The following is a 57,671-nucleotide window of genomic DNA, read 5'->3' as shown; positions in this document are numbered from 1 at the left end:
ATCGGTCCTCCTTTATATACCATTGCTAACATATTTCCTGGTAATGGGTGACCTGTATTAACACCGCCTTCAAAATTTGCGCCATTACCCATTATAAATTGCCATATTAACCATCCAACAAAAACACATGCTACAATAATGATTCCTGAAATCATTCCTCCTCCTTTTGAATCGTTTTGTTTTTTAACGTTTGCCATTTTTTTTAATTTTAATAGTTTTAAATAATTTATCTTTAGTTATAATAAACTTGTAGTGGAGCAAATTTATATTTTTAGTTTAAATAAAAAAACTTTTTTTAATTTTATTATAATTAAATTTATTTCAAAAATACATTTACAATTCACAACGTTGCATTTATATCAAAAAATTCAAGTAAATTTACTTTATCACAATAAATAACGTATTTTTTTAAGAATTATTAACGTAATATTTCAACAACAACCTCTTTTTAATCAAAATTAATATTTTATATTATTAACAGTAAAAAAGCAGGAAAACTGCAGTATACACTAAAATTTCAGGTTTTATAAAAAAAATAATACCTTGCAAATGATTTAAATCTAAACCTATTATGAGCCGAAAAGAAGATTTCATACAGCAAATTACAGACGGATATAGCTCTAAAGGAGAAAGCATCACTCTTGGCGGAGCAATATTAGACGGTGAAGCTTTGCCCAATGTGCCTGTAAAAATACCGCTAAAAACCTTAAATCGTCATGGATTAATTGCTGGAGCCACCGGAACCGGAAAAACCAAAACGATCCAAGTACTTTCTGAACAATTATCATCCTTTGGAATCCCTGTATTAATGATGGACATAAAAGGTGATTTTAGTGGAATAGCCAAAGAAGGCGAAGAGAAACAATTTATAACTGAACGACACGCTAAAATAAACATCCCTTATACAACATCCCGTTTTCCGGTTGAATTATTGACTTTGTCTGAACAAAATGGAGTTCGTCTTCGCGCTACTATCTCTGAGTTTGGACCGGTTTTGTTTTCTAGAATCCTTAACTTAAATGATACTCAAGCTGGTGTCGTTTCTGTTATCTTTAAATATTGCGATGACAATAAAATGCCTTTATTAGATTTAAAAGACATCAAAAAAATAATAAATTACATCACCGAAGAAGGAAAAGACGAAATTGAGGAACACTATGGCAAGATTTCTACTTCAACAACAGGCACAATTCTTAGAAAAATTATAGAATTAGAACAACAAGGAGCTGATTTGTTTTTTGGAGAAATGTCTTTTGACGTAGAAGATTTAATGCGCATTGATGAAAATGGAAAAGGATACATCAATATCTTACGATTGACTGACATTCAAGACAAACCAAAATTATTTTCGACATTTATGCTGAGTTTACTGGCCGAAATTTACCAACAAATGCCTGAAAAAGGAGATTCGGATCAACCAGAATTAATTATTTTTATCGATGAAGCTCATTTGATTTTCAATGAAGCAAGCAACACATTATTAGAACAAATAGAAACGATTGTAAAACTGATTCGTTCTAAGGGAATCGGAATTTACTTCATCACACAAAACCCAATGGACATCCCAAGTGGTGTTTTGGCGCAATTAGGCTTAAAAATCCAACATGCTTTGAGGGCTTTTACAGCAAATGACCGGAAAGCCATCAAACAAACTGCTGACAACTACCCTACTTCTGACTATTACAAAACTGATGAAGTTTTGACAAGTCTTGGAATTGGAGAAGCTCTCGTTACAGCTCTGAACGAAAAAGGAATTCCAACACCACTTGCAGCAACGATGATGCGTGCGCCTATGAGTAGAATGGATATTTTGACCGAAAGTGAAATTCAGGAAATCAATAACAAATCAAAACTGGTAAAAAAATATAGTGAACTTATTGACCGTGAAAGTGCTTATGAAATGCTGAATAAAAAAATTGCCATTGTCGAACAGGAAGCAGCAGAACAAGAACAGGAAAAAACATCTGAAAAAGAAGAAAGTAAAGGCCCAAGTACAGCTAGTGTAGTAGGGAAATCAGTTTTGAAAGTACTCACAAGTGCTACTTTTATAAGAGGTGCTTTTGGCGTTTTAACAAAAATGTTTAAGAAATGAAGAGTGTAAAAAGTGAGTAGTGAAAAGTTATACCATTTATCTTTGAAAATACTGAAACAAATCAATGTCTTTTTGTAATTCCTGTAAATATTGAAAAATTATTGCCGTAAATTCTATTCACTTTTCACTACTCACTTTTCACACCTTCTCACCCAACAACTCTAAAATTTTCTTTTCTACCACTTCGCTATCCCAAATATTCTCGATGTTTTCCATTTTCAAAACTTCTTCCATAATAGCATTTTGATAATCCCCAATAGCCAAAGCTTCGGCGTAAGGACGATCACTAAAGGTTACTCTGCTATAAAGCGGAATCCATTTTTCCGGGTATTTATCTGAGAATGATTTTTCGATTTTCTTTTGTAATAGGAATTTTTCATCAGCCGTTTTAGAACTCATTTCCATAAAATTGCGATAGGAAAGTTCTGCAATGGCATCTGCATTTGGTTTACGGGATTTTTGATATTCAGAGAAAATCGTTTTCCAATCATCTCCATACTTTTCAATCATTTCATAAAGAATCGAAATGTCTTCAAAGCCCGCATTCATTCCTTGTCCGTAAAATGGAACAATTGCATGACAAGCGTCACCAATTAAAGCAATTTTATCTTCGTAAGTCCAAGGAAAACATTTCATCGTCACTAAAGTACTTGTTGGATTTTTGAAAAAATCTTCCGTCAATTTTGGAATAACATCAATGGTATCCGGTAAGTTTTTCTCAAAAAAAGCTTCCACCTCTTTTTGATCTTTCAAAGAAGCAAAAGAATTTTCTCCTTCAAAAGGCATGAATAAAGTACATGTAAAACTACCGTCTAAATTGGGTAAAGCAATCAACATATATTCCCCTCGTGGCCAAATATGAAACGAATTTTTGTCTAATTTATGGGTTGCATCCGAGTTTGCAGGAATGTTTAATTCCTTATATCCAATAGGTAAAAATTCTTGCGAATAATCAAACATGCTTTGACGCTGCATGCGATGGCGGATTCTGGAAAAAGCACCATCGGCACCAAAAACCATATCATATTTTTTGTCCTCCCAAGCACCTCTTTCGGTTTCACCGATGTGCAAAGTAGCATCATCTAAAGTTACATCCCATATTTTATGTTCGAAAAAGAATTCAGCTCCTGCAGCTTCCGCCAAATCGATCATTTTTCTATTCAAAGTCCCTCTTGAAATCGAGTAAATAGATTCGCCTTCTTGTCCGTAATTTTGAAAATTAAGTTTGTCAACAAGATGAATGGCACGTTTGTCCATTGGAATTGCAATGGCTCGCACGGCGTCACCCACTCCCACACCATCAAGTGCTTTCCAGCCTCGGTTAGACATGGCTAAATTAATAGAACGGCCGGAAAACTGAATTTGTCTAATATCTGGGCTTCTATCGAAAACATGAACAGTATGACCTGCTTTACGAAGGTAAATAGCTAATAGAGATCCAACTAATCCTGAACCTACAACCGCTATTTTTTTGGAAATTTGCATTAATTTTTTATAAAAAGTTAGGCAAAATTACTGATTTTATTAGACTAAGAACTTTAAAAACTATTAATTTTTACGTGGAATAAAAACCAATTTTGTTGAAGTTCTAACAATCTCATCCCTGTTCAGCTTCATTCTTCTAAATTTTCCAGAATTATACAACTCCGCTTGATCACTGTAATGCGCACTTAACGGATTCCCTGATTGTCCAGTTGGAAGAATGCTCCAACTGTTTTCTATATCCGAAAAATCAATAATCCTTCTCGTTGACGGGCCTCCTTTTACAATATAATTTCCATCATCCGTAAAATCAAAAAACAAATTATTAATGACTTCGGTGGAACCTGAAACTTCAAAAGGCCCTACATTGAAAATTCTTCTTAATGCTGCCACTTTCCCTAATGGATGCTGGTGTTCTACCGTGTGAACCTTATTCCAAGTCCAATCAGAAACCGAAGTTCCCAATTGTTTTTCTAAAGCTACAATTGACTCTTTAAACGATTTTGATATAATATTACTTCTGGTTTCTTTTACATTTTTAGTACTTATATTATCCCACCAAAGTGATTCTTGATTCTTAATTTGTTTTGCAATAATTTGCTTCATAATATGCGTGTCTAAAAATTGCTTGAAATTAACTGCACCCAGTTCATCCTCGAAGGTATTTTTCAAATAATTAAAAATCCATTTGTTGTAAATTGTTGGTGCAACATCAGCAAGATTATTGGAACCTTTCCATTCTTTCAAAACAGTTAAGGCTTCTTTTTCATTTTCAGAAAGTGATTTTTGATTCACTTCCGATATTAATTGTTTAACCACTTCCGGAGCTACTGATGACGTATTATCAAAAATCATTTCTCCTACTGCAGTTTTGTCCCAATTTGATTTTGGACTTAATAACTGCATGATTCTTTTTGCTCTGTCTTCAGGAAGGTAATAGCCAGGATATAAAAATCCATCTATAGGTTCCGGTTGGTTATTCGCAGAATACACATAATTCCATTTTGGATTTACCGCCGATGGATTTTTGGAGAAATCCAGATATTCTTTAATATCATCTTTACCACTGGCACCATTCAAAATAAAATTAGGGTTTACACCCGCATTATGCTTGTATAATTTTCCAGTTGCCCACCAAGCCACATTTCCTTTGGCATCGCCATACATTATATTTAAACCGGGCGCCGCTATCAAACCGACTCCTTTTTGGAAATCGGCTTTACTTTTAGCATGCGAAAGTTCATAAACAGCCTCAAGAATTTGTATGGGTTGTTGCGTATAAATCCAAGACATCGCAACAGGTTTGTCTTGCTGCAAACCATCAATCAAGTCATTCACTATTGGTCCGTGGCGCGTTATTTTTACATTCAAAACCACATCCGTAGAATCTTTTACTTTTATAATTTTTTTTCGAACCTCATAAGCACTAAAACCGCTTGGTATCTTGTAAGCATTGGCATCATTTGGATTATTCTCCTCTTGGTACAAATCAATATCATCATTCTCAAACATAGTTAAACCATACGCATACTCGCGATTGTGCCCCAATAAAGGATATGGAGTTCCCGCCAAATAACAACCGTACAATTCAAAATCCGGCGTCACTAGATGTGCTTCATACCAAGTTCCCGGTTGCGAAAACCCAATGTGTGGATCATTAGCAAAAATGACTTTTCCATTTTTCGTTTTCTTTGGAGCAATAACCCAACTGTTACTTCCTATAAAAGGAGAAACTGGAGACTGATCTAAAAGCAAGGCTACCGACTTTGAAATAGCGCTATATTCTTGAGGTGTTTCTTTGGCATTTTTAATTTGGGTGGTATTAAACGAACCATCAATCCCAAAATCCTTGAGATATTCCATTCCATATTTGTTTCGAATATCAGTCAACAACGGATCTGATTTTTGAGCCATCGCAAAATTAAAAGACATATAACCAAAAATATTATAAACGTCTTTAATCGTAAATTTCTCTTTCTTAACTCCGATTAAACTAAACTCTATTGGCGTTGTTCCTTCTTCCAGATATTGATTAATGCCATCCAAATACGCTATGGTCAATTGATAACTTGGACTGTTTTTATCCAATACTGCAATCGCTTTTGCAGATGCTTCTTGGATTCCAAGTCCTGCAAAGAATTTATCATTTTTCAGTGCTACAGAACCAAAAATCTCCGATAATCGTCCCGGAGCAATACGGCGCATTAGTTCCATTTGCCACAATCGGTCTTGCGCATGAACATAACCCAAAGCCATCATCGCATCCTTTGAATTAGTCGCATAAATATGCGGAACGCCAAACTCATCAAAATAAACTGTCGTCTCTTTTTGAATCTTTTTCAGTTGCAATTCCCCCTCATATTTTGGTTTTAGATAAAACCCATAAATAATTAAAGCTACTGCTAAAACTGCTACTAACGAAAGTAAAACCAGAAGGACTGTTTTAAATTTTTTCATATTTGAATAAATTGATAAACAAATATATAGGATTTGAAAGTTATTTAAAACAATTTATTTTCATTGGCTTTTGGCACTAAACAAAAAGAGTGTTTAAATTCTATACGAACTTAAACACTCTCAATTATGATACGAATAAATTTATTCCTTTTTTCTTCCGTCTATAATAGCCCCAGTTCCCGCACCTACACCTGCGCCTGCGATACCGCCAATTATAGCTCCTTGAACTTTTTTCTTACTAATGATTGCTCCTGTTGCAGCACCAACTCCTGCGCCAATCACAGCACCTTTAGCGGTTCCGCTCCAACCTTTCTTTTTTGTTGTAGTGGTAGTTGTTGCAGCCGCTTGTTGGTTGACAACAATAACCTCTTTTTGAGTTTCTATTTTGGTTTCTTGAATTTTAGCCATTTCAACCTGCATGGAATCAATAACTCTTTGTTTCTCCATTTCAACTTTCATCGAATCAACAGTAACCTGTTTTGCCTTTTGAATTTCCATTTTCCCTTGATTTTGACAAGAAACAACAACTGCGGCTATAAGTAAAAAATATAATGCTTTCATAATTTTAAATTATATAATTTGTAATTATACAAAGGAACACCTAAACTGCGCAATAAACTTTATACAATTTAAACTATTCTTTATATAATTCTGCGTCTGACTTATTTTAGAATTCCAGATTTCAATATTTGTCCAAAGTGATACATATCTTCAAAAGAACAATACAATGGAACTGGTGCTAGTCGAATAACATTGGGTTCACGCCAATCGGTAATCACACCATTTTTCATAAGATAATCAAATAAACTACGTCCTTCCCCATGAAGCAACATTGATAATTGTGACGCTCTTTCTGATGGATTTGACGGCGTTATAATTTCGAAAGTACTATCGACTTCTTTGTCTATTTCGTGCAGAATGAACTCTAAATACGAAGTGATTTTATCTCTTTTTTGAATTAAAGCGTCCATTCCTATTTCATCAAACATTTCTACTGAAGCCAAATAAGGTGCCAGAGAAAGTACCGGTAAATTACTGATTTGCCAACCATCAGCACCATGAACAGGATCAAAAGTTGGTTCCATCTTGAAACGACGTTCTTTATTATGTCCCCACCATCCTGCAAATCTTGGTAAATCGTTATTGTTATGATGTTTTTCGTGAACGAAACATCCTGAAGCATTTCCAGGTCCAGAATTCATGTATTTATAACTGCACCAAGCTGCAAAATCCACATTCCAATCGTGCAATTCCAATTTTACATTTCCAGCAGCGTGGGCTAAATCCCAACCTACTTTTGCACCAGCTTTATGACCAGCTTCAGTTATCGTTTTAATATCAAAAACTTGTCCTGTGTAATAGTTCACACCACCAATTAAAACCAAAGCCAACTCATCACCTACTTCTTCAATTTTAGCCAAAACATCTTCTAGGCGAATGTTGTGTTCGCCTTCGCGACGTTTGATTTCTACAATCGCATCTTCTGGGTTGTAACCATGAAAATGAACCTGACTTTGAAACATATATTGGTCCGAAGGAAATGCTTTTTCCTCACAAATAATTTTATATCTGGTTTTTGTAGGTCGGTAAAAGGAAACCATCAACAAATGAAGATTGACCGTTAACGTATTCATCACGGTAACTTCACTCGGCAAAGCACCCACAATTTTACTCAACGGATTTGCAAATCGTTCATGGTAATCCCACCATGGTTTTTTACTGTAAAAATGACCTTCGACAGCCAAATTCGCCCAGTCATTCATCACCTCATCTACATACGATTTAGTTCGTTTAGGCTGTAATCCTAGTGAGTTTCCTGTGAAATAAATTACCTTTTTTTCATTTACCTGCGGAAAAATAAATTCATCTTGGTATTTATGTAATTGATCTTGCGAATCAAGTTGTTTTGCAAATTCAAGGGTATTTTCGAATGTCATGGTTTGTATTTTGTTTTGTAAAAGTAGTAAAAAAAGACAGATAGATAAAAGACTTTTAGTCGATTGACGACAGATAAAACAGTTAAAATTCCGGGTGAGAAAAAATAATTCTTGAATACTATACGGAATTAAAAAACAACTCGTTATTTAACTATATTTGATTGAATTTAAATTTCTTAGCTATGCTTAAAAACAGTTTGAACGTTATTATTATTGCTGTCGCCGTGATAATTTCTTCGTATTTATTTTCGAATGCTTTTCAGAATCGAAATAAAAGTAATGACACCATAAGCGTGACCGGTTCCGGAAAAAAGGATTTCGTGTCGGATTTGATTGTTTGGAGCGGTTCTTTTTCTAAAAAAAGCATGACTTTGAAAGATGCCTACGCAGCATTGGATTCTGACAGAGAGAAAATAAAAAGCTATTTATCCGGCAAAGGAATTGCTCCGAATGAAATGGTATTTTCAGCAGTGAATTTCAATAAAGATTTTGAAACTACCTATAACGAAAACGGAACTACAAGACAGCAAATTTTCAGTGGATTCACCTTAACCCAAAACGTGAGCATTCAATCTAAGGAAGTAAATAAAATTGAAGAATTATCACGACAATCAAGTGAGTTAATCAACTCGGGAGTGGAATTCTATTCTACTCCACCTGAATATTATTACACAAAACTTGCCGAGTTAAAAATAAAAATGATTGCCGAAGCTACAAAAGATGCGAGTATCAGAGCAAAAAGTATTGCTGAAAATGCAGATGCGAGTTTAGGAAATCTAAAAAAATCAGATATGGGTGTTTTTCAAATTACGGGTCAAAACTCATCTGAAGATTTTTCTTATGGAGGATCATTCAATACACAATCCAAAAACAAAACGGCTAACATTACGGTACGATTGGTGTATCAAGTGAATTAGGAATACAAATCATAAGTCATCCCGAAATTGTTTTGCGTGAGGGATGGAAGCGGCATCCTTTATTTTCTTTCTTTAAGAAAATAAAGATACAGCGTATAGCCCGACCCTTGGGGCACGCCAAAAAAAAAATCTCGCCATAACTGACGAGATTTTGCTATTTAGAATCTGATGTAATTCAGATTAGATGATTAACATCGCGTCACCGTAAGAATAGAATTTGTATTCTTTTTCGATTGCTTCTGCATACGCTTTTTTCATTAAATCATGGCCGCAAAATGCTGAAACCATCATTAATAAAGTAGATTTTGGTGTGTGGAAATTGGTAATCATACACGTTGGAATCGTAAATTCGTGAGGTGGAAATACAAATTTATTTGTCCAGCCATCAAAAGGATTTAATGTATTATGTGAAGATACAGAACTTTCTACAGCACGCATCGATGTTGTTCCTACAGTACAAATACGTTTCTTTTTAGCTTTGGCTTCATTCACAATATCACACGCTTCTTGAGTAATTTTTAATTCCTCAGAATCCATTTTATGTTTTGATAAATCCTCAACCTCAACTGGATTGAAAGTTCCCAAACCTACGTGAAGTGTTACTTCGGCAAATTTAATTCCTTTTATCTCTAGTTTTTTTAATAAATTTTTAGAAAAATGCAGACCGGCAGTTGGTGCTGCAACAGCTCCTTCTTCTTTAGCATAAATGGTTTGGTAACGTTCCGCATCTTCCGGAGTTACGTCTCTAGAAATGTATTTTGGAATTGGAGTTTCTCCAAGTTCCGTTAATTTATTTCTGAATTCTTCATAAGAACCGTCGTAAAGGAAACGCAATGTTCTTCCACGAGAAGTCGTATTGTCGATAACCTCAGCAACTAATGAGTCGTCATCTCCAAAATATAATTTGTTACCAATTCTGATTTTACGTGCCGGATCAACCAAAACATCCCAAAGTCTTTGCTCAGAATTTAATTCTCTAAGTAAAAAAACTTCGATTCTTGCTCCTGTTTTTTCCTTGTTTCCATACAAACGTGCTGGAAAAACCTTGGTGTTATTCAGAATTAAAACATCTCCGTCATCAAAATAATCGATAACATCTTTGAACATTTTATGTTCTATAGTTCCCTTTTTACGATCAATAACCATTAGACGAGCTTCGTCTCTGTTTTCAGCTGGATATTCGGCAAGAAGTTCTTTTGGTAAATCGAATTGAAAATGTGATAATTTCATTTGATAAAGTTATGAGTTATGGATTATGAGTTATGAGTTAAGCCTCAATAAATTATAATCGTTTGCAAATATACGATTGTGAGATAGGCGTTGTCAAGTGTTTTGCTGTTTATTTTCAAAAGTCCGTTGCCACAAAGGCGCAAGGGCACTATCTAAAATTTTATTTACTAAATCTCAGACACATTATATCCTAATTTTTTCATGTCTTCCCAAAAATCAGGATATGATTTAGAAACTACTTCGGCATTTTCGATGATTATTGGCACTTTTAAAGCTAATGGTGCAAATGCCATCGCCATTCTGTGATCGTTATAGGTAGCAATTTTGATATTATGATTGATTTTATCTGAAGCCATAAGCGTCAAACTATCATTGGTAACTGAGATATTCGCACCTAATTTAGTTAACTCTATTCTAAGCGCTTCTAATCTATCGGTTTCTTTAATCTTCAAGGTATGCAGCCCTGTAAGATGACAACCAATTCCTAATCCTAGACAAGTAACTACAATCGTTTGGGCAATATCTGGTGTGTTGTTCAATTCGAAATTTACAGTTTGAGGTACGAAGTTGACATCTTTTGTAAGGGTCATTTTGTTTCCTTCAAATTGAGTTTCAACACCCATTTTTTTGTAGATCTCAACCAAAGCAGAATCACCTTGCAAACTGGTTTCTTTATAACTGGTCAATGAAATACTCGCATTTTCAGCTAAAGCAGCCAAACTAAAAAAGTAAGAAGCTGAACTCCAATCGGATTCTACGGTCATTACTTTTGATGCTACTTCTTGTTTTGGATAAACGGTAATTACATTTCCTATAAAACTGGTTTTGATATCCAAATCATTCAACAGAGCCAATGTCATTTTAATGTAAGGAACCGAAGTAATTTCACCTACCAAAGTTATTTCAATGCCGTTTTCCAGTTTTGGCGCCACTAACAACAATGCCGATATGTATTGACTGCTCACATTTGCAGGAATAGTAACTTTAGAAGCTGTGATTTTTTGTCCTTTGATTCGAATAGGCGGATACCCTGCTTCTTTTTCGTAGGAGATTTTCGCACCCAATTGTTCCAAGGCTTCCACCAAAACTTTGATGGGGCGCTCCGTCATTCGCTGAGAGCCAGTCAACACTACTTCGCGACCTTCGTTTACTGCAAAATAAGCCGTTAGAAATCGCATGGCCGTTCCCGCATGATGAATATCTACTATTTCCTCGCTTCCTTTCAAGGCTTTTTGCATTACTTCACTATCATCAGAGTTGGATGTATTGGCTAAAGTAATATTTGGAAACAAGGCTTGTAACAATAATAGTCGGTTGGTTTCGCTTTTTGAACCGGTAATATTTAATTGTGAATTGTCAATTGTGAATTGTGAATTCGTACTTAATTTTAAATTCATTTTTGTAATTATGAGTTATGAATGATGAGTTATAGCTTTAGCTTTCTACTCAAATACTTTAGGTGCGCAATTTACCACTCCTCATTTATAATTCATAATTTATGATTCACAAATTATTTGAGTTTTTCGTTGTTTTTGTGACGGTCCTTATCTCGAATAGATTTTAAATCCATCTTTTTGTCGAACGCAGCCTGCAAATCGATTCCAGTTTGGTTTGCTAAACACAATACCACAAAAACCACATCGGCTAATTCTTCGCCTAAATCTTTGTTTTTATCGCTTTCTTTTTCGGATTGTTCTCCATAACGGCGGGCAATGATTCGGGCGACTTCGCCTACTTCCTCAGTAAGTTGTGCCATATTAGTCAATTCATTGAAATAACGAACACCGTGTTCTTTGATCCAAGTGTCAACGTCTAGTTGGGAATTTTTTAGGTTCATGATTATAGTTTTTTAAGTACTATTTTTTCGTTTTGTTTATCAATAATTTTTTGAAATAAATTTTTTAAATTACTATAATATTCTGCTTCCATAATAGCAGTATTTATTTCTTTAGTAATAATGATTTGAATTTTATTCCCTTCTACCTGAGTATTAATTACAAATAAAATCACATTGTCTTCAGAAGCTATCTTTACTGATTTCGGAATAGATTCCACTATATAATCCTCAGGAATTTCTATATTTATGTTGTATTTTTCATGCTTTGGATACCCAAAATAAATAGGCATTTGCCTTTTCTCCTGAACGAATGGATTTTTCTTTAACGTAAAAAACAATAGAGGATCAATAAACATTTTACCTCCTATAATTTCACAATGGTTATCTGAAGTAAAAGTAAAAGTTTCTGTAACTGGTTTTGACATATCGGTATCTCTATTTCCAATACTGTAGTCATTAATCAGTATTCCGTCCAAATTATTTTCTATTTTTTCCAGATAATTTTCTTCATTTTGTTGTGCATTTTTTTCTCTAAAACTATATGCTTCATAGGCCATCTTTTGAACTCTAAATTTACCAGTAATGTGCCCGAGATTATTAATTTTTGTCATCAAAGTATAATTAACTTTAGATGGCATAGTTGGCACAAGATTAATCTCTTGAGAAGTTCCGTCTTGTTTAAGGAGTCGCCCAGTCCAGTTCAATACATTCAAAGGCAAAATATTCTGTGTAGTATATTTATGTGTTGCATCTAACAAAATTTGTTTCCCATCAAGATCAGCTGCCACAATTACATAATTAAAAACTGTTCTATTAGGAAAAGCAGGAACGCCATGTTCTATAGTACTTATCAAAACAGGATTGGCATTTATACCCGCTAATTTTAACATTGCTATTAATATAAAATTTATTTCAGCGACATTTCCAGTTTTGTCCAGATAGGCCTGTTTTACTCCTTTTTCAGTAAAATAACCATTTTCTTTATTCCAATTCATTTTGCTTTGAACAAATTTAAAAATGATGTCTAATTTCTCGTCATCAGAAACAGCATTTTTAAGTATCAATTTAACATCTTGGAGAAGATGAAGCTGTTCATTAAGTTCCTTTCCAAAATTTTTATTTTCAAAAATAGTTTTTGCAACCCCTTCCCAAGTTATTGAATAATCCTTGACGGGTTGTTCAGGAAAACGAGTTCTTTCTAACTCATTTTGAATAGAAGATTTATAATTTCTAATATTATCAACATAATCTTCTTCTTTGATTCCTGGTATATTTTCCGTTATATAGCTACTATTAATCTGTCTATAACTTAAATTGGCCGTTCTTTTGTACTCATCTTCAAAACTTTGAGAGCCATTGACAAATTTCGTATCCGATTTAACTTTTACATATCCAGTCAAAATTGGCTTATAAATAAAAAATTCTGGTATCTCAGTAATGTATTCAGAATAGTTTATCGGAATATCATATTGGTTATCATAAACAGGAAACTTTACAATATTTTCAGATTTCAAAACATATTTAAACTCTATAACGGAACCAACTTTAACATTAGGCATTGATATCGTTGCTTGATTCCAATATTCGTTTACATTTTTCTTGAAACTTCCTTCGCCATTTAGCTTTGTTTTTACTACAGTACTATTCTCAATATTATATGTTACTGCATTAGAAAATTTTACAGATTCATCATTCATATCTTCGTAACCGACATAATATGGGACTTCAAAATTTGCCCAACTTAAACCTTCTTTTTTGTATATTTTGATTCTATAAGTATATTCATGAATAACCGTAAAACCTCTATTTAAATTATACTTAAAAATGGTTCTAGCTTTTTTATACAAAATGGAGGCAACGGCAGTTGTATCTTCGGCATGAAACCTTTCTAAGAGCTCTTTGTTTGATACTTTTCCTAATTCAGAATTTTGTGCATTTGTTTTCACAATAGTCAGAAAAAGCAATAACACAGCTATAACTTTGATTATTTTCATATGACTACACTTTTTTAAGCACTATTTTTTCGTTTTGCTTATCAATCATTTGTTGAAAAAAATCTTTTAATACATCATAAAAATTTGCCGGTACAATAGCTGTATTTATATTTTCGGCAATAGAAATCTGAATTTTATTTCCTTCATTAGCAATTATATATTTAAAAGCGCCGACATTCTCCCCTGTTGCAATATTCATCACTTTAGGCAAGGATTCCACAACATAGCCTTCTGGAATTTCTATGTTAATATTATACTTATTTTCAGTTGGATAGCCAAAATCTACAGGATATTCCCTTACCTCTTGCTTAAAAGAATTCTCTTTCGAAGCCAAGAAAATCAATGGTGAAATATAGATTTTATCGTTTATTACTTCCACTGTTTTGGAATCCTTGAACGAATAGCTTTCCACGATTGGCTTTGCTAAATCCAGTTCATTTTCCCTAACGTAGTCACTAATCTCTATGTTATTGTTTTTATTTTCCAATGCCTCCAAATAACTATCCTTGCTTGTAACTAAATGCTTTTGTCTAAAATACAAAGCCTCATGATTTGTAAACTGAGTTCTGATTTTCCCATCAATGGAACCATTAATCCCCAATACAAGATTCATAATTGTAGATTCTTTTGAAAGGGCTTTAGGCATTAAATCAACCTCTGTAGAGGTGCCGTCCTTTCTGATCAATCTTCCGAACCAATTCAGATCCCTTAACGGTAAAACATTGGGCACTGAGTATTTCTCGGTTGCATCCAATAATACCAAACCGTCATTCACTTCTACAGCCGCAATAACATAATCAAAAGCTGTTCTATTAGGGAATAATGCTACTCCGTTAGCGCGTGTACTTAACAATACCGGATTAGCATTGATTCCAGCATAACGCAACATAGCGGTGAGCATAAGGTTAATTTCGGCTACATTTCCTGTTTTGTCTTTATAGGCTTTCTTTACGCCATCGTTACAAGAATAACCATAATAATTATTCCATTTCACACTAGATTTAACGTAATTAAAAATAGCTGTTATTTTTTCTTCTTGGGTATTCAAACCTTTAATTAAAGCATTTATATCATCTTCAAAATAACCTGTTTTATCCAATTCCGGCCCAAAATCATTATACTCATAAATCGTTTTTACTACTGATTTCCAATCGGTTGAATACGACTTCAAAGGCTGATTAGGGTATTGCGTCATTGACAATTCCTGTACCAAACTTGATGTATAATTATCAATATTATTTACAAAAGATTCTTCATTCAACGCCGGTAAATTCTCTGCTAAATAAGTGGTTCTGGTTTCTTCATATTCTAGTGCACTTTCATAAAATGATGTATTCACATTACTAGAAGCTGTTCCAGCTTGTTTACTTTCCATATCCAAAAATTTTATTGTTTTTGGTCTTTTCTCTACTGTTACTTTTGGAAAAACAAATCCTTTTTGATTGGTATTATAAATAAAATATTGTGGAATAAAAGTTCTATACTCTGAATAATTTACCGGAATTGTCGTCTGGAAACTATACTCTCTCGGCATTACAATACTCAACGATCGAATTGTATACTGAAATTCTATTACAGACCCTTCTTTTATATTTGGCATTGTTATCTTTTTATGCCCCAAAAATCTATTGATGGTCTCATCAAATATTCCGTCACTTTTCAGTTTCGTTTTCTCAATTTTCCCATCCAGTAAATTGTATGTTACAGCATCCGTAAAGGAGACATTTTCTTTAGAATTATTTCCTAAATAGTAGCGCACTTTTTGATTTGCCCAATCATAACCCTCTTTTTTATAAATCTTAATCCTAGTTTTCACTTCCGTTATCATTACAAAACCTTCGCTTTTATTATATTCAAGACTCATCTTTCCTTTTTTGAATAATATCGCCGCTACTGCAGAAGGGTCTTTAGGATGCTCTTTCTCTTCTAATTCAGCAATCGAAACTTTACCCAATTCAAAGTTTTGAGCGGTGCTTTTTGAGACCGAAATAAGAAATAATAAAAAGAGGAGCGATTTTTTAAATTGCATGGTTTTATTGGTTTTGGGTTAGAATAATTTTGGCATTATCATTTTTTGAAATCTGTTCTATAAAAAGACGGTATTCATCATATTCTTTACTGGAATACAATCCTTTTTTCAAGAACACACTCCGTTTGTAAACCAGATTATTGTTGTCTTTTTTGACAATCTCTGTTTTGTATTCTCCGAATTTACTTTTCAATTCAAAATTATTGGGTAAAAATTCAACAGAAAAACCCGAAGGCAAAGCTATAGTTACCTCATCTGTATCACTATAACCTCTTTGAATTTCAAGTGGATTATTACGATTTCGGATTCGCTTTACAGTTCCTCCCATTTGGTTATAGCCATTGACAACAAACATTATTTTATTTCCGGAAACATTTCCATAATTTACTGCACTGATTTCAGCATTTTCAGTAAATCTTACGTTCTCTTTATCGTTTGAGAATGTTATTTTATCAATCTTTAAATTATTGATATTACTCCAATATCTTTTATAATGTGCTTCTTTGTCCGTTGGCTGTACATTTTCAATAGGTGCTTTTTGACTGTATTGTGAACCCTCCGAAACAATTGTTATTTTTCCGGAAAAATCTCCCGTTTCTGAAACCGAATAGTTCCCTTTACTAATCTGAGAGTTGTCTTTATCTTCATAAATTTTAGTCCTAACAATCTCTCCTCCATCTGGTTTTATAACTAAAACTTCTCTGTCGTCTGTAAAAGTACCTTGATATCCAAACGGATCATCTTGACTGGTACATTCTAACCATATATAATTATTTCCATTTGGAATAGACAAAATAACGTGATTGCCTTGCATGGATACAAAATCAGACTGAATGCTTAACTTTTTTCTATCTCCATACAGAATGGTATAATACGAAGGCACACTTACCACATCCAATAAGGCCTTAGTATAATTAGTCAATGCTTTACAATCTCCATATCCAAGACGATCCACATCACTGGCAAGCATAGGTTTCCATCCGCCAATTCCAACTTGAATACTGATATATCTTACTTTTTGTTGTACAAAATTGTAAATTAATTTTGCTTTTTTAATTGGGTCTTTTTCATCTCCGACAAGGGCCTTTGCTTTCATTTTGGTTTCATCTGACAAAATCCCTGTTCCTGATAAAATTTTATCGGAATACCATTGCCCAAACTCCTTCCAAGTCTTTGCATTACCATCTACTCCTTCTAAATGAAATAACTCTAATCCCATCATCACTTTTGGAAAAATGGAACTATTAACCGGGCTGTAATCTTCCTGCTTTTGAGCCAGAATATTCGTAGCAGTATACGAGAGTTGTGTTGCAGTATCTATAGTTTTATCAATTTTAGAATTAGAAAAATTGAATTCCATTTTCTTGAAACCTAAATTATCTGGATACTTTACATTCAAAACGCTTTTCTCTACACTTACAAAATAATTATTTAATGGATACCACTGTGGAATAAAAGCTGTAGTAGAGGTTTCTATTTCGCTATCAAAAACTATTGTAAAGGGATACTGGATGGGAGTGTAATCTAAATAAAGATAACGGTTATCCGAAAAAAGGGTACCGCCATCAACAGCACTTTGGTCTTTAAAATCTTTGCGCTTAATTTTTTTGATTTCTTTTCCTAAAATATCATAAACAGTTGCCTCGATATTTCTAATATTGGTCCTTTTATCATAACTTTCAATAGCGTCAATTGCACTAAGACCTTTTTCATTTAGAACCGTTACCACTCTTTTAGTGATGATATTCATGCTTCTTTGTGAAGCAATAATTATGTCTATTTGATTTAGACGAACAACAGCATTAGCATTTTCTTTTAAGCTATCTGAAATGTTCAAAGAGTTATATTCTATCTTTTGAGCAAAAATAAAAGAAGTAAAAAACAAAAATAGGAAAGAGATATATTTGAAAATCATAAAAATTCTTTTTATCAAAAATATAAGAATTTTTCGATTAAAGAAAACTTAATCTCTATTTTTACTATCGATGATTATGGTAACAGGTCCATCATTTAATAAAAGTACTTTCATATCCGCACCAAAGATGCCGGTTTGTACTTTTTTACCAATTTCTTTCTCCATCTGAATTACAAAATTCTCGTATAACGGAATGGCAACTTCTGGTTTTGAAGCTTTTATATAAGAGGGACGATTTCCTTTTTTGGTAGAAGCATGCAATGTAAATTGACTTACCACAATTATATCTCCGTCAATAGCTTTAACCGAAAGATTCATAACATCATTTTCATCCCCGAAAATGCGGATATTAATAATCTTATTAACCAGCCAACTGCTGTCTTCTTGCGTATCGCTATCTTCAATTCCAACTAAAACCAACAACCCTTTTTGGATATCAGCTACAATTTTATTGTCAATGGTTACGGAAGCTGAGGAAACTCTTTGAAGGACGATTTTCATTTTTAAAATTGAAATTGATTTTTGAAATTGTTATTGTTATTCCCTAGTCTTATCACTGATTATTCGATCTTCATTATGAATGTCGGTACGATAATTTTCATCATCCCCTTCCAGAATTTTAAGGTAACTTCTATAACGGGACCAGGCGATTTCGTCTTTTTCCAAAGCTGCTTTGATAGCACAATGCGGCTCGTCTTTATGCAAGCAATTATTGAACTTACATTGCTCCTTCAATTTGAAAAACTCAGGAAAATAACCACTGATTTCTTCTTTTTCCATATCCACAATTCCAAAACCTTTGATACCTGGCGTATCGATGATTCTGGCATTAAAAGACAAATCATACATTTCGGCAAAAGTCGTAGTATGCTGTCCTTGTTTACTAGCTTCAGAAATTGTTTTTGTTTTTAGATGTAAAGAAGGTTCCATTGCATTTACCAAAGTTGATTTCCCAACACCAGAATGTCCGGAGAACATACTCACTTTGCCAATCATCATTTCTTTCAACTCCTCAATTCCTTTCATTTCAGTCGAAGATACGCGCAAACATTTGTATCCAATTTCCTGATATACGTGCTGCATGTACAATTGTTCGTCTAAAGTGGCGTCATCAAAAGTATCGATTTTATTAAAAACCAATATCGTTTCAATTCCGTATGCTTCAGCAGTAACCAGAAAACGATCAATAAAATTAAAAGTAGTTGGCGGATTATTTATGGTAACCAACAAGAAAACGCGATCAATATTAGACGCAATAATATGCATCTGATGCGATAAATTCACAGATTTTCGAACAATATAATTCTTCCTGTCGTGAATTTTATGAATGGTTCCCGTAACGGTATCGGATGATTCTTCGAGTTCATAATCCACAACATCGCCCACAGCAATAGGATTGGTACTTTTGATTCCTTTAATTCGGAATTTCCCTTTCATACGGCATTCGATAAAATCACCTTGTTCGGATTTTACGGTGTACCAACTTCCTGTAGATTTGTATACGAGTCCTGTCATTGAGGATTTTTGATTGAAGATTAACGATTTCTGATTTCTAATTTAAAATCTAAGACTTTGCAAAGATAAAGGATTTATGGAGGATTTTTGATTGAAGATTAACGATTTTAGATTTCTGATTTTAGAAGACTCTAAAATAAACAGAAAATCCCAAAACTATAAGCCTTGGGATTTCTATAAAAATCTAAATTTTACGACTCCCGAAATCAGAAATCGTTAATCTACAATCTTAAATTATTTTATGCATTCAACACTTTTTCTTGGTGACCAATACTTTCTTGGTGAATCGCTTTGAACATTTTCAGTACAAACTCTTCAGTCAATCCTTTTTTCTCACCCTCTAAAATCATTTTTCCTAGAATTTCGTTCCAACGATTGTTTTGCAAAACAGCAACGTTAGCGTCTTTTTTCACCTGACCTATTTCGTCAGCCACTTTCATACGTTTTCCTAGTAAATCCAATAAGTTTTCATCCAAGATATCGATATTTGTTCTCAATTTTTTCATTTTTTGAGTAAACTCATCTGACATATCATCTACTTTTCTTACTTTCAAATCAATAAAAATTTGTTTCAAAGCGGTTGGAGTTACTTGTTGTGCAGCGTCACTCCAAGCATTGTCCGGGTCGTAATGTGTTTCTATAATCATACCGTCATAATTCAAATCTAATGCTTCTTGCGTTACTTCAAGAATCATGTTACGGTCACCTGTAATGTGTGAAGGGTCAATGATCAAAGGCAAATCAGGGAACTTGTTTTGCAATTCGATCGCAATTTGCCATTCTGGAATATTTCTGTATTTGGTTTTTTCGTAAGTAGAAAAACCTCTGTGAATTACCCCTAATTTTTCGATACCAGCATTGTACAAACGCTCAACGCCACCCAACCACAAAGACAAATCTGGATTTACCGGATTCTTAACCAATACGATTTTTTTAGTTCCTGCTAAAGCATCTGCGATTTCTTGCATTGCAAATGGGTTTACTGTCGTTCTGGCACCAATCCACAATACATCGATATCATATTCCAAAGCCAATTTTACGTGAGCAGCATTTGCCACTTCCGTTCCCATTAGCAATCCTGTTTGTTCTTTGGCCTTTTTCAACCACTTCAACCCTATTTCTCCTACTCCTTCAAATCCTCCCGGACGCGTTCTAGGTTTCCAAATTCCTGCTCTAAAAACACTTACATCTGAATCTTTCAATTCATGTGCAATTTTCAATACTTGTTCTTCTGTTTCAGCACTACAAGGTCCTGCAATCACAAATGGATGAGTCAAATTGAATTCATTCAACCAATTTCTCATTTCTTTCTTGTTTTCCATCTTTTCTAAATTTTTCCCCACCCCAGCCCTCCCCGAAGGGGAAGGAGCCATAAATGGATAATTGTTAATGTTTAATTATTTTATTATGTGTTGTTCTTTTTTTGAAACTGTTTTCTGAGACTGTGCCTGTGCCTGTGTACTGAAAACGGCTTACTTTTTTATATTAATTCCGTTTAATATTTCTTTTATTTTATTCACGCTTTGCATTTCATTATAAATTGCTTCGTAATCCTCCTTTTCTAATAATTCTTTAAACTTTGATAAATTCGAAATGTATTCATCCAATGTTTTTACAACCTGTTTCCTGTTTTGTTTAAAAATAGGCGTCCACATTGCTGGGGAACTTTTGGCCAAACGAACCGTACTTTCAAAACCGGAACCTGCCATATCAAAAATATCCTGTTCATCTTTCTCTTTATTGATTACCGTTTTTCCAAGCATAAAGGCACTGATATGCGATAAATGCGACACATAAGCAATGTGTTTGTCATGTGATTTTGGATCCATGTAACGGATTCTCATTCCCATTTCTTTAAACAAATCCAACGCTTTTTCCTGCAATTTGAATGTTGTTTTCTCGACTTCGCAAATAATATTCGTCTTCCCTTGAAACAATCCTTTTATCGCCGCCGAAGGTCCTGAAAATTCCGTTCCTGCAATAGGATGCGTGGCAATAAAATGCCGCCTTTTAGGATGGTTGGCAACCGCTTCGCAAATAGGTATTTTTGTTGAACCCACTTCAAAAACAATCGTAGTATCCCCAACAACATCCAATACTTTTGGCAAAACAATCAGCGCTACATCAACGGGAACTGAAACAATCACAAAATCCGCATCAACTAAATCATCAAATGTCGCAGCTTTATCAACAACTCCTAATGCTAAGGCTTCCGCCAAATGGCTTTCGTTGTTATCAATTCCATAAATTGTGGCTTCCGGATGCAACGTTTTAATGTCCAATACCATCGAACCGCCTATCAATCCTATTCCTATTACAAATACTTTCATCTTTTTATTTTTATACCTACAATGTTTTAAAAACCTTGCAAGAAAATCTAAAATCTAGAATCGTTAATCTAAAATCTATTTATAGCCTCTTGTACTTTTTCTTCTTTTACACAAAGTGCAAATCGTATGTATCCTTCTCCATTAGAACCAAAAATGGTCCCCGGCGTGATAAAAATTGATTTCTCATATAAAATTTCATCAATGAATTTCTCTGCTGATGTAATTCCGTCCGGCAATTTTGCCCAAACAAATAATCCAACTCCTTCTTTGTATACTGTACATCCTAATTTCTCCGCCAGTTGTTCGGTAAGAATTCTACGTTTTCTATAAATCGCATTCATCGATTCAAACCAAGTCTTGTCACTTTTCAAAGCTTCAATTGCTCCTTTTTGAATCCCGTAAAACATTCCGCTGTCCATGTTACTTTTTACTTTTAGTACGGCATCAATACAAGCTGCATTTCCTAAAACCATTCCAACTCTCCAACCTGCCATATTAAAAGTCTTACTCAAAGAATTTAATTCTAATGCCACCTCTTTTGCACCTTCCACTTGCAATAAACTCATCGGATTGTCATTCAACACAAAACTATAAGGATTGTCGTTGACTAATAATATCTGATGTTTCTTGGCAAAAGCCACCAACTTTTCAAATAACTCTAAACTTCCTCTAGCTCCTGTTGGCATGTGCGGATAACCAATCCACATGATTTTTACTTTCGACAAATCAAGTTCTTCCAAAGCTTCAAAATCCGGTTCCCAGTTATTTGCTTCTTTAAGATCGTAATAAACGGGTACTGCCCCAACAAGATTTGTCACTGAAGTGTAGGTAGGATAACCCGGATTTGGAATCAAAACCTGGTCGCCTTCATTCAAGAAAGCCAGTGAAATATGCATAATCCCTTCTTTGGAACCCATCAAAGGCAAAATCTCAGTATTCGGATTCAATGCTACCCGAAAGTTATTCTGATAAAAATCAGCCATTCCATTTCTCAGTTCCGGTAACCCTTGGTAACTTTGGTATTGATGCGCATTTTCATCTTGCATGGCTAGAACCACTGCATCAATCACCGCTTGTGAAGGCTGCAAATCAGGGCTTCCAATTCCCATATTGATAATGGGCTTCCCTTCAGATGCCAGTTGCCTTACTTCTCTCAATTTTGAGGAGAAATAATATTCTTCAATTATATCCAGACGTTTCGCTGTATTAATCATGGTTTTGTATTTTTATATTCTCCTAAAACTTTAAAATATTCTGCCATAATCGCTAATAATGCTTTGGCTTTGGCATAATCTTCATATTCTTCAAAAGTGACATCTACAAAAAAAGAATATTTCCACGGCGTTTCTATTTTTGGCAAGGATTGTATCTTGGTCAAATTCAATTTGCAATCACTCATAACATTCAGAACTGCTGCCAAACTACCTCGTTTATGATCCAGTTCGAATTTAATAGAAGCCCTGTTAATTTCTTTTTCTGCCACAAATGAATTCTCTTTTTTCAGAATCACAAATCGAGTCATATTATTATTAATCGTTTGTATTTCGGGGAACAAAATTTCTAAATCATACAATTCCGAAGCTGTTTTACTCGCAATTGCCGCAATCCCTTTCAATTGTTTTTGGTGTATTCTTCGTGCTGTTTCGGCAGTATCTTTGTCCTCAACTAATTTTATGTTTGGGTATTTTTTTAGGAACTCCATACATTGTAATAAAGCCATAGGATGAGAATGTACTTCTTGAATATCTTCCATTTTTTGACCTCTTAGCGCCATTAAATTCTGATGAATATTCAAATAATGCTCTCCTATAATGTGCAAATTATTTTTATCGATCAAAGCGTAATTCGGTATTATCGGTCCTGCAATAGAGTTTTCTATCGCCATAACCGCCTGATCTGACTTACCTGATAACAAGCTGTCAACCAACTCTTCAAACGACAAACATTCATCAACAGCTACATTCTGATTGAAATATTCCTGTGCCACCTGATGATGAAAAGAACCCGTTATGCCTTGTATTCCAATTATTTCATTCATTTTACAAACTTTTAAGCAAAAAAAAATCCCGATTTGCATCGGGATTGTATATTTATATTATCAATTTAATTTTATAATTAAATAACCATACAACAATCCCTTTCAACTTTCCAGAAGAAATAATAAGAGTTGCTAAAATAAAATCGGTTATTCAACATGATGTTGTTTTTTGTATTAATTTCTATGCAAATGTAGAACATATTTTAACCCAACCAAAAAAAACATTTGATTATATGTAACAAAAAAAGAATTCTTTGTTAAAACTACTTTTTATTACAAAATACCTAAAAAAGAGACTTCTAACTTGCCACTTATTACCGATTTCTAAATGCTTTTTTCAACTAATTCTAACTCAAAAAGCATTTAAGTGGTTAAATTTGCCGAAAGCCATTTTTTTCCCTCCGCAATTCGGGTCACTACCATTGCCGAAACCAAATCTCCATTCGCATTCAATAATGTTGCCATAGGATCCACTAAGGTTCCCACAATCATCGCTGCTGGCAACGCTTGTTCCATAGGAAATCCATAAACGGTTATCGCCAGAATTTCTCCTATATAACCTCCGTTTGGAATTCCACCCTCGACTACCGAAACAATTACAGTAATTCCTAAAGCCATCAGTAAGGTCTCAGGATCCGTAAAATCTTTACCAAACATGGCAAAAATAACCGCAATTTTTATAATGGACGACATACTCGAACCATCTTTATGCAAAGGTGCACCGAGTGGAATAACTACATTCCTGATATGACTCGGGATATTCATTTTTTCTGCTCCTTCCAAATTGGCAGGAATTGTCGCAATGCTGCTGCAGGTTCCCAATGCCGTTAATGAAGGCGTAATATTATTTTTCCAAAATACTTTAAATCCTAATTTTCCTCCAGCTATAAAAGCGTACAAACTAAAAAATACGACAAAGTAAAAAGCGCAAACTGCATAATAAAGTCCCAACGGTTTTGCATAAGCGCCAAATAATTGCGGTCCAAAAATTCCAACTTGATACGCAAAATAAGCACCCAAACCTATTGGAGCTGTTTTCATGATTATGTGTAGCAATTGCTTCATCACTTCATTTCCTGAATTTAGGAACCTACTGAAATCTTTCCCTTTTTCACCCGAATGCAAACTGGAGAATCCTATTAAAAAAGAAAATATAATGAGCGCCAACATATTTTTACGAGACAAAAGTTCAAAGAAGTCACTTGCGGTAAGCAACTGGGTAATTTGTGAACCCGCAGAACTTTCCTGAATGCTTTCTAATGGAATTTTAGAAATGATAATATCTTGCTGAATGGGAAATAACAATACCCCAACAATCATCAAAATGGCTGAAATCAATACTGTACTTAAAAATACGCCAATGACAATTACAAACAATTTACCGAGTTTCTCTGATTTTTCTAAATTGGCAATCGAAGATGCAATCGTAAAAAAGATCAATGGAATGATTGCTGTGAACAATAAATTCAGAAATATATCGCCCAAAGGCTTAATCACTTCTACTCCTTTTCCAAAAACTAAACCCAATATACTTCCTGCCAGAATACCGCCAAGTAGCAATAAAATGCTTTTGTAGTTTTTCAAGAAACTGCTCGATTGTGTATTTTTCAAATTCATTTCTATATAGTTTATGGTAAATATATAAATCTAATGCAGAATATCATCTCGTTTTGTAAAACTTTGATAAAGGACTTTTTAGTTATTGGGCTACAAAAAACAATAAATCAAGAACAATTCTGTTTACTTTTGCAACAAAATATATTCCATGTCAATAGAAGTAAATAATATATCCAAAAGCTACGGTGCCCAAAAAGCACTGGATAACATTTCATTTTCCATTAATAAAGGAGAAATCGTTGGCTTTTTAGGTCCAAATGGAGCCGGGAAATCGACTTTAATGAAAATATTGACAACTTATATCAATGCCGATGAAGGATCAGCATTGGTAAACGGACACGATGTAAACACTCAACAAAAAGCCGTGCAACTTTCCATTGGCTATTTGCCGGAACACAATCCGTTGTATTTGGATTTATATGTACGGGAATATTTGGCTTTTAATGCCGATGTCTATAAAGTATCCAAATCCCGTATCGAAGAAGTAATTCAACTGACCGGCTTAAGTTCCGAAAGTCATAAAAAGATAGGACAATTATCCAAAGGATACCGTCAACGCGTAGGTCTGGCCAATGCTTTATTACACAACCCAGACGTTTTAATTCTTGACGAACCAACAACTGGTTTAGACCCAAACCAATTAATGGAAATTCGCAATGTTATTAAAAACGTAGGAAAAGACAAAACCGTTTTTCTATCTACGCACATTATGCAGGAAGTCGAAGCGATTTGTGACCGTGTTATTATCATCAACAATGGTAAAATTGTGGCCGACAAAAAACTAGACAATTTGATTTCTGAAAATAAGGAGCAAGTTATCGAAGTAGAATTTGATTATAAAATCGAAGAACAAGCCATTGCTAAAATCGAAAATCTTACTTCTTATAAAAATACGCACGATATGATTTGGGAATTGACTTTCAAAGCGGATAAAGACATGCGTCCAGCCGTTTTTGATTTTGCAACAGCAAATGGTTTGAAAACATTGCAACTGAATCAGAAGAATAAAAATTTGGAAGCGGTTTTTAGAGAGATTACGAAGTAGTTTCCAACTAAAAAAAGCTCGTTTAAAATGAATTTAAACGAGCTTTTTTTATGAAATACGATTGGAAATTAAAAAACCTTACTTGCGATTTGTCTAATATTCTCTGATTTCCCCATAGAATAATAGTGCAAAACGGGAACACCGGCTGCTTTAAGTTCAAGCGATTGTTGGATTGCCCATTCAATTCCCACTTGTCTGATATCGGCATTGGTTTTGCACTGATCCACGGCATGAATCAAATCTTCGGGTAAATCAATTCTGAAAATTTGAGGTAATATTTGCATGTGTCTTTGTACCGCAATAGGTTTGATTCCTGGAATAATAGGTACTGTAATCCCCATTTCTCTTGCTCTTGCAACAAACTCAAAGTATTTAGCATTGTCAAAAAACATTTGTGTTACCACATAATCGGCACCTGCATCTACCTTTTCTTTCAATCTTTTTAAATCGGATTGTAAGGATGGTGATTCTAAATGTTTTTCTGGATAACCGGCAACACCAATACAAAAATTGGCTTTATTATCAACATCCATAACATCATGCAGGTATTTTCCACAATTCAATTGGTTGATTTGTTTCACCAAATCAACTGCAAAATCATTCCCTCCTTGTTTCGGAATAAAATATTGCTCGTCTTTCATCGCATCGCCACGCAAAGCCATCACATTATCAATTCCCAAATAATGACAATCGACCAATAAATACTCCGTTTCTTCTTTGGTAAACCCTCCACAAAGTACGTGCGGAATAGTGTCTACATTGTATTTGTGCTTAATAGAAGCACAGATACCTAATGTTCCCGGACGCATTCTAGTCAGTTTTTTATCCAATAAACCATTGCCTTTATCAACGTAAATATATTCTTCGCGAGAAGTCGTTACATCTATAAAAGGAGGTTTGAACTCCATCAACGGATCAATATTATCGTATAATTCCTGAATACTTTTCCCTTTTTGTGGCGGAATAATTTCAAAGGAGAATAATGTTTTCTCTTTTGCGTCTTCTATATGTTGTGTTACTTTCATCTTAAGTCTTAAAGTTTGAATGTCGAATGTCGAAAGTCACGTCCTTTGGACTTTATGACTTTTGACTTCATGACTAATTTAATCTGCTATATTCGGATTCAACCATTTCATGGCTACTTCTGTCGAAACGCTTCTACGTTTGGCGTAATCAATAACTTGGTCTTCTTTTATTTTTCCAAGTCCAAAATACCTACTTTCCGGATTTCCAAAATAATAACCCGATACCGAAGAAGCCGGCCACATCGCCATGCTTTCCGTCAAAGTAACTCCTATTTCCTTTTCCACATTCAGTAATTTCCAAATCGTAGGTTTTTCTAAATGGTCAGGACAAGCCGGATAACCAGGTGCCGGGCGAATTCCTTTGTAATCTTCAGCAATCATTGCCTCAGTACTTAAATTTTCATCAGATGAATAACCCCAAATTTCTTTACGGATTTTTTCGTGCAAATATTCGGCAAAAGCTTCCGCAAAACGATCTGCCAATGCTTTCACCATAATCGAATTGTAATCGTCTAAATCCTTTTCGAATTCAGCAGCCCATTCGTCAACTCCAAAGCCTGTTGTTACACAAAACGCACCCATATAGTCTGTTTTACCACCGTCTTTCGGTGCAATAAAATCAGATAAAGCAATATTTGGAGCTCCTTTTGTTTTTTGTGATTGTTGACGCAGCGTTAAGAATTTCTCCAAAACTTTTCCGTTTTCGTCACTCAATTCGATATCATCGTCATTGACTTGATTCGCTGGAAAAATCCCGTAAATCCCTTTGGCAGTTAACTTCTTTTCTCTCAAAATCACTTCTAACATTTCTTGCGCATCTGCAAAAACTGACGTTGCTTGTTCTCCTACTACCTCATCCGTTAAAATAGCCGGGTATTTTCCGAACAATTCCCATGTTCTAAAAAATGGGGTCCAGTCAATATACGGAACCAAAACATCCAAATCGACTTCGATGGTTTGTTCTCCAATTATATTTGGTTTTACAGGAGTAAAATTCTCCCAATCCAATTGCAATTTATTTTTACGAGCTTGCTCAATGGTCAAGAAATTTTTGTCGCGCGAACGGTTCAAAAACGTCTCTCTAAACGCATCGTATTCTGCTCGAATGTCGCTTGCGTATATTTTTTTATCCTTGTTCAATAAACTTCCAGCAACCGTTACGGCTCTCGAAGCATCATTAACGTGAATAACCGTTTCTCTATATTGTGGCGCAATTTTAACGGCTGTATGTGCACGCGAAGTCGTTGCTCCTCCAATCATGATTGGGATTTTAAGTCCTCTTTTATCCAATTCCTTGGCGAGATAAACCATTTCGTCCAGTGACGGCGTGATCAATCCGCTCAACCCAATAATATCTACGTTGTGTTCTATGGCCGCTGCAATAATTTTTTCGGGAGGCACCATTACGCCCAAATCTACAATCTCATAATTATTACACGCCAATACTACCGAAACAATATTTTTACCAATATCGTGTACATCGCCTTTTACGGTTGCCATCAGGATTTTTCCATTTCCTTGCTTGTCACCTGCTTGTTTGCTAGCTTCTATGTAAGGCAACAAATAGGCTACGGCTTTTTTCATAACTCGTGCTGATTTTACTACTTGTGGCAAAAACATTTTACCGGAACCAAACAAATCACCCACAACATTCATTCCTGTCATTAAGTTGATTTCGATAACTTCGATGGGTTTTGTGGCTGCCAATCGAGCTTCTTCAACATCTAGTTCTATAAAGGCATCAACACCTTTTACAAGGGAATGCGTAATTCGTTCTTGAACGGTACCCGAACGCCATTCTTGAACCGCTTTTTCATTGCTCTTTACATCTCCTTTTACATTTTCTGCAAAGTCCAATAATCTTTCCGTGGCATCATCACGACGGTTTAGAATTACATCTTCAACATGTTCTAATAGATCTTTTGGAATTTCGTCATAAATAGAAAGCATTTCCGGATTCACGATACCCATAGTCATACCATGTTGAATCGCATGATATAAAAACACCGAGTGCATCGCTTCCCGTACCGTGTCATTTCCTCTAAACGAAAACGAAACATTACTTACACCTCCACTAATATGTGCATGCGGAAGATTTTCCCTAACCCATTTAGTCCCTCTAAAGAAATCTAATGCATTCAGGCGGTGTTCTTCCATTCCTGTCGCAACTGGAAATATATTCAAATCGAAAATAATATCCTGCGGTGGAAAACCAACTTTATTCACCAAAATATCATACGACCGTTGGCAAATTTCTACCCTGCGTTCGTAATTATCAGCTTGTCCCGTTTCATCAAAAGCCATAATAATTGCCGCAGCACCATAGCGCTTAATCAATTTGGCGTGATGAATAAATTGTTCTTCGCCTTCCTTCAAAGAAATTGAGTTTACGACACTCTTTCCTTGCACTACTTTTAGACCCGCTTCGATAATATCCCATTTCGAGCTATCAATCATGATGGGAACTCTGGAAATATCTGGTTCTGCGGCAATTAAATTCAGGAATTTTGTCATGGCATATTCGCCATCCAGCATTCCTTCATCCATATTAATATCGATAATTTGTGCGCCACCTTCCACTTGCTCTTTAGCTATGCTGAGTGCTTCTTCGTATTTTTCTTCCTTGATTAATCGAAGGAATTTTCTAGAACCTGTTACATTCGTTCGTTCGCCAATGTTAACGAAAACGCTGTTAGGCGTAATTATTAAAGGTTCTAATCCCGATAATACAAGGTTTCTTCTTTTCTCTGCGTGTGCCATTTTTGTTTTATTTTTACCGCTAATTCACTAATTTTTTTTCAAAAACAAACGTTCCATTCGTGAATTATTGGTTATAATTTAGACGCGATACATCTCGTCTTTACTACATTGTTGCTGTTGATACTCTAGGTTTATACTCCTTTGCTATATCAGCAATCAACTTGATATGTTCTGGTGTTGTTCCGCAACAACCGCCTATGATATTTACTAAATTATCGTCTAAATATTCTTTGATAAAGGCCTGCATTTGCTCCGGCGTTTCATCGTATTCTCCAAATGCGTTGGGCAATCCTGCATTAGGATGTGCCGATACATTGAATGACGTATTATGCGCCAAGGTTTGTAGGTACGGTTTCAACAAATCGGCTCCCAAAGCACAATTAAACCCTACGCTCAACAACGGAATGTGCGAAACCGAAACCAAAAAAGCTTCTACAGTTTGACCCGAAAGTGTTCTCCCTGACGCATCCGTAATCGTTCCAGAAACCATGATTGGAATATCGATATTGCGTTCGTCTTTGACTTCTTCTATCGCGAAAAGGGCAGCTTTGGCGTTTAAAGTGTCGAAAATAGTTTCGACCAATAATAAATCACAGCCACCATCCATTAAAGCTTCCACTTGTTGTTTGTAAGCAATTCGTAAATCATCGAAAGTTACGGCTCGGTAACCTGGATCGTTTACGTCTGGTGACATGCTCGCCGTTCTGTTTGTTGGGCCTATTGAACCTGCCACAAAACGAGGCTTGTCTGGATTTTTTGCTGTAAATTCATCGGCTACTTCACGGGCAATTCTTGCCGATTCGTAGTTGAGTTCGTAAACATATTCTTCCAGATAATAATCGGCCATACCGATGGTGGTTCCAGAAAAAGTATTGGTTTCAACGATATCTGCTCCCGCTTCAAAATAGGCGGCGTGAACCGCTTTGATGGCTTGCGGTTGCGTGAGTGACAATAAATCGTTATTCCCTTTTAAGGAATGCGGAAAATCTTTGAAACGCTCTCCTCGAAAATCTTCTTCGGAGAAATTGTAACGCTGTAACATGGTTCCCATTGCTCCATCGAGAATGAGTATGTTTTTTTTGATGGCTTCTTGAATACTTGACATTTTTATTTTTTTAATTGTTGTGTTCTAATGGTTAAAATAAAACCAAAAAATCACAAATTTTTTCTCTTTAGTCCCGATTACTTCACATTGCTTCCATTTTTCATAGGAGTTCAGTGAACTACGTTTGAAGTGGAAATCCTTTTTGTTTTTTTTCTTTAAAAAACAAAAAGATTGCAACGTAAAGCGGGAACTCTATTGGCAAAAATGCGCCAATTGTTCGCTCTAAAAAAAATATCGATATGTTGTCAGGAAAAGGTTTGAGAAATACTAAGTGAGTATTCGTGTGTTATCTATCTTAGATACTGAAACTGGTTCTGTATAAAGTAGAATGTAGCACCTTCTTTAAAGATAAAGGGTTGCTAAGGTTTCATTGGGTCTTTCCCTCCGCCTTTCGTGATAACTTTCAATAAATATATGAACAGTGCAAAGTAAAGACATAGCGCTAATACTTGCAAGTATTAGCGCTATTTTTTTTTAAAAAGGATTTTCGAATGATGATTAACGATTTTTGATTTCAGATTTATGTGACATCCTAAATTCTAAAAATCAATTTTCTCGACAAATAAAATAGTTCGTCTTATTTTAAAATTCTGCAATCAAAAATCGTTAATCTACAATCTTAAATTATTAAACTATGGCTTTGACCACGGCTTTTGGAGCTTCTTTACGAGTTCCGTCAAATCCGTCAACACCAGAAACTGTAGTGTATTTCAATACATATTTCTTACCCGGGTTGATGATTTGGTACGCTGCCTGACACATTAAAGTCGCTTCGTGAAATCCACAAAGAATCAATTTTAATTTTCCTGGATATGTATTTACGTCACCAATGGCAAAAATTCCAGGAATGTTCGTTTGATAATCCAAAGCATTATTTACTTTGATGGCATTTTTTTCAATGTCCAATCCCCAATCTCCGATAGGCCCTAATTTTGGTGTTAATCCAAAAAGCGGTATGAAATAGTCTGTAGGAATGGTTCTGTGCGCTCCATTTTCCTCAATGTCTATTGATTCTAAATGCTCCGCTCCATTCAGACCAACTACTTCTGCCGGTGTGATCATTCTTATTTTTCCTGAATTTTTCAATTCCTGTACTTTTTCTACAGAATCTAAAGCGCCTCTAAATTCATTTCTTCTGTGAATCAAAGTCACTTCGGAAGCAATATTCGACAAGAAAATACTCCAGTCTAAAGCAGAATCACCACCTCCGGCAATTACCACTCTTTTGTCTCTGAATTTCTCCGGATTTTTGATAAAGTATTTAATTCCTTTGTCTTCGTAAAATTCAATGTCTTCGATCAATGGTTTTCTTGGTTCAAAACTTCCCAAACCACCAGCAATCGCAACAACCGAAGCATGAAATCTTTTCCCTTTATTTGAGGTTACAATAAAACTTCCGTCTTCTTGTTTTTCAATGGTTTCGGCACGTTCTCCCAGCGTGAATCCCGGTTCAAACTGCTTGATTTGTTCCATTAAATTATCAACCAAATCTCCGGCTAATACTTCCGGAAATCCCGGAATATCATAGATTGGTTTTTTTGGATATAATTCAGATAATTGCCCGCCAGCTTGAGGCAAGGCATCTAAAATATGACATTTCAGTTTTAATAATCCAGCTTCAAAAACTGCAAATAAACCTGTTGGTCCGGCTCCTATAATTAATATGTCTGTTTTAACCATTTTTTTATTCTTTATATGTGTAATTATGCTAAACTATTTTACTGCAAATTAACGATAGATTTTTACTGCTTTAAATGATAAATATCATTCGTTATTTTGCGATGCTTTTATTCTTTATTTTTTAACGCTTCGGTAATTTCATTCATTTTTTGCACTTTTTCTTCGAAATTTCCTTTCAGCGTTTTGCGATATTCATTTAGGTTTTCGACCATTTTATTAATATCGTCCGGAATTATTTCTTCGAAAAACTCTCGTAATCTCTTGGCTGTTGTCGGTGATTTTCCGTTTGTCGAAATCGCAATTTTCACATTTCCTTTGGTTACAATTCCACCCAAATAATAATCACATAAATCCGGTGTATCGGCAATATTACAAATCAAGTGTCTTTTTCGAGACAAATCAAATACTCGTTTATTCACTTTCAAATCATCAGTACAAGCAATAACCATATGCCGTTTCTTCAACATTTTTTTCTTGAACTTGGCTTTAGTCAATTTCACCGAAGGATGTTTTTCGACCAACTCTTCCAGTTCTGGCAAAAACTTTGGCGCCACCACCTCAACATTTGCATTTGGACTGGATTTTAACATAAATGATAGCTTTTCCAAACCCACATTTCCTCCTCCTACAATAAGTACATTGAGGTTGTGCAGTTTTAAAAAAATAGGATATAATTCATTTCTTTCCATAATCCTCTACTCAGCCTCACCAAAGGAAAGGAATCCGAGTTTTGTTAATTGTTATATTAATTCTTTTGAAATAAATTCTTCGTAAAACCCTTTCAATTTATTACTTTCTCTTACTACTTCCCCAATAACAATTATCGCTGGCGAACTTAATTTATTCTCAGTAACAACTTGTTGAATTGTATCTATAGTCCCGACACCTATTTTTTCATCTGACATAGTTCCGTTTTGAATGACCGCTACGGGAATTTCCCCTTTGGATTCCTTTTGAAATAATGCTATAATTTGTTCCAATTTACTCATCCCCATCAAGATCACCACTGTTGCCGAAGACTGTGCTGCCAAGGCAACATCGTTCGATAATTTTCTGGCGGAAGTCGTTCCGGTAATTACCCAAAAACTTTCGGACACTCCTCTTTTGGTCAAAGAAATCCCTTGATAAGCGGGAACTGCAATCGATGATGAGATTCCAGGAATAACAAAGGTAGGAATTCCAAAGCTTTCTACATACTCTATTTCTTCGCTTCCTCTTCCAAATATAAATGGATCACCGCCTTTTAATCGAACCACATTACCATACGTAAGCGCATTATCCACAATCAACTGATTGATTTGATCTTGCGAATATTCATGACAGCCTTTTCTTTTTCCAACAAATATTTTAATGGATTTCTTTGGCGCATAAGTCAATATTTCCTCATTGGCCAAAGCATCATACAAAACCACTTGAGCTTCGGCAAGTGCTTTTGCGCCTTTGATGGTAAGCAAATCAGGATCTCCCGGACCTGCTCCAACTAAGGTTACGAATGGTTCTACTTTATTTCTCATCTGCTAAATCTTTTGCTCTATACGATTCTATATTTTCAAAAAAGGCTGCTGCTTCTTGAATGTATTTTTGTGCAAATTCCCCCGAAGGTTCATTTTGGTTGATTTGATATACCAAATCTCTTAACGAAGACTCCAATACAATTTTATTGGTTTCAATAAAAACAGTATCAAACAAATCGATAATTCCTGCGTGATTATTGGTCTTTTGATTTTCGGCAAGCAATAATGCTTTGGCACCATTTACAAAACCGGCATATGCTAAATAAATAGCATCTGCCCATTTTTTATCATCAAAAGCTTCTTGTGCAAACGTTAATTTATCTTTGGCTTCCAATAATAAAGTCGCTACCAAATCAATTACAACTCCGGCACATTCTCCTACTCCAACTGCTTTTACGTAGTTATCGGCATTTCCCCAATCTACGAAATCAGCTTCGGTCAAATTAGTTACATCTGCTAATGGTTTCAAAAATTCGTAAAAATATTTCTCACCTTTAGCGTCGTAATAATTCAAGAATGATTGTCCATTTGCATTCGCTTCAAAATCATTTAAGATGAAACGCAAGGCATCAGGTCCTCTTCTGCTTGGAATTTTGATTACTTTATCTGAAAACCTTCCTGATCCGTTTCCTAAATTTCCTCCGCCTAATAATACTTGAAGTGCCGGCGCCACCAATTTCCCAGAATTAATTGACATTCCCTGGAAACCAATTTCGGCCATATTGTGTTGTCCACAAGCATTCATACAACCACTAATTTTAATCGTGATCTCCTGATTGTTGCTGTATTGTGGATATTCCGTTTCCAAAACTCTTTCCAACTCTACCGCAATTCCTGTGCTGCTTGCAATCCCTAGATTACACGTATCCGTTCCCGGACAAGCGGTGATATCTGCTGTGGAATTATATCCTAAATCAACAAAATTAAGCCTAGCTAATTCTTGGTAGAAAAATTCCAAATTTTCTTCTTTTACATGACGTATCAGAATATCCTGTCTCAACGTAAAACGCAATTCATTAGCGGCATAATTTTTAATCAATTCTGCCAATGCTCTCGCTGTATCAGTATAAAAATCTCCTAATAAAACTTTGATTCCAATCGCTACATATCCGGCTTGTTTCTGAGGAAAAACATTTGATTTTTTCCAAGCTTCGAAAGCAGCAGTGTCTTCAATTACTACTTTTGGCGCTACCAATAAAGGAGCAGGAATTTCTCCTTCAAAAGCAGCCGTATCGATTTCAACCGTTTGGTAAGACAAAGCTTTTTTCTCTTCTTCCACCAATCGTAAAAACTCGTCTCTCCCAATATCTTTGATCAAGAATTTCATACGTGCTTTCAAACGTTTGGCTCTTTCACCGAAACGATCAAATATTCTCAAAACACCTTCAGTTGTTGGGATAATTTGGTTTACCGGAATAAACTCCGATAACAATTCCGCATGACTGGGCTGAGAACCTAATCCCCCACCTAACATTACTTTAAATCCTTTTTCGCCATTTACAATTTTTGGAATAAAACCTAAATCGTGTAAATAACTTAATCCTGTATCTTTATCCGAAGAAGAAAACGACATTTTGAATTTACGTCCCATTTCCTGACAAACTGGGTTTCTCAAGAAAAACTGAAACAACGCGTGTGCATACGGCGAAACATCAAAAGGTTCTTCCGTATCGATTCCTGCAGTTTCACTAGCAGTAATATTTCTCACGGTATTTCCACAAGCTTCACGAAGTGTAACATCATCTTTCTCTAATTCAGCCCAAAGCTGTGGCGTCCTGTCCAAACTCACATAGTGAATCTGAATATCCTGACGCGTTGTAATGTGTAAACGTCCTGTTGAATATTCATCAGAAACTTTGGTAATACGCAATAATTGTTCGCTTGTCACTTTTCCAAAAGGCAATTTGATACGAATCATTTGAACGCCTTCCTGACGCTGACCGTAAACTCCTCTAGCCAAACGAAGGCTGCGGAAACGTTCATCATCAATTTTCCCGTCACGGAATAAAGCAATTTTTCTTTCTAAATCGATAATGTCTTTTTGGACAATCGGGTCTTCTATTTCGGTTCTAAAACTTTGCATAATTATATTGTTTTTGGCAAAAGTTAGATTTAGTTTATAAATCCAACTCCAGCAGTTGTGTTGGTTGCAGCATCAATTAAAATAAAAGCGCCGTTTGATTTGTTGTCGTTATAGGCATCAAAATACAAAGCTTTGCTCAATTTAATATTTACTTCGCCTATCTCATTAATGCTCAATTGAGTCGCTGGTGTTACCCCTGAATAATCTGTTGCGATTATGTTTTTCACACTTTCAATTTTTGCTAAAACTCTGTTGGTATTGTGTTGTACCAAATATTTAGTGCCAGCAACTAATTTTTTGCTGTCCATCCAACAAATCGTTGTATTGATATCTTTTTCGATTCTTGGAAGTTCATTCGATTTTACAATCATATCACCTCTGGTCACATTGATATCATTTTCCAGTTCCAAAGTAATAGAAGAACCCGCAGTCGCTTCATCAAATTGCTGATCGAAAAAGTGGATGTTTGTCACTTTAGATTCTGTCAAAGAAGGAAGCACCGTTACCGCATCACCTACTTTTATATTGTCTCCGTACAACTTTCCGGCATATCCTCTAAAGTCATGGTATTCCTCCGTTTTTGGTCTGATAACTGTTTGAACCGGGAAACGTGCTTGTCCTTTTTCGTACACATCTTTTGGTTCTAAAGCTTCCAAATGTTCCAATACCGTTTGTCCGGTATACCAAGGCATGTTTTCTGATTTATCAACTACATTTCCACCATTGATAGCACTTAACGGAATGTAACTTACAACTTGTTCTTTAAATGTACTTTTTGCATTTAAAGCTTGGAAATCAGCTTTGATTTTATTGTACACTTCTTCCGAATAATCAACTAAATCCATTTTATTCACAGCAACAATCACTTCTTTTACTCTCAATAAATTATTGATAAAAAAGTGTCTGTACGTTTGCTCAATAACCCCTTTTCGAGCATCGATCAAAATGATAGATACTTGTGAAGTCGAAGCTCCGGTAACCATATTTCTTGTATATTCTACGTGACCTGGAGTATCGGCAATGATGTAACTTTTCTTGGTTGTCGAGAAATAAATATGAGCCACATCGATTGTGATTCCTTGTTCTCTTTCGGCAACTAAACCATCGGTAGCCAATGAAAAGTCTAAGTAATCGTATCCTTTTTGTTTGCTGCTTTTTTCTATTGCCTCAATCTTATCTGTAGTCAACGATTTTGTATCGTATAATAATCTTCCGATTAAGGTACTTTTTCCGTCATCTACACTTCCTGCTGTTGCTATTTTTAAAACTTCCATTCTTTTTTTGTTTAAAGTTTAAAAGTTTAAGGTTTCAAGTTTTCCCAAACACCTCTATATAAACTTCTAAATTTGTTTTTTTTTATTTTAAATGTTGAATTTTAAATTTTAAATGTCTCAGAACAATTCATAACTTATAATTCATAACTTATAATTATTTTCTAAAAGTATCCTTGTTGCTTTCTTTTTTCCATCGCAGCCTCAGAACGTTTGTCATCAATTCTGGCTCCTCTTTCTGAAATAGTTGAAGATCTGATTTCGCCAACTACTTCTTGAATCGTTGCTGCGTAAGAATCAACAGCTGCTGTACAACTCATATCTCCAACCGTTCTAAAACGAACAATTCTTTCTTCGATTTCTTCATCTTCTTCTTGATAAACAAATGGAGAATGTGACCAAATCATACCATCTCTCAAGAATACTTTACGTTTGTGTGAAAAGTAAATAGATGGAATTTCGATTTGCTCTTGTTCGATATAACTCCACACATCAAGCTCTGTCCAGTTCGAAATTGGGAAAACACGAACGTTTTGGCCATTTTCAATTTTTCCATTCAAAATATCAAACAATTCCGGGCGTTGATTTTTCTCATCCCATTGACCAAAATCATCACGAACAGAAAAAATACGTTCTTTCGCTCTTGCTTTTTCTTCATCACGACGCGCACCTCCAATACAAGCATCAAATTTGAATTCTTCAATTGCATCCAAAAGTGTAGTTGTTTGCAAACTGTTCCTGCTGGAGTATTTTCCTGACTCTTCTACTACTTTGCCTTCGTCAATAGCATCCTGAACATTTCTTACGATTAATTCCAATCCTAATTCAGCAACTAATCTATCTCTAAATTCAATTGTTTCCGGAAAATTGTGTCCGGTATCTACGTGTAACAATGGAAAAGGAATTTTAGCCGGGAAAAATGCTTTTTGTGCTAAACGCACCAATGTAATTGAATCTTTTCCACCGGAGAAAAGCAAAACTGGCTTGTCAAATTGAGAAATAACTTCTCTAAATATGTATATCGCTTCGCTTTCTAAAGCGTTTGTTTTTAATATCGTACTCATTTTTTTAATTTAAAGATTTAAATGGTTGAAAAATTTAAAAATTCCAACAATCATTTATAATTTATAATTCATAATTTAAAATTACTTCTGGTGCAAACCGCATTCTTTATGACTGGATTCCCACCACCATCTGCCCGCTCGTATATCTTCATCAGGAGTAATTGCTCTAGTACATGGAGCACATCCTATACTTACAAATCCTTGTTTGTGCAATGCATTTTGTGGCACATTATTTTTTTCTAAATAATCTTCTACTTCTTTCAAAGTCCATTTTAACAATGGATTGAATTTTATAATATCGAACTTCCCATCGTATTCAAAAACTTCTAAATCATTTCTGTTTTCGGATTGCTCTGCTCTCAAACCGGTAATCCAGATCGCATTTCCTTTTAAAGCTTTAGTCAAAGGCACTACTTTTCGAATGAAACAACATTCCTTTCTATTCTCCACCGATTCGTAAAAGCTGTTTGGCCCTTTTTTGTTTAATAATTCCTCTACTGCAGCTGCTTCGGGGAAATAAACTTCGATGTGTTTTTTATATTTCTTTAATGTCTTATGAAAAACATCATATGTCTCTTGAAATAATCTTCCTGTATCTAAAGTAAAAATGGTAATTGGTAAATCATTTTGACCAATTAAAGCCGTAATCACTTGATCTTCCTGTCCAAAAGAAGTCGAAAAAACTACTTTGTCTTTGTATTCATTAGCCAAAAAAGCAAGCGTTTCCTCAATGGATAGGCTTCTTGTTTTTTCTAGTAAAGTATTGGTTATTGCTATACTCATAATTTCGTTTCTCTTTTATAATAATTTAGACAGTGTTTTTAAACTCAAAACAATAATTAAAATCCCTACCAAAATCATCATAGGTTTTCTCTTTATTTTATTGACTAAAATAGCGGCAATTGGAGCGGCAATCACACCACCTAAAATCAATCCTATAATCACTTGCCATCCTTGAATTCCCCCAAAAAGCATAAATGTTACACCACTGGCAAAAGCTACAGCAAACTCGGCTGCATTTACAGAACCGATAGTATAGCGAGGATTTCTGCCGTTTCCAAGCAAAGTTGAAGTCACAATTGGTCCCCATCCGCCACCGCCAACAGCATCCATAAAACCTCCGAAAGAAGCCAAAATACCTAGCTTTTTAGTTTTCTTTTTAATGATATTCTTTTTTAATGCTTTTCTAATAATTATAATTGCCAGCGCAATCATATAAACTGCTATAAATGGCTTAATCATATCTCCGTCAATCACATCAGATAACAAATAAGCACCCGCAATAGAGCCCAAAACACCGGGAATTAATAAATGTCTCACTAATTTTTTATTGATATTCCCAAATCGATGATGAGAAATGGCAGAAACTCCGGTAGTAAACATTTCAGCAACATGAACACCTGTACTACTAATTGCCGGCGGAATTCCATACGCCAATAAAAAAGAAGTAGAAGTTGCTCCATAACCCATTCCTAAAGTTCCATCTACTAATTGAGCAAAAATCCCAATACAGAAAAAAATTAAAAACTCCTGATTGAAGCCTGCCAAAAAGCCATTCCAGGAAAACTCAGCATAATGATTGTACACTAATGTCGAAAACAATCCTACCAACAAAACAACAGGAATTATAACCCATAAACGCTCTGCGAAAGTAGTTTCCGATTTTGCACTGATATTAATCTCTTTCAATTCTTTGCTCATGCTTTTGAAATTCAACTGTTTTAATTATTTAAATCCATTACCCCATCGGAATAGTAGATTACTGTGCAAAAGTAAAACTTTTAACTTAACTACAAAATTTATTTTGTGATTTATTATCTAAAATGCAATATCAGCCAGTGTATTATTTTCCAATATCATAAGCGTATTGTCACGGACTTCAGTCATTAGTTTATGAACCGAACAATTGGCCTCGTCAACACAATCGTCACATTTTTCATAAAAATTATGGCTTACGCAAGGCAAAAGTGCGATTGGCCCTTCAAGAATTCGATAGACATGAGCCATATTAATGTCTTTTGGATCTTTTATCAGGTAGTATCCTCCGCCTTTTCCTTTTTTGGCTCCTAAAAAACCAGAATAACGCAAGAGTAATAAAATACTCTCCAAAAACTTAATCGAAATGTTTTCACTTTTTGCAATATCCGCAATTGGAACCGGGATTTGATTCTCTTGACGAGCCAAAAATGACAACGCTTTTATTCCGTATTTTGTTTTTTTTGAAAGCATTTTAAAAAATATAAGATTGGAGATTAACGATTTTTGATTGCAACAAAAATATACTTTTTGAATTAAGAATAGTGAATGAAGATTAACGATTATTATCGAACAGAAAATCTGCAATCAAAAATCGTTAATCTACATACTAAAAATCCTTACGAAAGTGCCTGCTCTAAATCAGCAATCACATCTCCCACGGTTTCTAATCCTACTGAAACACGAACTAAACCATCAGTAATACTGACTGCTAAACGTTCTTCAACTGATAACTTACTATGCGTTGTAGAAGCCGGATGCGTTACAATCGTTCTGGTATCTCCCAAATTTGGTGATAAAGAGCATAGTTTTAATTTATCCAAAAAGTTTCTTCCAGCTTCAAGACCGCCTTTTATTTCAAAAGCGACAATGTTTCCTCCCAATTTCATTTGCTTTTGAGCAATTTCGTATTGCGGATGCGATTTCAAGAAAGGATACTTCACTTTATTAACCTGAGGATGACTTTCCAGAAACTCAGCCACTTTCAAGGCATTTTCACAATGTCTATCTAAACGAATCGCCAAAGTTTCTAAACTTTTTGATAATACCCAAGCATTAAATGGGGATAAGGAAGGGCCGGTAAGTCGAGAAAATAAATAGATTTTTTGGATCAATTCGGCATCTCCAACTGTAATTCCACCTAAAACTCTACCTTGACCATCTATTAATTTTGTTGCTGAATGCACCACCAAATGTGCTCCCCATTTTATCGGTTGCTGCAAATAAGGTGTAGCAAAACAGTTGTCAATAATCAAAATCAAATTATGCTTTTTGGCAATAGTACCTAACAGTTCCAAATCGATAATATCTACCGCTGGATTGGTTGGAGATTCTGCAAAAAGAATCTTTGTATTAGGTTTTATCAAACTTTCAATGGTTTCGGGCTTGTCGATATTAAAATAAGATGTTTCAATTCCCCATTTTGGAAAATAATTGATAAACAATGAATGTGTCGCTCCAAAAACACTACTTGCCGAAACAATATGGTCTCCTGAGTTCAACAAAGCCGCCAAAGTTGAATACACAGCCGCCATTCCAGAGGCAAAGGCAAAACCCGATTCAGCACCTTCCATTTTACAAATTTTATCTATAAACTCGTTGGTATTTGGATTGCTGTATCGGCTATAAATATTTCGATCTTTCTCCTCAGCAAAAGACGCTCTCATATCTTCAGCATCTTCAAATACAAAACTAGAGGTTAAGTATAAAGGCACAGAGTGTTCCTGAAATTGGGTTCTTTCCAATTGGGTACGTATGGCTTGTGTTTCAAAACCAAATTCTTGTTCGTTCATTGTTATTGTTTTTCAAAGAGTTATTTCACAGAGATTCCCCTTGTAATCTTTCTATAAAAAAGACTCTTTATTGTTTTAAATTAAAGTTTTAAAAGTTCGTGAATTTAACTTTACGCCAATTCAACTCCGTTCAAAACTACTTTATAATGTATGGTTGCGGTTGGTTCCAATGTTTTTGAAACAGAACAATATTTCTCAAAAGAAAGTTGTGCGGCTCTAGCTGCTTTTTCTTCATTGATTGGGCCTTCCAAATAAAACACTATGTGAATATCCTTGAATGGTTTTGCCTCTCCTACTTGTACGCGTTCGCCTTCAACCTCAGCTTTGAAAGCCGTGATTTCCTGACGTTGTTTCTTTAGAATCGAAATCATATCAATCGCGCTACAACCTGCAACACCCATTAATACCAATTCCATTGGGCTTGCTCCCATATCATTTCCGCCAAATTCCGGACGACTATCTACATTTACAATATGACCACGTTCATTTTTTAATTCAAAGTGGAAATTGTCGTTTACTCTGTTAAGTGTTATTTTCATTGTTATCTTTTTTGAACGCTGATGACGCGGATTTCCAAACGCGGATTCAACAATTATTTTTATTCTGAAATCTAAATTCTAAAATCTGCGATCTAAAATCCCTAACCTTTATCCGATAATCTCAAAATATCTCCAAAAACACCTCTCGCCGTTACTGCTGATCCTGCGCCTGCACCTTGAATCACAATTGGTCTGTCACCATACGATTCCGTGTAAATTTCGAAGAAAGAATCAGAACCTTTCAATCCACCCAAAGCCGTATCTGATGGCACTGAAACTAATTTCACTTCCAGATTTCCTTTGTCATTTTGCAAATCGCCTGACAATTCACCTATATATCGCAACACGTGATTTGGTTTTTGTTCCGCTTTTATTTTAGCATAAATCGGATCAAACTCCGTCAGTTTATTAAGAAAATCAGAAACATCACCTTCGCGTAAATGTTCCGGAATTAAATTCTGAATGTTGATTTCTTCAAACTCATTTTGCAAGTCTAATTCCCTAGCCAAAATCAATAATTTTCGACCTACATCATTCCCACACAAATCCTCTCTTGGATCAGGCTCCGTATATCCATTATCAATTGCTTCCTTCAATATTTCGCTGAACGGAGCGTCTTTGGCAGAAAAATTATTGAACAAATAACTCAATGTTCCAGAGAAAACGCCTTTAATCTTCGTAATATTTTCTCCTGAAAGGTGTAATAATTTAATCGTATCAATCAACGGCAATCCTGCTCCAACATTGGTTTCATAGAGATAACTCTTTTGATTGTCGGCCAGTACTTTTCGCAATTTTTTATAAAAACTATAACTTAATGTATTGGCTACTTTATTAGATGAAATCAAATCGAAACTGCTTTCTGCCAGAGGAATATAATTTTCAACAAATGTGACACTTGCCGTGTTATCAATCGCAATTAAATTCTCCAAATGATGCTCATTTGCGTAAGCAATTACATCATCGATAGTATAAGAAAAGCCATTGTTTTGAATTTCATTTTTCCAATTTGGAGTAACGCCGTTTTTATTTAAAAGTACATTACTTGAATTCGCAATAGCAAAAACATTCAGTTTAATGTCTTTTCTTTTCTCGATAGTAGCGGCGGATTCTAATATTTGGTTAATCAATGTTCCGCCCACTAATCCATGTCCGAAAATAGCAATATTGATTTTCTTTGAAACTCCAAAAATCTCCCCGTGAATCACATTTAAGGCTTTGTTCAGTTGCGATTTTTTCACAACCAAACTCACATTTTTCCCTGTGACCGTATTATTAAAAAGAATCGGGACAATTTTATTTTTTATCAACGCCGTGTAAGGCTTATGAAACGTACTCAAATCTTGGCCAATGATAGAAATTACCGAAACATTATCGGTAACCGTGATTTTATTCACATCTTTTGAATAGAAATCATTTTCGAATTCTTTTTCTAATTCAATCATTGCTTTAGTCGCTTTATCAGCGGCAACTACCAAACCAATCCCTCTTTCTGAAGAACCTTGAGAAATGATGCTTACGCTAATATCATTGTCTCCCATTACTCTGAAAATACGGGCATCAACGCCAGTTTTCCCCAGCAATCCTCTTCCTTCCAGATTTACTAATGATACATTTTCAAGTACCGAAAGTGTTTTAATTCCTTCTTTGCTAGAATTAGATGTGATTAATGTTCCTTTATTTTCGTGATTGAATGTGTTCAAAATACGAAGCGGAATGTTTTTTTCCAACAAAGGAATGATGGTCTTTGCATGAAGAATTGTTGCGCCAAAATTAGCCAACTCATTTGCCTCGTTAAAAGTCAAATGGTCAATTTTTTTAGCATCAAGCACTAAGTCAGGATTTGCGGTATAAATTCCGTCTACGTGTGTATAATTCTGTAATTCGTCCGCATTTAAGTAATTCGCGATCAAAGAAGCGGTGTAATTACTGCCATTTCTTCCTAAAGTGGTTGTGTCATTATTGTTATTAGAACCAATGAAACCCGTAACAATGTTCACGGTTGTTCCGTTATTTTGTTTGAAATAATTGATTACATTTTTCTTAGAAATTTGTTCCAAAGGTTGTGCATCACCAAATTTAGAATCGGTTTTTATCAATTCTCGCGTATCGGCAAAACGGGCATTTATTCCATTTTCAACCAAAATAGCCGTCAATAATTTTGCAGAAAGCAATTCTCCTTTTGATAAAATCTGGTCTTTAATTTTATTACTGTAATCGCCAATTAAACTAACGCCTTCGAATAATTTTTCTAAAACATTGAATTCCTCAGACAAATCTACCTCTTGGTAATCGTCTTGTTGGTATTTTTTGAAATCCTCAAATAAAGGTTTATAATTTCCATTTTTAGAAGCAATATCCAAAATTTCTTCCAACTCATCAGTAGCATTTCCACGTGCCGATACTACAATAGCAATTTGCTCTCCTTGATTTACTTTATCTGTAATAATTGCAACTACCTTATTTATTCCGTCGCCATTCGATAAAGATTTACCTCCAAATTTTAATATTTTCATTTTGTGTGTTGTGTTGTGTTGCTTCTAAAAAATAGCAGCAAGCAAATTGTCTAATTGTTTGTATTCTATCAAAAAAGCATCGTGTCCGTGAATGGAAACAATTTCTTGATAGGTGACATTATTTTTATATTTTTTTAATCCCTCGTAAGTTGCTTTATTTTCATTTGCCGTAAAAAACAAGTCTGAGTTGATGCCGATAATATGAATATCAGCTTCGATTTTTGACGTTATTTCTTCAAATGAATCGCTGTTTCTGGTAATATCTATCGTCTTCAAGAGTTGATTCATCATTTTGTAAGACGAAATTTGAAAACGTTTTTGAAGCTTTTTGCCATGATGACCCAACCAACTTTCTACATTAAAAATGGCTAATTCCTCATTTGTGGTTCTCTGAAATTTTGCAGTAAAAGATTCTGGAGTTCGATAGCAAAGCATGGCATGAATCCGAGCGTCTTCAATAGGTTTTGACGAATTTTTCAGGATTTGTTCCTGCAAAAAACAATTGGCAATTAACCAATCCGTCGATTTCCAATCGGTTGCAATAGGAATTAAATGTTGCGTGATTTTTGGTTTTAAAGCCACCAGTTCCCAAGCAATTCCTCCGCCAACAGAACCGCCAATAATAGCATAGAGTCGTTCTATTTTAAGAAAATGAATGCCTTCAATAAAAATTCTGGCAATATCTCTGGTATTAAAATCCGAATAATTCTCAATGATAGCATCATCAAAACCATTGCCTGGAACATTAAAAGCCAGTATCGTATATTTATTGGTATCGATGGTTTTGTGCACTCCAATTAAATCATTCCACCAACCGTTATCTCCCACAACTTGGGAATTTCCAGTCAATGCATGATTTACCAAAACGATGGGACCTGTATGTAAAGCCGGTCCAAAAACTTGAAAACTTAAGTTTAAGGCAGCATAAAAAGCCCCACTTTCGGTGGTGAAATTTTGTAATGTAATAGATGTTGGTTTATTTTCCAATTTCAAATCTTTTATGATTTTTGATTTGTGTCTGGAAATATTAGAAAGAAAGCTAGAAGTGAACTAGAAGAATTCTTTGTGTTATCTTTCCTTTAGATTCTGAAATAATTCAGAATAAAGGTAGAATGCAGCACCTTCTTCGATAAATCGAAGGGTTGCTAAGGCTTCATCGGGTCTAATCCCTCTGCCTTTCTTTATAACATTTCAATACGTTTTTGAACTTAATGGCACAAATTAACTACTATTTTTTTAAACAACCAAATTTTTATCAAATTGGTTCTAATTGATTTATTGCAAATTGACTTGAAAAAATCGTACGTATAATCATTATCCCGACGAAAGAGAAAACACTATACTATGGTTTTATCTTTCGTCGGAATCATAATTTGAGATTTACTATCGAAGAATCAAAAGCTAAAATATCATCCCTTTATTAAATAAAAAGTTCTTCATTTTCTTTTGAATACATTTGAAATAGTAATGACCTCGGCACTGTTTTTTGTGCCAAAGGATCATTTTTTGATATTTCAAATCTTGGATGCGTCAATTCATTTTTTGAATCGTTTTCCTTTTTTGTTTTGGTCCTGAAACTAAAGTTTTTCAGTAACTGAAATGTCTTTGAGAAATGTTTTGTTGTGCTCATAATCTTCGAATTTACGTTGTTAGTTATGTTTTAAATTATTTTTGAATTCTGAAATATTTTTATACTTGCAAATTAATCTGAACGAAAAACCCCTTTTAGATACGTATCCAAAAGGGGTTTTTAAGTTGTGTTATAAACTTATACTTTTGGAATCAACAGACACGAATGCACATAATGGCATTGGCACAAATCATATTTTTGACTTTAAAATTATTTGTATTCTGGATTTTCAGGTTATTCATTCTATAATTAATATTGTTTTGTTTTCAGCTAAATAGATTTCAAAAAAAAACCTCTCATTTTCTTGGGAGGCTTTTGCTATATAAATTTTAATTTAAATTTAAGCAATAGACGACCCACAGGATTTTTCCTGAATGGCTTTATACATATTACACACATTAAATTTCATCTTTTGTTTTTTGTTATAACAAATATGCTAACTATTTTTGAATTTTCCAAATAAGTTTCAAAAAAAATACAAAGAAAAATGAACCCCACACTCTCTTTATATATTTATATAAGCAGATGAAAAGATTTATCAGCAAAAAAAAGTTAAGATTAATTTGCAATTCAAAATGGTTTCATACCTTTGCACCCGAATACAAGAGGAAAAATTTGAACTGATTGCAACCTCTTCATAATGAAATCAATTCATTGTGAATACTGAAAAATTTTCAGTAGAAAAAATGCTAAAGCAGAAACTCTTCTTTAGTCCTTTTCAGCAATTATTTTTTCTCGCTTAATTTTAAAATAATAATTATTATGGCCTATTTATTTACGTCAGAATCTGTAAGCGAAGGACATCCAGACAAAATTGCAGATCAAATTTCGGATGCATTAATTGATAATTTTTTGGCATTTGATGCTGACTCAAAAGTAGCTTGTGAAACTTTAGTGACTACTGGCCAGGTAATTTTGGCTGGTGAAGTAAAATCAAATACCTATTTAGACGTACAACAAATCGCTCGTGACGTAATCAGAAAAATTGGTTATACAAAAAGCGAATACATGTTTGAAGCCAATTCTTGTGGAATTCTTTCTGCTATTCACGAACAATCTGCTGATATCAATCAAGGTGTTGACAGAAAAAATCCTGAAGAACAAGGTGCTGGTGACCAAGGAATGATGTTTGGTTATGCTACAAATGAAACAGAAAATTATATGCCTTTGGCACTTGATTTATCTCATAAATTATTACAGGAATTAGCTGTTTTAAGACGTGAAAATAACGAAATTACCTATTTGCGTCCAGATGCAAAATCTCAAGTAACTTTAGAATATAGTGATGACAATAAGCCAACTCGTATTGATGCTATTGTAATCTCGACACAACACGATGATTTTGACGAAGAAGCAACAATGCTTGCAAAAATCAAAAAAGACATCGTTGAAATTTTGATTCCAAGGATTATTGCAAAAAATCCAACGCATGCTCATTTATTCAATGATGCAATCCAATACCATATTAATCCAACAGGAAAATTCGTAATTGGGGGACCACACGGAGATACTGGATTGACAGGAAGAAAAATCATTGTGGATACTTACGGTGGAAAAGGGGCTCACGGTGGTGGTGCATTCTCTGGAAAAGACCCAAGTAAAGTAGACAGAAGTGCTGCTTATGCTACCCGTCATATCGCTAAAAATTTAGTTGCAGCAGGTGTTGCTGACGAGATTTTAGTACAGGTTTCATATGCAATTGGAGTTGCTAAACCAATGGGTATTTTTATCGACACCTACGGAACATCAAAAGTAAATTTGACCAATGGAGAAATTGCTAAAAAAGTAGAAGCTATTTTCGATATGCGTCCTTACTTTATTGAGCAACGTTTGAAATTAAGAAATCCAATCTACAGCGAAACTGCTGCTTATGGGCACATGGGACGTACTCCAGAAACAGTTACTAAAACTTTTTCTGCTCCAGGTGGAAACGAAAAAACAGTTACTGTTGAATTGTTTACTTGGGAAAAATTAGATTTCGTTGACCAAGTTAAAACAGCATTTGGATTGTAATTCCGGTTTTAGAACCATAGAAATTTAAATCTGATTTATATCAAACCCCGAATTCTGCAATTGCAGACTTCGGGGTTTTTGTTTGGCTATGTGCGGTATTTTTCCTTACTTAGTAAAAAAAAACTTACCAAAATCATGGCTAAATTCCCTTCTTTCCAAAGCGTATTACTAGCTTCACAAAAAACCATTTTCAGATTCCCTCTAGAAACCATACTGACGATTTTAGGGACGGTATTCGCAATTTCACTCTCAGAGGAAAGAAATGATACAATGGAGAATTTTTATACTAAAAGCATCATGTGTTGCTCGCTGTGTTTGGTTTTATTTCTTTCCGTTAGTTTATATTTCGCCGCAACTCAAAAGAATAGTTGGATTCGATTTTTAATCAGTTTGATTCTTGGTGGATTAGTAACTGCTTTTGTATTTAGTTTTTCGGATAAAATTACAGATGTAGAAGCAATACAATTTTTAATACTTAACATTGCTTTACATCTATTGGTTTCGTTTGCGGGTTTTATATCAAAAATCTACAACCAAGAGGAATTTTGGGAATTTAACAAACAACTTTTCCTGCGTATTTTAACCGCTGGCTTGTATAGCGTTGTGCTGTATTCCGGATTGTCTTTGGCTATTTTAGCGATACATCATTTATTCAATGTGGATTTTTACGACAAAATATATCTTCACTTATTTTTCATCATCGCAGGAATATTTAATACTATTTTCTTTTTATCCGGCGTTCCTGAAATCAGCAATGAATCGACCCCACTTATTTTAAAATATCCAAAAGGGCTTAAAAATTTCACTCAATATGTATTACTTCCATTAATCAGTATTTACTTGGTGATTTTGATTTGTTATGAAACTAAAATCTTAGTCACACTTTCTTTGCCTGTGGGTTGGGTTTCTAATCTCGTTTTGGTTTTTGCCATCTTTGGTATACTCTCTTTTTTACTCGTACATCCTATTGCCGAAGAAACTGGAAATCTTTGGATGCGAACCTTTAACCGTTGGTTTTATTATTTATTAGTCCCGTTATTGGGATTGTTGTTTTGGGCTATTTTATATAGAATCCATCTCTATGGATTTACGCATGAACGCTATTATGTATTGGCATTATCAATTTGGTTAACGATTGTAGTAGCCTATTTTATAATCAAAAAAGAACCTAAAATAAAGTTCATTCCTATCACAATGTGCATAACAGCTTTGCTTACCATTCTTGGACCGCAAAGTGCAGATTCAATATCCAAAAACAGTCAGCTTTCCAGATTTGAGTCCTATTTGCAAAAAATAGAAAAGGAAAAACTCACTTTCGAACAAGAACAAGATTTAAGCAGTATTGTTGATTTCTTAGAAGAGAACTATGGTTCAGAAGTACTTCTTCCATTTACAAAAGACAAACTAACTGCTCTGATTAAAAAGGACAAAAATCCAAATTCTTCCCAAATCATGGAAGCATTGGGGCTCGATTATCGCTCTCCATACGACCAAAAAGGAAAAAACAACAAAGAATATTTTTATAATTTTTACGAAAACAACAATCAAAATATTGAAAACATTCAAGGGTATGATGTGTCTTTTTCCATTTTGAATACTGAAGATTTAGAATGTAACGAATGTGTAAAAATCGACAATAAGTCTTACTCCATTATTTCTACTAAAAAAGAATACGGAGTAGACTTACAAATCAACCAGGACATTGTTCCGTTGAAGATTGTGGATTTTGTAAACCAAACTCCTGCTTTCGACAAAAATGAAAATTGGAACCAAAAGATTACACAAAAAATTGAAACTCCTAAATACACAATTTTAATATACTATATAAACGTAAGTGGAGATAGAAAAGGAAATAAAAAAACGGTAAATCAGTTCCAAATCAAAGTGTTATTGGGAATTAAAAACTAAAAAAAAGCCTTTGAAGAATGACCTTCAAAGGCCTTTTATCTTCTGGCAAATCTACTACAAATTATACTTTAAAGAAAAAATCACATAGCGCGGTTGTACTGTATATTGCGAAGTTCTGGTTGCAAACTGGCTAAAATTATCATCATTTAACGAGGTTGTGTTCAACAAATTCGTTCCGCTTACTTTATATTCTAACTTGCTGCCCTTCTTTTGATAAATCAAACTGGCACTTAAAAAATCATATTCATTATTGACCGTTTTAGTGTTGTTATAATAATGATAAAACTCATACTCCGTTACGAATGAAAAACTGTTCAAGAAGAAATAATCCAGTCTTGCAAAAGGCTTTTCCGTGTAAAAAGTAGCATTATTATAATCGTTGGTTACAATATTATACCCCAACTCTAGATTGGGCATATTCTTGTAATTCGTAGACGCTTTCAATGTATAGTTTTGGGTAAAACTCTCGTTTGTTGACAACACATTGTTCTGAATGTTATTGAACTTAGACCAATTTAGAGAAACTCCCAAAGAGGCTTTGTAATTCTTCAAAAAAGAACGTCCGTAAGAACCATTTCCTGACAGCGTTTCATCTGCAAAATCAGAGTTGAAAGGAGATGATGTTTGATTTACTCCGTTGAATATAGCTCTGGTTTTTATCGCATCGACTCTTTTGGAATAATTGACAAAAGCGGTTATGTTTTCAAAATTAAACATGTTGTATTTAAAGTAACGTAACGAATGTACTTGTGCCGTAGCGTTTTCTAAAAGCCGGTTTCCTTTTGTCAAACTGTTGTAATTTGAGAAAATAAATCCTTCGGCAAGTTGGTTTATATCGCTGAAATTATTGGTGTATGAAAAATTATAGGTTAATGTTTCCGACTTTTTGATTTGATAAATCGCCAAGAAATCCGGTAATGCTCTGAAGAAATTTTGACTATTATTGGTTCCTAATTGCTCATTTGTCATGTTGTAACTGTGCAGACTCACTCCTGGTGTAAAAGTGAATTTTCCGCTCAAAATCTTATAATGCAATCCTAAAAATGTATCGTTGAAATTGTAATTCACATCATTTGTATTCGCAACATCATCTAAATTGTTGACCGTTTCGTTATCCAAAATCTGAAAAATACTGGAGTTGAAATTTTGATGGGAATACGTATTTCCTAGCGTAACATTGATATTGCTTTTTGGTGTAACCATGTAATAATAATCCAATTTAGCGTCAATCTTATTGGTTTTTACAAAACGACTTTGATTGATGTTATTTCTATTTTGCCCAGAAATATAATCGGCTAAATTAAAAGGTTGCGATTGTAAATTAGCATTATAAAAAGGATCTTCCTCTTGGTACAAATGTTGCATTTCGAAAGCAAAAATATTTTTATCGCTTTGTGTGTAATACAAACTCAGGTTTTGATTTACTGAAATTGGATCTTGCTTTTTTAATGTATTGATGTTTTCAGTTGTAGCATTATTATTATTGACAATAGACTCTCTCAATAACGAATTATTCTCATCCTGTTTGGACAATTTAGCCAATACATCATAGTCAAATTGAAACTTCGTAGTCGGTTTATAACTCGAACTCAATTTGAACAATCCCAAATTACTTTTTTGATTCGCAGTTTCCTGACGATTCTCTGTAGAAAGAATTTCAGAAGAATTAGGCTGTAAAATATTTGTTTGTGACTTCGTTTCTAAATCAGTTTCAGAAGAAGAAAGAATCCCAAAACCACTTAAAGTCCACGCTTTATTTACATTGTATGAAAAATTTGTAGCTCCAAATTTAGTCTCAATTTCTTTAGCTCTATTATTTCTTAAAAGTGAAATTCCTAAATCATTTGAAGAGACATTAAAACTGGAACCGCCTTTTTGCATCATACCTCTAAAACCGCCCGTGAATTTAAAATAATCCTGTACCGTCAACGGCAATTCGCCAATATTATTGAAATTTGTGATTAAATTGATACTGTATTTTGGATTGTAATAAAATAATTTCGGGTTTATTAAATAGCGACTTTCCTCGTGTGCCACTCCAATTCCTGCCGTCATATCTCCAAACCAGAAATTTTTCTTTCCTGATTTAAGTTTGATGTTCATCGCAATATTGTCCTGATTATTCTCCACTCCTTTTAGCGCACCTATTTCGCTGTAGTTTCGCAACACTTGAATTTTATCAATGGCATCCGCAGGAATGTTTTTTACGCCCAACTTAGTGTCGCCATCAAAAAAATCTTTGCCTTCTACCATCAATTTAGTTACTCTTTTACCTTCGACTTCAACTTCTCCATCTGCGTTTACTTCCACTCCGGGTAATTTTTTCAGCAAGTCTTCCAGTTTTCGTTCTGTTCCGGATTTGAAAGAATCAGCATTATAAACAATGGTATCTCCTTTTATCGAAACCGGCATTTCACGAACAATTTCGACTCCGTCCAATTCAATTCCGCCTTCTTCAAGCACAATGCTCTTAATGCTATTTTCTGAAGTCGTGGTAATGTCCAGTTCTTTATTCTGCATTCCCAAATAACTGATTTTTAAACTATACGCTGTATTTGGTTTTAGATTAAGAACAAACTTCCCTTTGTCATTTGTTATGGCGTAGGAATCCATTCCTTTTGTGGCTTTATTTACCGCCATCACATTGGCCATTTCAAGCCCAACAGTTTTTGAATCGGTAATTAGCCCTTCTAATTTAACGGATTGTGCAAAGGAAATTGAGGTAATAAGAAACAAGGCAATTAGTATTGTGTTTTTCATTTAGAAATTATGGATGAAATCTTATAGTATTGATTTTAAACTCTTATTTGGCTTATTATTACCCTCCAATTCTCATTCTCATTCCGCCATTTCCACCGCGTCCTTGGTTCATGTCTCTAAACTCTTCCATTTTTTTCAATACGATTTCGTCAAATTCTTTTTGAGTCGTTACTTTTCCTTTAGTTGCCGCTTTTATTTCGGTTTTAACTTTAGGATTCAAAACTACTTTCGAACATAAAGTAACCGTTTTGCCGTCATTTACTTCCAATATTAAACCAGGTAGTCCCCAGTAGTTTTCCGGCCCTTGATTCACTGGAATTTCCGGTGTATACCAAGCTGTAATTATAACTTCTTTAGGCATGTCCAATTCATCTAGAAGACTGGTTTTCTTTGTGGCATCAGCTGGTTTTGTTGTTGCGGCATCTTCTTTTTTTGGTCTGAAATTTCTAAAATCTGTTTTGCTCGCAGGACGCACAGCAGTTGCTTTGAAACAATTATAGCCCCCAATAATTCGGGTTTCACTTTCCATTTTCCATTGTAAATTGGGCAACGAATCTTTTACTAGAAATTCTTTTCCCATAAACTCTTTATCAACGGTATAGGACTTGTCTTTTACATTTTTATAATACGTTCCTCCTCCGCCCGTCATAGACATCATCATTCGCATTCCGCCACCACCTTGACCTGGCGTATCTAATTTTTCTTCTTCTTTATATATAGATGCCGATTTATCAAAATTAAGAATGAATGTTTTTTCAAACATTTTTTTCATACTTTCCTCAATCCTTTTTTGCATATCCGGAGTCATCTCCTTATTGCCTTCCATTCTGGTTTTGAAATCGGAGGTACTCGTCTTCGATTCGTAAACTGCCATTCCTTGAAATTCCTGAGCGTGAAGCCCCATAAATGATGCGACAGCTAATACTAATGTGAAAATTACTTTATACATACTATTGGATTTTAATACATAAGACTTAAAAATACTGTTTTTGTTACACGCATTCTGTTAAAATAATAGTAAGACAATCCTAATTATAAAAGGTTTAATTGTAATTTCGCTTTCATGAAGAAATTAGTATTATTACTCTTTATTGCTTCGTTTTCAGTTGTGTTTTGTCAGAACCAAAAACTAACTTCCCTTAAAATTGATTCCATCCGTTTTGATGGAGATGCGTTTTTAGGATACGATTCATTTGGTTTTTATTACACCATTAAAAACAATGTTTTTTCTAAAATTAATACACGAGATGCTTTAGAATATAAAAATATTTCTTTGGGTAAAATCACCAAAGTTGACTTACAAAACCCTCTTAAAATCGTCTTGTTTTACGAAAATTTCAATACTGTTATCGTATTGGACAATCAATTGAATGAAACCCAAAAAATCAATTTTTCAGAGCGTGAAATTCCCATTGTGGCTTCAGCAATTGGAATTGCATCTCAAAATCAGTTTTGGATTTACAATAGTATGAATCAGCAACTGGGACTTTATGATTATTTAAGCAATAATTACAAGACCATTTCAGTTCCGTTTACAGAGAGCATTAAGAATTATTCTTCAGATTTCAATGCCTTTCATTGGGTTGACAATAAAAACAACTGGTATGTATGTGACATTTTTGGAAAAATAATAAGTAAGGGAATAATTCCTGATTTTGATTCCATTGCAATTATTAATGAAAATCAGATTATTTATTCCAAGGACTCTGTTTTGACTTTATATGATTTGGAAAAAGGTAAAAAAACTGAATTTAAAATTTCAGAAAAAACGTTTAAAAAATTCTATTACAAAGACCAAATTTTATCTATTTTTACATCAACAGGAATTACAAATTATAAAATCATACTACCATAATGCACATAGCAATAGCAGGAAATATAGGTTCGGGAAAAACAACTTTAACGCGTCTATTAGCGAAACATTTCAAGTGGGAACCGCATTTTGAAGATGTAGTCGATAATCCGTACTTGGATGATTTTTATCATCAAATGGAACGTTGGTCTTTTAATTTACAAATATATTTCTTGAATAGTCGTTTCCGTCAGGTGATACAAATTCGTGAAAGCGGTAAAAAAATAGTACAAGACCGAACTATTTATGAAGATGCTCATATTTTTGCGCCTAACCTTTACGCGATGGGTTTGATGACCAATCGTGATTTCCAGAATTATTCCTCTCTTTTTGAATTAATGGAATCCACGGTTAAAGCACCTGATTTATTGATCTATTTAAGAAGTTCTATCCCTAACTTAGTGGGACAAATACACAAACGGGGCCGTGAATACGAAAACTCAATATCCATTGACTATTTGAGCCGTTTGAACGAGCGCTACGAAGGTTGGATTCAAACCTACGACAAAGGAAAATTAATGATTATTGACGTTGACAACATTAATTTTGTTGACAATCCTGAAGATTTAGGAACTATTTTTAACCGTATCGATGCAGAATTGAACGGGTTATTCTAGAAAATTATTCCATTTTATAAACAAAAATGCCTCGCAATTGCGAGGCATTTTTTATTTAGGAACAAAATATTTTATTTCAAAGCATCAATTTTTGCCTGAACTTCAGCATCAGTGCCCTCGAAAACTTGAGTATCCACTTGACCATTTAAGGTTGTCGTTACTTTAGCCACAACCACGCCATTAGTATTCGTTTTTTCGATAGCAACTTCTTTAGAAATTACATGAGTTGGTATCGCTCCTGCATTCATAAACCTACACGTTTTACTGTCACATCCTTTTGCAAGACACTCTTCTTTGGACATAGAAGTACACATTTCAGTTGTAGCGCAGCACCCTGCTTTACCAGAAATAGTATGACTTCCATTACCTAAAATTGGTGCAATCACAAGTCCTATCAAACACGTTAATTTAATCAAAATATTCATTGATGGTCCAGAAGTATCTTTGAACGGATCACCAACAGTATCTCCAGTCACGGCTGCTTTATGCGCATCAGAACCTTTGTATGTCATTTCACCGTTAATTAACACTCCTGCTTCGAAAGATTTCTTGGCATTGTCCCAAGCGCCACCTGCATTGTTTTGGAAAACTGCCCAAAGCACGCCAGACACAGTTACTCCAGCCATATACCCTCCTAGCATTTCAGCAATCAATTGGTTGTTTTCCCCGTATACTATTTTACCTAAAAGAACAATAGCGATAGGAAAACCAATTGTTAAAACACCCGGTAACATCATTTCGCGTAAAGCGGCTTTTGTAGAAATATCGACACATTTAGCATATTCCGGTTTTCCGGTTCCTTCCATAATTCCTGGAATCTCCCTGAACTGGCGACGCACTTCGTACACCATGTCCATCGCTGCTTTTCCAACAGAATTCATAGCCAAAGCTGAGAAAACTACTGGTATCATTCCTCCCACAAATAACATCGCTAAAACAGGCGCTTTAAAAATATTGATTCCGTCTATTCCTGTAAAAGTGACATACGCCGCAAATAAAGCCAATGATGTTAATGCTGCCGAAGCAATGGCAAAACCTTTTCCAGTTGCCGCCGTTGTATTTCCTACCGAATCTAAGATATCTGTTCTGGTACGCACTTCTTTAGGCAATTCGCTCATTTCTGCAATTCCACCAGCGTTATCTGATATGGGTCCGAAAGCATCGATTGCCAATTGCATTGCCGTTGTTGCCATCATCGCCGAAGCAGCCAAGGCCACACCATAAAATCCCGCAAAAGCATACGAAGTCCAAATTGCAGCAGCAAATAATAAAACGGTTGGGAATGTAGAAATCATTCCGGTTGCTAAACCTGCAATCACGTTTGTTCCTGCTCCTGTACTTGATTTTTGCA

The 57,671-nt window shown here is 34.7% G+C and carries 45 protein-coding genes and 2 riboswitches (2 of these 47 cut by a window edge); of the genes, 7 read left to right on the top strand and 38 right to left on the bottom strand.

Going from position 1 to position 57,671, the window contains the following annotated elements; translation table 11 throughout:
* A protein-coding gene (locus E0H99_RS04455) for a MotA/TolQ/ExbB proton channel family protein (protein ID WP_131991553.1) crosses the window boundary here: on the bottom strand, positions 1–197 show its 5' portion. It extends 622 nt beyond the left edge of the window; the window shows 197 of its 819 coding nt (coding positions 1–197); it begins with the start codon at positions 195–197; its stop codon lies beyond the left edge, outside the window.
* 374 nt (positions 198–571) lie between these two features.
* On the opposite strand from E0H99_RS04455, the gene E0H99_RS04450 reads away from it, so the two are divergent.
* On the top strand, positions 572–2,092 hold the full coding sequence (locus tag E0H99_RS04450) for a helicase HerA-like domain-containing protein (RefSeq protein ID WP_131991551.1): 1,521 nt from the start codon (positions 572–574) through the stop codon (positions 2,090–2,092).
* 138 nt (positions 2,093–2,230) lie between these two features.
* Here the strand turns inward: E0H99_RS04450 and E0H99_RS04445 are convergent, their stop codons facing one another.
* The 4 genes from E0H99_RS04445 to kynU form a co-directional block, all read right to left on the bottom strand.
* A complete protein-coding gene (locus E0H99_RS04445) occupies positions 2,231–3,577 on the bottom strand; it encodes an FAD-dependent oxidoreductase (protein ID WP_131991549.1) in 1,347 nt (448 codons plus the stop codon).
* A 63-nt stretch (positions 3,578–3,640) separates the two neighbouring features.
* Entirely contained in the window at positions 3,641–6,031 is a 2,391-nt protein-coding gene (locus tag E0H99_RS04440; RefSeq protein WP_131991547.1) for a penicillin acylase family protein, read from the bottom strand.
* A 141-nt stretch (positions 6,032–6,172) separates the two neighbouring features.
* Complete coding sequence (locus E0H99_RS04435; RefSeq protein WP_131991545.1) at positions 6,173–6,592, bottom strand: YMGG-like glycine zipper-containing protein; 420 nt, start codon at positions 6,590–6,592, stop codon at positions 6,173–6,175.
* A 101-nt stretch (positions 6,593–6,693) separates the two neighbouring features.
* Entirely contained in the window at positions 6,694–7,968 is a 1,275-nt protein-coding gene (kynU, locus tag E0H99_RS04430) for a kynureninase (RefSeq protein WP_131991543.1), read from the bottom strand.
* A gap of 182 nt (positions 7,969–8,150) precedes the next feature.
* On the opposite strand from kynU, the gene E0H99_RS04425 reads away from it, so the two are divergent.
* Positions 8,151–8,885 carry an SIMPL domain-containing protein gene (locus E0H99_RS04425; protein ID WP_131991541.1) on the top strand — a complete coding sequence of 245 codons (735 nt, stop codon included), beginning with the start codon at positions 8,151–8,153 and terminating at the stop codon, positions 8,883–8,885.
* A 180-nt stretch (positions 8,886–9,065) separates the two neighbouring features.
* On the opposite strand, the gene queA is transcribed toward E0H99_RS04425, so the two are convergent.
* The 13 genes from queA to E0H99_RS04360 form a co-directional block, all read right to left on the bottom strand.
* Positions 9,066–10,115 (bottom strand): tRNA preQ1(34) S-adenosylmethionine ribosyltransferase-isomerase QueA, encoded by a 1,050-nt coding sequence (gene queA, locus E0H99_RS04420; protein WP_131991539.1) that lies wholly within the window; start codon positions 10,113–10,115, stop codon positions 9,066–9,068.
* A 167-nt stretch (positions 10,116–10,282) separates the two neighbouring features.
* Positions 10,283–11,512, bottom strand: coding sequence for a 3-phosphoshikimate 1-carboxyvinyltransferase (gene aroA / locus E0H99_RS04415; protein WP_131991537.1), 1,230 nt, complete (start codon positions 11,510–11,512; stop codon positions 10,283–10,285).
* Between the two features lie 113 nt (positions 11,513–11,625).
* The gene (locus E0H99_RS04410; RefSeq protein WP_035668323.1) at positions 11,626–11,952 is read right to left on the bottom strand and encodes a nucleotide pyrophosphohydrolase; all 327 of its coding nucleotides are present in this window, start codon (positions 11,950–11,952) and stop codon (positions 11,626–11,628) included.
* Between the two features lie 2 nt (positions 11,953–11,954).
* On the bottom strand, positions 11,955–13,946 hold the full coding sequence (locus E0H99_RS04405; RefSeq protein ID WP_131991535.1) for a DUF3857 domain-containing protein: 1,992 nt from the start codon (positions 13,944–13,946) through the stop codon (positions 11,955–11,957).
* Between the two features lie 4 nt (positions 13,947–13,950).
* Positions 13,951–15,975: a DUF3857 domain-containing protein gene (locus E0H99_RS04400; protein WP_131991533.1), complete on the bottom strand. Its 2,025-nt coding sequence runs from the start codon at positions 15,973–15,975 to the stop codon at positions 13,951–13,953.
* 4 nt (positions 15,976–15,979) lie between these two features.
* A complete protein-coding gene (locus E0H99_RS04395; protein WP_131991531.1) occupies positions 15,980–17,890 on the bottom strand; it encodes a DUF3857 domain-containing protein in 1,911 nt (636 codons plus the stop codon).
* Positions 17,891–17,938: 48 nt separating this feature from the next.
* Complete coding sequence (gene dtd, locus E0H99_RS04390) at positions 17,939–18,391, bottom strand: D-aminoacyl-tRNA deacylase (protein WP_131991529.1); 453 nt, start codon at positions 18,389–18,391, stop codon at positions 17,939–17,941.
* Positions 18,392–18,427: 36 nt separating this feature from the next.
* Positions 18,428–19,405, bottom strand: a complete 978-nt coding sequence (rsgA, locus tag E0H99_RS04385; protein ID WP_131991527.1) for a ribosome small subunit-dependent GTPase A — start codon at positions 19,403–19,405, stop codon at positions 18,428–18,430.
* Between the two features lie 239 nt (positions 19,406–19,644).
* A complete protein-coding gene (locus E0H99_RS04380) occupies positions 19,645–20,727 on the bottom strand; it encodes a bifunctional 3-deoxy-7-phosphoheptulonate synthase/chorismate mutase type II (protein WP_131991525.1) in 1,083 nt (360 codons plus the stop codon).
* A 150-nt stretch (positions 20,728–20,877) separates the two neighbouring features.
* Entirely contained in the window at positions 20,878–21,735 is an 858-nt protein-coding gene (locus tag E0H99_RS04375) for a prephenate dehydrogenase (RefSeq protein WP_131991523.1), read from the bottom strand.
* A 68-nt stretch (positions 21,736–21,803) separates the two neighbouring features.
* Positions 21,804–22,949 carry an aminotransferase class I/II-fold pyridoxal phosphate-dependent enzyme gene (locus tag E0H99_RS04370; RefSeq protein WP_131991521.1) on the bottom strand — a complete coding sequence of 382 codons (1,146 nt, stop codon included), beginning with the start codon at positions 22,947–22,949 and terminating at the stop codon, positions 21,804–21,806.
* Positions 22,946–23,773 carry a prephenate dehydratase gene (locus E0H99_RS04365; RefSeq protein WP_131991519.1) on the bottom strand — a complete coding sequence of 276 codons (828 nt, stop codon included), beginning with the start codon at positions 23,771–23,773 and terminating at the stop codon, positions 22,946–22,948. The genes E0H99_RS04370 and E0H99_RS04365 overlap by 4 nt, the downstream gene beginning before the upstream one ends.
* A gap of 363 nt (positions 23,774–24,136) precedes the next feature.
* Positions 24,137–25,390 carry a dicarboxylate/amino acid:cation symporter gene (locus tag E0H99_RS04360; protein ID WP_131991517.1) on the bottom strand — a complete coding sequence of 418 codons (1,254 nt, stop codon included), beginning with the start codon at positions 25,388–25,390 and terminating at the stop codon, positions 24,137–24,139.
* A gap of 148 nt (positions 25,391–25,538) precedes the next feature.
* On the opposite strand from E0H99_RS04360, the gene gldA reads away from it, so the two are divergent.
* Entirely contained in the window at positions 25,539–26,435 is an 897-nt protein-coding gene (gldA, locus tag E0H99_RS04355) for a gliding motility-associated ABC transporter ATP-binding subunit GldA (RefSeq protein ID WP_131991515.1), read from the top strand.
* A gap of 68 nt (positions 26,436–26,503) precedes the next feature.
* On the opposite strand, the gene metF is transcribed toward gldA, so the two are convergent.
* From metF to E0H99_RS04270, 17 genes are all read right to left on the bottom strand, one after another.
* On the bottom strand, positions 26,504–27,460 hold the full coding sequence (gene metF / locus E0H99_RS04350) for a methylenetetrahydrofolate reductase [NAD(P)H] (RefSeq protein WP_131991513.1): 957 nt from the start codon (positions 27,458–27,460) through the stop codon (positions 26,504–26,506).
* Positions 27,461–27,538: 78 nt separating this feature from the next.
* The gene (gene metH / locus E0H99_RS04345; RefSeq protein ID WP_131991511.1) at positions 27,539–30,220 is read right to left on the bottom strand and encodes a methionine synthase; all 2,682 of its coding nucleotides are present in this window, start codon (positions 30,218–30,220) and stop codon (positions 27,539–27,541) included.
* 103 nt (positions 30,221–30,323) lie between these two features.
* Positions 30,324–31,325 (bottom strand): homocysteine S-methyltransferase family protein, encoded by a 1,002-nt coding sequence (locus E0H99_RS04340; protein WP_131991509.1) that lies wholly within the window; start codon positions 31,323–31,325, stop codon positions 30,324–30,326.
* A gap of 283 nt (positions 31,326–31,608) precedes the next feature.
* A riboswitch (SAM riboswitch) is annotated at positions 31,609–31,728 on the bottom strand.
* A 224-nt stretch (positions 31,729–31,952) separates the two neighbouring features.
* Positions 31,953–33,005 carry an NAD(P)/FAD-dependent oxidoreductase gene (locus E0H99_RS04335; RefSeq protein WP_131991507.1) on the bottom strand — a complete coding sequence of 351 codons (1,053 nt, stop codon included), beginning with the start codon at positions 33,003–33,005 and terminating at the stop codon, positions 31,953–31,955.
* Between the two features lie 107 nt (positions 33,006–33,112).
* Positions 33,113–33,694 carry a bifunctional precorrin-2 dehydrogenase/sirohydrochlorin ferrochelatase gene (locus E0H99_RS04330; RefSeq protein ID WP_131991505.1) on the bottom strand — a complete coding sequence of 194 codons (582 nt, stop codon included), beginning with the start codon at positions 33,692–33,694 and terminating at the stop codon, positions 33,113–33,115.
* 51 nt (positions 33,695–33,745) lie between these two features.
* The gene (cobA, locus tag E0H99_RS04325) at positions 33,746–34,519 is read right to left on the bottom strand and encodes a uroporphyrinogen-III C-methyltransferase (protein ID WP_131991503.1); all 774 of its coding nucleotides are present in this window, start codon (positions 34,517–34,519) and stop codon (positions 33,746–33,748) included.
* Positions 34,509–36,602: a HEPN domain-containing protein gene (locus E0H99_RS04320; RefSeq protein WP_131991501.1), complete on the bottom strand. Its 2,094-nt coding sequence runs from the start codon at positions 36,600–36,602 to the stop codon at positions 34,509–34,511. Before E0H99_RS04320 ends, cobA begins: the two co-directional genes overlap by 11 nt.
* Before the next feature lie 29 nt (positions 36,603–36,631).
* A complete protein-coding gene (locus tag E0H99_RS04315) occupies positions 36,632–37,876 on the bottom strand; it encodes a sulfate adenylyltransferase subunit 1 (protein ID WP_131991499.1) in 1,245 nt (414 codons plus the stop codon).
* Between the two features lie 161 nt (positions 37,877–38,037).
* Positions 38,038–38,937 carry a sulfate adenylyltransferase subunit CysD gene (cysD, locus tag E0H99_RS04310; protein WP_131991497.1) on the bottom strand — a complete coding sequence of 300 codons (900 nt, stop codon included), beginning with the start codon at positions 38,935–38,937 and terminating at the stop codon, positions 38,038–38,040.
* A gap of 81 nt (positions 38,938–39,018) precedes the next feature.
* Positions 39,019–39,720, bottom strand: a complete 702-nt coding sequence (locus E0H99_RS04305) for a phosphoadenylyl-sulfate reductase (protein ID WP_131991495.1) — start codon at positions 39,718–39,720, stop codon at positions 39,019–39,021.
* 15 nt (positions 39,721–39,735) lie between these two features.
* Entirely contained in the window at positions 39,736–40,638 is a 903-nt protein-coding gene (locus tag E0H99_RS04300) for a sulfite exporter TauE/SafE family protein (RefSeq protein ID WP_131991493.1), read from the bottom strand.
* Between the two features lie 117 nt (positions 40,639–40,755).
* A complete protein-coding gene (locus E0H99_RS04295) occupies positions 40,756–41,166 on the bottom strand; it encodes an RrF2 family transcriptional regulator (RefSeq protein WP_131991491.1) in 411 nt (136 codons plus the stop codon).
* 146 nt (positions 41,167–41,312) lie between these two features.
* Positions 41,313–42,485 carry a trans-sulfuration enzyme family protein gene (locus E0H99_RS04290; RefSeq protein WP_131991489.1) on the bottom strand — a complete coding sequence of 391 codons (1,173 nt, stop codon included), beginning with the start codon at positions 42,483–42,485 and terminating at the stop codon, positions 41,313–41,315.
* A gap of 110 nt (positions 42,486–42,595) precedes the next feature.
* The gene (locus E0H99_RS04285; protein WP_131991487.1) at positions 42,596–43,024 is read right to left on the bottom strand and encodes an OsmC family protein; all 429 of its coding nucleotides are present in this window, start codon (positions 43,022–43,024) and stop codon (positions 42,596–42,598) included.
* 101 nt (positions 43,025–43,125) lie between these two features.
* Entirely contained in the window at positions 43,126–45,540 is a 2,415-nt protein-coding gene (thrA, locus tag E0H99_RS04280; protein ID WP_131991485.1) for a bifunctional aspartate kinase/homoserine dehydrogenase I, read from the bottom strand.
* Positions 45,541–45,564: 24 nt separating this feature from the next.
* Positions 45,565–46,527: an alpha/beta fold hydrolase gene (locus tag E0H99_RS04275; protein ID WP_240723437.1), complete on the bottom strand. Its 963-nt coding sequence runs from the start codon at positions 46,525–46,527 to the stop codon at positions 45,565–45,567.
* 78 nt (positions 46,528–46,605) lie between these two features.
* Positions 46,606–46,730, bottom strand: a riboswitch (SAM riboswitch).
* Positions 46,731–46,960: 230 nt separating this feature from the next.
* Positions 46,961–47,170 carry a hypothetical protein gene (locus E0H99_RS04270; protein WP_131991481.1) on the bottom strand — a complete coding sequence of 70 codons (210 nt, stop codon included), beginning with the start codon at positions 47,168–47,170 and terminating at the stop codon, positions 46,961–46,963.
* A gap of 762 nt (positions 47,171–47,932) precedes the next feature.
* Here E0H99_RS04270 and metK point away from each other — a divergent pair.
* A complete protein-coding gene (gene metK, locus E0H99_RS04265; protein ID WP_131991479.1) occupies positions 47,933–49,183 on the top strand; it encodes a methionine adenosyltransferase in 1,251 nt (416 codons plus the stop codon).
* A gap of 135 nt (positions 49,184–49,318) precedes the next feature.
* Complete coding sequence (locus E0H99_RS04260) at positions 49,319–51,091, top strand: DUF4153 domain-containing protein (protein ID WP_131991477.1); 1,773 nt, start codon at positions 49,319–49,321, stop codon at positions 51,089–51,091.
* 54 nt (positions 51,092–51,145) lie between these two features.
* Here E0H99_RS04260 and E0H99_RS04255 read toward each other — a convergent pair whose 3' ends face one another.
* Complete coding sequence (locus E0H99_RS04255; RefSeq protein ID WP_131991475.1) at positions 51,146–53,851, bottom strand: carboxypeptidase-like regulatory domain-containing protein; 2,706 nt, start codon at positions 53,849–53,851, stop codon at positions 51,146–51,148.
* Between the two features lie 58 nt (positions 53,852–53,909).
* Positions 53,910–54,800: a GLPGLI family protein gene (locus E0H99_RS04250; RefSeq protein ID WP_131991473.1), complete on the bottom strand. Its 891-nt coding sequence runs from the start codon at positions 54,798–54,800 to the stop codon at positions 53,910–53,912.
* Positions 54,801–54,914: 114 nt separating this feature from the next.
* Between E0H99_RS04250 and E0H99_RS04245 the strand changes: the two genes are divergently transcribed.
* Positions 54,915–55,706: a hypothetical protein gene (locus tag E0H99_RS04245; protein ID WP_131991471.1), complete on the top strand. Its 792-nt coding sequence runs from the start codon at positions 54,915–54,917 to the stop codon at positions 55,704–55,706.
* A complete protein-coding gene (locus tag E0H99_RS04240) occupies positions 55,706–56,320 on the top strand; it encodes a deoxynucleoside kinase (protein WP_131915468.1) in 615 nt (204 codons plus the stop codon). Before E0H99_RS04245 ends, E0H99_RS04240 begins: the two co-directional genes overlap by 1 nt.
* 71 nt (positions 56,321–56,391) lie before the next feature.
* On the opposite strand, the gene E0H99_RS04235 is transcribed toward E0H99_RS04240, so the two are convergent.
* Positions 56,392–57,671, bottom strand: the 3' portion of a protein-coding gene (locus E0H99_RS04235; protein ID WP_131991469.1) for a sodium-translocating pyrophosphatase. The gene runs 1,180 nt beyond the window's last position; only the last 1,280 of its 2,460 coding nucleotides appear in the window; its start codon lies off the right edge, out of view — the gene reads right to left on this strand; the stop codon is at positions 56,392–56,394.

The sequence above is a fragment of the Flavobacterium sp. GT3P67 genome, from assembly GCF_004349155.1.
GTDB lineage: Bacteria > Bacteroidota > Bacteroidia > Flavobacteriales > Flavobacteriaceae > Flavobacterium > Flavobacterium ranwuense.
The sequence above is the reverse complement of the archived record's forward strand: the minus strand, read 5'-3'. Positions and strand labels throughout refer to the sequence as shown.

Bases quoted from the DNA above. Each gene is read 5' to 3' on its own strand.
- E0H99_RS04400 (WP_131991533.1), bottom strand. From the start codon at position 15,975: ATGCAATTTAAAAAATCGCTCCTCTTTTTATTATTTCTTATTTCGGTC.
- metK (WP_131991479.1), top strand. From the start codon at position 47,933: ATGGCCTATTTATTTACGTCAGAATCTGTAAGCGAAGGACATCCAGAC.
- E0H99_RS04270 (WP_131991481.1), bottom strand. From the start codon at position 47,170: ATGAGCACAACAAAACATTTCTCAAAGACATTTCAGTTACTGAAAAAC.
- queA (WP_131991539.1), bottom strand. From the start codon at position 10,115: ATGAAATTATCACATTTTCAATTCGATTTACCAAAAGAACTTCTTGCC.
- E0H99_RS04290 (WP_131991489.1), bottom strand. From the start codon at position 42,485: ATGAACGAACAAGAATTTGGTTTTGAAACACAAGCCATACGTACCCAA.
- E0H99_RS04295 (WP_131991491.1), bottom strand. From the start codon at position 41,166: ATGCTTTCAAAAAAAACAAAATACGGAATAAAAGCGTTGTCATTTTTG.
- E0H99_RS04370 (WP_131991521.1), bottom strand. From the start codon at position 22,949: ATGATTAATACAGCGAAACGTCTGGATATAATTGAAGAATATTATTTC.
- E0H99_RS04425 (WP_131991541.1), top strand. From the start codon at position 8,151: ATGCTTAAAAACAGTTTGAACGTTATTATTATTGCTGTCGCCGTGATA.
- E0H99_RS04375 (WP_131991523.1), bottom strand. From the start codon at position 21,735: ATGAAAGTATTTGTAATAGGAATAGGATTGATAGGCGGTTCGATGGTA.
- metH (WP_131991511.1), bottom strand. From the start codon at position 30,220: ATGGCACACGCAGAGAAAAGAAGAAACCTTGTATTATCGGGATTAGAA.
- E0H99_RS04315 (WP_131991499.1), bottom strand. From the start codon at position 37,876: ATGGAAGTTTTAAAAATAGCAACAGCAGGAAGTGTAGATGACGGAAAA.
- E0H99_RS04300 (WP_131991493.1), bottom strand. From the start codon at position 40,638: ATGAGCAAAGAATTGAAAGAGATTAATATCAGTGCAAAATCGGAAACT.
- E0H99_RS04440 (WP_131991547.1), bottom strand. From the start codon at position 6,031: ATGAAAAAATTTAAAACAGTCCTTCTGGTTTTACTTTCGTTAGTAGCA.
- kynU (WP_131991543.1), bottom strand. From the start codon at position 7,968: ATGACATTCGAAAATACCCTTGAATTTGCAAAACAACTTGATTCGCAA.
- E0H99_RS04380 (WP_131991525.1), bottom strand. From the start codon at position 20,727: ATGGAAAACAAGAAAGAAATGAGAAATTGGTTGAATGAATTCAATTTG.
- metF (WP_131991513.1), bottom strand. From the start codon at position 27,460: ATGAAAGTAACACAACATATAGAAGACGCAAAAGAGAAAACATTATTC.
- E0H99_RS04250 (WP_131991473.1), bottom strand. From the start codon at position 54,800: ATGTATAAAGTAATTTTCACATTAGTATTAGCTGTCGCATCATTTATG.
- E0H99_RS04305 (WP_131991495.1), bottom strand. From the start codon at position 39,720: ATGAGTATAGCAATAACCAATACTTTACTAGAAAAAACAAGAAGCCTA.
- E0H99_RS04405 (WP_131991535.1), bottom strand. From the start codon at position 13,946: ATGAAAATAATCAAAGTTATAGCTGTGTTATTGCTTTTTCTGACTATT.
- E0H99_RS04395 (WP_131991531.1), bottom strand. From the start codon at position 17,890: ATGATTTTCAAATATATCTCTTTCCTATTTTTGTTTTTTACTTCTTTT.
- E0H99_RS04435 (WP_131991545.1), bottom strand. From the start codon at position 6,592: ATGAAAGCATTATATTTTTTACTTATAGCCGCAGTTGTTGTTTCTTGT.
- aroA (WP_131991537.1), bottom strand. From the start codon at position 11,512: ATGAATTTAAAATTAAGTACGAATTCACAATTCACAATTGACAATTCA.
- cobA (WP_131991503.1), bottom strand. From the start codon at position 34,519: ATGAGAAATAAAGTAGAACCATTCGTAACCTTAGTTGGAGCAGGTCCG.
- E0H99_RS04330 (WP_131991505.1), bottom strand. From the start codon at position 33,694: ATGGAAAGAAATGAATTATATCCTATTTTTTTAAAACTGCACAACCTC.
- E0H99_RS04335 (WP_131991507.1), bottom strand. From the start codon at position 33,005: ATGGTTAAAACAGACATATTAATTATAGGAGCCGGACCAACAGGTTTA.
- E0H99_RS04285 (WP_131991487.1), bottom strand. From the start codon at position 43,024: ATGAAAATAACACTTAACAGAGTAAACGACAATTTCCACTTTGAATTA.
- E0H99_RS04240 (WP_131915468.1), top strand. From the start codon at position 55,706: ATGCACATAGCAATAGCAGGAAATATAGGTTCGGGAAAAACAACTTTA.
- E0H99_RS04320 (WP_131991501.1), bottom strand. From the start codon at position 36,602: ATGCAAAGTTTTAGAACCGAAATAGAAGACCCGATTGTCCAAAAAGAC.
- E0H99_RS04360 (WP_131991517.1), bottom strand. From the start codon at position 25,390: ATGAATTTGAAAAATACACAATCGAGCAGTTTCTTGAAAAACTACAAA.
- rsgA (WP_131991527.1), bottom strand. From the start codon at position 19,405: ATGACAGGACTCGTATACAAATCTACAGGAAGTTGGTACACCGTAAAA.
- thrA (WP_131991485.1), bottom strand. From the start codon at position 45,540: ATGAAAATATTAAAATTTGGAGGTAAATCTTTATCGAATGGCGACGGA.
- E0H99_RS04340 (WP_131991509.1), bottom strand. From the start codon at position 31,325: ATGTCAAGTATTCAAGAAGCCATCAAAAAAAACATACTCATTCTCGAT.
- E0H99_RS04410 (WP_035668323.1), bottom strand. From the start codon at position 11,952: ATGAACCTAAAAAATTCCCAACTAGACGTTGACACTTGGATCAAAGAA.
- cysD (WP_131991497.1), bottom strand. From the start codon at position 38,937: ATGAGTACGATATTAAAAACAAACGCTTTAGAAAGCGAAGCGATATAC.
- E0H99_RS04260 (WP_131991477.1), top strand. From the start codon at position 49,319: ATGGCTAAATTCCCTTCTTTCCAAAGCGTATTACTAGCTTCACAAAAA.
- E0H99_RS04245 (WP_131991471.1), top strand. From the start codon at position 54,915: ATGAAGAAATTAGTATTATTACTCTTTATTGCTTCGTTTTCAGTTGTG.
- E0H99_RS04450 (WP_131991551.1), top strand. From the start codon at position 572: ATGAGCCGAAAAGAAGATTTCATACAGCAAATTACAGACGGATATAGC.
- gldA (WP_131991515.1), top strand. From the start codon at position 25,539: ATGTCAATAGAAGTAAATAATATATCCAAAAGCTACGGTGCCCAAAAA.
- E0H99_RS04445 (WP_131991549.1), bottom strand. From the start codon at position 3,577: ATGCAAATTTCCAAAAAAATAGCGGTTGTAGGTTCAGGATTAGTTGGA.
- E0H99_RS04365 (WP_131991519.1), bottom strand. From the start codon at position 23,773: ATGAATGAAATAATTGGAATACAAGGCATAACGGGTTCTTTTCATCAT.
- E0H99_RS04255 (WP_131991475.1), bottom strand. From the start codon at position 53,851: ATGAAAAACACAATACTAATTGCCTTGTTTCTTATTACCTCAATTTCC.
- dtd (WP_131991529.1), bottom strand. From the start codon at position 18,391: ATGAAAATCGTCCTTCAAAGAGTTTCCTCAGCTTCCGTAACCATTGAC.